This window comes from Frigoribacterium sp. CFBP 13605, assembly GCF_014839405.1.
GTDB lineage: Bacteria > Actinomycetota > Actinomycetes > Actinomycetales > Microbacteriaceae > Frigoribacterium.
This window is the reverse complement of record NZ_JACYNS010000005.1, coordinates 1-55,703: the sequence shown is the minus strand read 5'-3', so window position 1 is coordinate 55,703 and position 55,703 is coordinate 1. Positions and strand designations below refer to the sequence as shown.

61 protein-coding genes (1 of these 61 running past the window's edge) are annotated in these 55,703 nt (G+C 70.4%); 51 read left to right on the top strand and 10 right to left on the bottom strand.

Annotated elements, in window-relative coordinates:
- From tuf to map, 27 genes are all read left to right on the top strand, one after another.
- A protein-coding gene (tuf, locus tag IFT36_RS03170; RefSeq protein WP_043593375.1) for an elongation factor Tu crosses the window boundary here: on the top strand, positions 1 to 460 show its 3' end. 731 nt of this gene lie to the left of the window's left edge; 460 of the gene's 1,191 nt are visible here — the last part of the coding sequence; the start codon falls outside the window, past its left edge; it ends in the stop codon at positions 458 to 460.
- Positions 461 to 585: 125 nt separating this feature from the next.
- Entirely contained in the window at positions 586 to 798 is a 213-nt protein-coding gene (locus tag IFT36_RS03165) for an Rv0909 family putative TA system antitoxin (RefSeq protein ID WP_200412389.1), read from the top strand.
- A gap of 86 nt (positions 799 to 884) precedes the next feature.
- Positions 885 to 1,877 (top strand): DNA topoisomerase IB, encoded by a 993-nt coding sequence (locus IFT36_RS03160; RefSeq protein WP_200412388.1) that lies wholly within the window; start codon positions 885 to 887, stop codon positions 1,875 to 1,877.
- Between the two features lie 103 nt (positions 1,878 to 1,980).
- The gene (locus IFT36_RS03155) at positions 1,981 to 2,820 is read left to right on the top strand and encodes a DarT ssDNA thymidine ADP-ribosyltransferase family protein (protein ID WP_200412387.1); all 840 of its coding nucleotides are present in this window, start codon (positions 1,981 to 1,983) and stop codon (positions 2,818 to 2,820) included.
- Positions 2,821 to 3,217: 397 nt separating this feature from the next.
- Positions 3,218 to 3,526 carry a 30S ribosomal protein S10 gene (gene rpsJ / locus IFT36_RS03150; protein ID WP_043593369.1) on the top strand — a complete coding sequence of 103 codons (309 nt, stop codon included), beginning with the start codon at positions 3,218 to 3,220 and terminating at the stop codon, positions 3,524 to 3,526.
- 16 nt (positions 3,527 to 3,542) lie between these two features.
- Entirely contained in the window at positions 3,543 to 4,193 is a 651-nt protein-coding gene (gene rplC, locus IFT36_RS03145; protein WP_173154863.1) for a 50S ribosomal protein L3, read from the top strand.
- A gap of 3 nt (positions 4,194 to 4,196) precedes the next feature.
- The gene (gene rplD, locus IFT36_RS03140) at positions 4,197 to 4,859 is read left to right on the top strand and encodes a 50S ribosomal protein L4 (RefSeq protein ID WP_043593365.1); all 663 of its coding nucleotides are present in this window, start codon (positions 4,197 to 4,199) and stop codon (positions 4,857 to 4,859) included.
- Positions 4,856 to 5,155: a 50S ribosomal protein L23 gene (gene rplW, locus IFT36_RS03135; RefSeq protein WP_043593363.1), complete on the top strand. Its 300-nt coding sequence runs from the start codon at positions 4,856 to 4,858 to the stop codon at positions 5,153 to 5,155. Before rplD ends, rplW begins: the two co-directional genes overlap by 4 nt.
- A gap of 18 nt (positions 5,156 to 5,173) precedes the next feature.
- Positions 5,174 to 6,013, top strand: coding sequence for a 50S ribosomal protein L2 (gene rplB / locus IFT36_RS03130; RefSeq protein ID WP_056043560.1), 840 nt, complete (start codon positions 5,174 to 5,176; stop codon positions 6,011 to 6,013).
- A 12-nt stretch (positions 6,014 to 6,025) separates the two neighbouring features.
- The gene (gene rpsS / locus IFT36_RS03125) at positions 6,026 to 6,307 is read left to right on the top strand and encodes a 30S ribosomal protein S19 (protein WP_043593360.1); all 282 of its coding nucleotides are present in this window, start codon (positions 6,026 to 6,028) and stop codon (positions 6,305 to 6,307) included.
- Between the two features lie 25 nt (positions 6,308 to 6,332).
- Positions 6,333 to 6,725: a 50S ribosomal protein L22 gene (gene rplV, locus IFT36_RS03120; RefSeq protein WP_043593358.1), complete on the top strand. Its 393-nt coding sequence runs from the start codon at positions 6,333 to 6,335 to the stop codon at positions 6,723 to 6,725.
- A complete protein-coding gene (gene rpsC, locus IFT36_RS03115; RefSeq protein ID WP_043593357.1) occupies positions 6,725 to 7,504 on the top strand; it encodes a 30S ribosomal protein S3 in 780 nt (259 codons plus the stop codon). Before rplV ends, rpsC begins: the two co-directional genes overlap by 1 nt.
- A 2-nt stretch (positions 7,505 to 7,506) precedes the next feature.
- Positions 7,507 to 7,926 (top strand): 50S ribosomal protein L16, encoded by a 420-nt coding sequence (gene rplP / locus IFT36_RS03110; protein WP_043593355.1) that lies wholly within the window; start codon positions 7,507 to 7,509, stop codon positions 7,924 to 7,926.
- The gene (rpmC, locus tag IFT36_RS03105) at positions 7,926 to 8,249 is read left to right on the top strand and encodes a 50S ribosomal protein L29 (protein WP_054145424.1); all 324 of its coding nucleotides are present in this window, start codon (positions 7,926 to 7,928) and stop codon (positions 8,247 to 8,249) included. Before rplP ends, rpmC begins: the two co-directional genes overlap by 1 nt.
- Entirely contained in the window at positions 8,249 to 8,545 is a 297-nt protein-coding gene (rpsQ, locus tag IFT36_RS03100; protein ID WP_056043557.1) for a 30S ribosomal protein S17, read from the top strand. The genes rpmC and rpsQ overlap by 1 nt, the downstream gene beginning before the upstream one ends.
- Before the next feature lie 34 nt (positions 8,546 to 8,579).
- Positions 8,580 to 8,948: a 50S ribosomal protein L14 gene (rplN, locus tag IFT36_RS03095; RefSeq protein WP_043593350.1), complete on the top strand. Its 369-nt coding sequence runs from the start codon at positions 8,580 to 8,582 to the stop codon at positions 8,946 to 8,948.
- Positions 8,949 to 8,951: 3 nt separating this feature from the next.
- Positions 8,952 to 9,311: a 50S ribosomal protein L24 gene (rplX, locus tag IFT36_RS03090; protein WP_043593348.1), complete on the top strand. Its 360-nt coding sequence runs from the start codon at positions 8,952 to 8,954 to the stop codon at positions 9,309 to 9,311.
- Positions 9,311 to 9,898 carry a 50S ribosomal protein L5 gene (gene rplE, locus IFT36_RS03085; protein WP_043593346.1) on the top strand — a complete coding sequence of 196 codons (588 nt, stop codon included), beginning with the start codon at positions 9,311 to 9,313 and terminating at the stop codon, positions 9,896 to 9,898. The genes rplX and rplE overlap by 1 nt, the downstream gene beginning before the upstream one ends.
- A 141-nt stretch (positions 9,899 to 10,039) precedes the next feature.
- A complete protein-coding gene (rpsH, locus tag IFT36_RS03080; protein WP_043593344.1) occupies positions 10,040 to 10,438 on the top strand; it encodes a 30S ribosomal protein S8 in 399 nt (132 codons plus the stop codon).
- Between the two features lie 6 nt (positions 10,439 to 10,444).
- Positions 10,445 to 10,981 (top strand): 50S ribosomal protein L6, encoded by a 537-nt coding sequence (gene rplF, locus IFT36_RS03075; protein ID WP_043593343.1) that lies wholly within the window; start codon positions 10,445 to 10,447, stop codon positions 10,979 to 10,981.
- A gap of 2 nt (positions 10,982 to 10,983) precedes the next feature.
- Positions 10,984 to 11,355, top strand: coding sequence for a 50S ribosomal protein L18 (gene rplR, locus IFT36_RS03070; RefSeq protein WP_043593341.1), 372 nt, complete (start codon positions 10,984 to 10,986; stop codon positions 11,353 to 11,355).
- On the top strand, positions 11,352 to 12,092 hold the full coding sequence (gene rpsE, locus IFT36_RS03065; protein ID WP_043593339.1) for a 30S ribosomal protein S5: 741 nt from the start codon (positions 11,352 to 11,354) through the stop codon (positions 12,090 to 12,092). Before rplR ends, rpsE begins: the two co-directional genes overlap by 4 nt.
- Positions 12,092 to 12,277 carry a 50S ribosomal protein L30 gene (rpmD, locus tag IFT36_RS03060; RefSeq protein WP_043593338.1) on the top strand — a complete coding sequence of 62 codons (186 nt, stop codon included), beginning with the start codon at positions 12,092 to 12,094 and terminating at the stop codon, positions 12,275 to 12,277. Before rpsE ends, rpmD begins: the two co-directional genes overlap by 1 nt.
- A complete protein-coding gene (gene rplO, locus IFT36_RS03055; RefSeq protein WP_082460060.1) occupies positions 12,277 to 12,912 on the top strand; it encodes a 50S ribosomal protein L15 in 636 nt (211 codons plus the stop codon). Before rpmD ends, rplO begins: the two co-directional genes overlap by 1 nt.
- Before the next feature lie 72 nt (positions 12,913 to 12,984).
- Entirely contained in the window at positions 12,985 to 14,307 is a 1,323-nt protein-coding gene (secY, locus tag IFT36_RS03050; RefSeq protein WP_043593336.1) for a preprotein translocase subunit SecY, read from the top strand.
- Positions 14,304 to 14,924, top strand: a complete 621-nt coding sequence (locus IFT36_RS03045; protein ID WP_200412386.1) for an adenylate kinase — start codon at positions 14,304 to 14,306, stop codon at positions 14,922 to 14,924. The genes secY and IFT36_RS03045 overlap by 4 nt, the downstream gene beginning before the upstream one ends.
- 4 nt (positions 14,925 to 14,928) lie before the next feature.
- Positions 14,929 to 15,762 (top strand): type I methionyl aminopeptidase, encoded by an 834-nt coding sequence (gene map, locus IFT36_RS03040; protein ID WP_123571286.1) that lies wholly within the window; start codon positions 14,929 to 14,931, stop codon positions 15,760 to 15,762.
- 49 nt (positions 15,763 to 15,811) lie between these two features.
- On the opposite strand, the gene IFT36_RS03035 is transcribed toward map, so the two are convergent.
- Complete coding sequence (locus tag IFT36_RS03035) at positions 15,812 to 17,089, bottom strand: LCP family protein (protein WP_082460059.1); 1,278 nt, start codon at positions 17,087 to 17,089, stop codon at positions 15,812 to 15,814.
- A 218-nt stretch (positions 17,090 to 17,307) separates the two neighbouring features.
- Between IFT36_RS03035 and infA the strand changes: the two genes are divergently transcribed.
- The 11 genes from infA (at position 17,308) to glmM (ending at position 27,042) form a co-directional block, all read left to right on the top strand.
- Complete coding sequence (infA, locus tag IFT36_RS03030; protein ID WP_043593329.1) at positions 17,308 to 17,529, top strand: translation initiation factor IF-1; 222 nt, start codon at positions 17,308 to 17,310, stop codon at positions 17,527 to 17,529.
- A 68-nt stretch (positions 17,530 to 17,597) separates the two neighbouring features.
- Entirely contained in the window at positions 17,598 to 17,714 is a 117-nt protein-coding gene (rpmJ, locus tag IFT36_RS03025; protein WP_043593327.1) for a 50S ribosomal protein L36, read from the top strand.
- 190 nt (positions 17,715 to 17,904) lie between these two features.
- Complete coding sequence (gene rpsM, locus IFT36_RS03020; protein ID WP_043593325.1) at positions 17,905 to 18,279, top strand: 30S ribosomal protein S13; 375 nt, start codon at positions 17,905 to 17,907, stop codon at positions 18,277 to 18,279.
- Positions 18,280 to 18,324: 45 nt separating this feature from the next.
- Positions 18,325 to 18,723 (top strand): 30S ribosomal protein S11, encoded by a 399-nt coding sequence (gene rpsK, locus IFT36_RS03015; RefSeq protein WP_043593323.1) that lies wholly within the window; start codon positions 18,325 to 18,327, stop codon positions 18,721 to 18,723.
- 190 nt (positions 18,724 to 18,913) lie between these two features.
- A complete protein-coding gene (locus IFT36_RS03010) occupies positions 18,914 to 19,909 on the top strand; it encodes a DNA-directed RNA polymerase subunit alpha (RefSeq protein ID WP_200412385.1) in 996 nt (331 codons plus the stop codon).
- Positions 19,910 to 19,957: 48 nt separating this feature from the next.
- Positions 19,958 to 20,524, top strand: coding sequence for a 50S ribosomal protein L17 (rplQ, locus tag IFT36_RS03005; protein ID WP_200412384.1), 567 nt, complete (start codon positions 19,958 to 19,960; stop codon positions 20,522 to 20,524).
- Between the two features lie 197 nt (positions 20,525 to 20,721).
- Complete coding sequence (locus IFT36_RS03000; RefSeq protein WP_249408439.1) at positions 20,722 to 23,481, top strand: ExeM/NucH family extracellular endonuclease; 2,760 nt, start codon at positions 20,722 to 20,724, stop codon at positions 23,479 to 23,481.
- Between the two features lie 112 nt (positions 23,482 to 23,593).
- Positions 23,594 to 24,493, top strand: coding sequence for a tRNA pseudouridine synthase A (locus IFT36_RS02995; RefSeq protein ID WP_307785011.1), 900 nt, complete (start codon positions 23,594 to 23,596; stop codon positions 24,491 to 24,493).
- Between the two features lie 195 nt (positions 24,494 to 24,688).
- Positions 24,689 to 25,135: a 50S ribosomal protein L13 gene (gene rplM, locus IFT36_RS02990; RefSeq protein WP_043593314.1), complete on the top strand. Its 447-nt coding sequence runs from the start codon at positions 24,689 to 24,691 to the stop codon at positions 25,133 to 25,135.
- A 32-nt stretch (positions 25,136 to 25,167) separates the two neighbouring features.
- Positions 25,168 to 25,653 carry a 30S ribosomal protein S9 gene (gene rpsI, locus IFT36_RS02985; protein ID WP_082059799.1) on the top strand — a complete coding sequence of 162 codons (486 nt, stop codon included), beginning with the start codon at positions 25,168 to 25,170 and terminating at the stop codon, positions 25,651 to 25,653.
- Between the two features lie 27 nt (positions 25,654 to 25,680).
- Positions 25,681 to 27,042 (top strand): phosphoglucosamine mutase, encoded by a 1,362-nt coding sequence (gene glmM, locus IFT36_RS02980; protein WP_123571285.1) that lies wholly within the window; start codon positions 25,681 to 25,683, stop codon positions 27,040 to 27,042.
- A gap of 143 nt (positions 27,043 to 27,185) precedes the next feature.
- Here glmM and coaA read toward each other — a convergent pair whose 3' ends face one another.
- Entirely contained in the window at positions 27,186 to 28,142 is a 957-nt protein-coding gene (coaA, locus tag IFT36_RS02975; RefSeq protein WP_123571284.1) for a type I pantothenate kinase, read from the bottom strand.
- Between the two features lie 83 nt (positions 28,143 to 28,225).
- Here coaA and glmS point away from each other — a divergent pair, with 83 nt between their 5' ends.
- The 11 genes from glmS (at position 28,226) to IFT36_RS02920 (ending at position 40,862) form a co-directional block, all read left to right on the top strand.
- Entirely contained in the window at positions 28,226 to 30,079 is a 1,854-nt protein-coding gene (gene glmS, locus IFT36_RS02970; protein WP_200412383.1) for a glutamine--fructose-6-phosphate transaminase (isomerizing), read from the top strand.
- A gap of 41 nt (positions 30,080 to 30,120) precedes the next feature.
- A complete protein-coding gene (locus IFT36_RS02965; RefSeq protein ID WP_056043525.1) occupies positions 30,121 to 30,540 on the top strand; it encodes a holo-ACP synthase in 420 nt (139 codons plus the stop codon).
- Positions 30,537 to 31,628, top strand: a complete 1,092-nt coding sequence (gene alr / locus IFT36_RS02960; RefSeq protein ID WP_159827797.1) for an alanine racemase — start codon at positions 30,537 to 30,539, stop codon at positions 31,626 to 31,628. The genes IFT36_RS02965 and alr (IFT36_RS02960) overlap by 4 nt, the downstream gene beginning before the upstream one ends.
- Positions 31,625 to 32,761, top strand: a complete 1,137-nt coding sequence (gene alr, locus IFT36_RS02955; protein WP_200412382.1) for an alanine racemase — start codon at positions 31,625 to 31,627, stop codon at positions 32,759 to 32,761. The genes alr (IFT36_RS02960) and alr (IFT36_RS02955) overlap by 4 nt, the downstream gene beginning before the upstream one ends.
- Positions 32,758 to 33,321 (top strand): tRNA (adenosine(37)-N6)-threonylcarbamoyltransferase complex ATPase subunit type 1 TsaE, encoded by a 564-nt coding sequence (tsaE, locus tag IFT36_RS02950; protein ID WP_374058370.1) that lies wholly within the window; start codon positions 32,758 to 32,760, stop codon positions 33,319 to 33,321. Before alr (IFT36_RS02955) ends, tsaE begins: the two co-directional genes overlap by 4 nt.
- A gap of 96 nt (positions 33,322 to 33,417) precedes the next feature.
- Positions 33,418 to 34,923, top strand: a complete 1,506-nt coding sequence (locus IFT36_RS02945; RefSeq protein ID WP_200412381.1) for a tyrosine-protein kinase domain-containing protein — start codon at positions 33,418 to 33,420, stop codon at positions 34,921 to 34,923.
- Positions 34,920 to 36,044, top strand: coding sequence for a glycosyltransferase family 4 protein (locus IFT36_RS02940; protein WP_307785010.1), 1,125 nt, complete (start codon positions 34,920 to 34,922; stop codon positions 36,042 to 36,044). The genes IFT36_RS02945 and IFT36_RS02940 overlap by 4 nt, the downstream gene beginning before the upstream one ends.
- On the top strand, positions 36,041 to 37,567 hold the full coding sequence (locus IFT36_RS02935; RefSeq protein ID WP_199736336.1) for a lipopolysaccharide biosynthesis protein: 1,527 nt from the start codon (positions 36,041 to 36,043) through the stop codon (positions 37,565 to 37,567). Before IFT36_RS02940 ends, IFT36_RS02935 begins: the two co-directional genes overlap by 4 nt.
- Positions 37,564 to 38,577 carry a glycosyltransferase family 4 protein gene (locus tag IFT36_RS02930; protein WP_200412380.1) on the top strand — a complete coding sequence of 338 codons (1,014 nt, stop codon included), beginning with the start codon at positions 37,564 to 37,566 and terminating at the stop codon, positions 38,575 to 38,577. The genes IFT36_RS02935 and IFT36_RS02930 overlap by 4 nt, the downstream gene beginning before the upstream one ends.
- Positions 38,578 to 38,597: 20 nt before the next feature.
- Positions 38,598 to 39,146, top strand: coding sequence for a DUF4265 domain-containing protein (locus IFT36_RS02925; protein ID WP_056043511.1), 549 nt, complete (start codon positions 38,598 to 38,600; stop codon positions 39,144 to 39,146).
- Between the two features lie 291 nt (positions 39,147 to 39,437).
- A complete protein-coding gene (locus IFT36_RS02920) occupies positions 39,438 to 40,862 on the top strand; it encodes an MFS transporter (RefSeq protein WP_200412379.1) in 1,425 nt (474 codons plus the stop codon).
- A 33-nt stretch (positions 40,863 to 40,895) separates the two neighbouring features.
- On the opposite strand, the gene IFT36_RS02915 is transcribed toward IFT36_RS02920, so the two are convergent.
- The 4 genes from IFT36_RS02915 to IFT36_RS02900 form a co-directional block, all read right to left on the bottom strand.
- A complete protein-coding gene (locus IFT36_RS02915) occupies positions 40,896 to 41,600 on the bottom strand; it encodes a response regulator (protein ID WP_123571478.1) in 705 nt (234 codons plus the stop codon).
- Positions 41,597 to 42,874, bottom strand: coding sequence for a sensor histidine kinase (locus tag IFT36_RS02910; RefSeq protein WP_200412378.1), 1,278 nt, complete (start codon positions 42,872 to 42,874; stop codon positions 41,597 to 41,599). Before IFT36_RS02910 ends, IFT36_RS02915 begins: the two co-directional genes overlap by 4 nt.
- A gap of 97 nt (positions 42,875 to 42,971) precedes the next feature.
- Positions 42,972 to 44,204: an ATP-binding protein gene (locus IFT36_RS02905; RefSeq protein WP_200412377.1), complete on the bottom strand. Its 1,233-nt coding sequence runs from the start codon at positions 44,202 to 44,204 to the stop codon at positions 42,972 to 42,974.
- Positions 44,205 to 44,248: 44 nt separating this feature from the next.
- On the bottom strand, positions 44,249 to 45,190 hold the full coding sequence (locus IFT36_RS02900) for a glycosyltransferase family 2 protein (protein WP_200412376.1): 942 nt from the start codon (positions 45,188 to 45,190) through the stop codon (positions 44,249 to 44,251).
- Between the two features lie 76 nt (positions 45,191 to 45,266).
- On the opposite strand from IFT36_RS02900, the gene IFT36_RS02895 reads away from it, so the two are divergent.
- Positions 45,267 to 46,268 (top strand): glycosyltransferase family 2 protein, encoded by a 1,002-nt coding sequence (locus IFT36_RS02895; RefSeq protein ID WP_236556826.1) that lies wholly within the window; start codon positions 45,267 to 45,269, stop codon positions 46,266 to 46,268.
- A gap of 2 nt (positions 46,269 to 46,270) precedes the next feature.
- Here the strand turns inward: IFT36_RS02895 and IFT36_RS02890 are convergent, their stop codons facing one another.
- From IFT36_RS02890 to IFT36_RS02880, 3 genes are all read right to left on the bottom strand, one after another.
- Positions 46,271 to 47,335 (bottom strand): glycosyltransferase, encoded by a 1,065-nt coding sequence (locus IFT36_RS02890; RefSeq protein WP_307785009.1) that lies wholly within the window; start codon positions 47,333 to 47,335, stop codon positions 46,271 to 46,273.
- Positions 47,332 to 52,047 carry a PKD domain-containing protein gene (locus IFT36_RS02885; protein ID WP_200412375.1) on the bottom strand — a complete coding sequence of 1,572 codons (4,716 nt, stop codon included), beginning with the start codon at positions 52,045 to 52,047 and terminating at the stop codon, positions 47,332 to 47,334. Before IFT36_RS02885 ends, IFT36_RS02890 begins: the two co-directional genes overlap by 4 nt.
- Before the next feature lie 114 nt (positions 52,048 to 52,161).
- Positions 52,162 to 52,818 carry a hypothetical protein gene (locus tag IFT36_RS02880; protein WP_200412374.1) on the bottom strand — a complete coding sequence of 219 codons (657 nt, stop codon included), beginning with the start codon at positions 52,816 to 52,818 and terminating at the stop codon, positions 52,162 to 52,164.
- Between the two features lie 165 nt (positions 52,819 to 52,983).
- Between IFT36_RS02880 and IFT36_RS02875 the strand changes: the two genes are divergently transcribed.
- Complete coding sequence (locus IFT36_RS02875; protein ID WP_200412373.1) at positions 52,984 to 54,546, top strand: glycosyltransferase family 39 protein; 1,563 nt, start codon at positions 52,984 to 52,986, stop codon at positions 54,544 to 54,546.
- Here IFT36_RS02875 and IFT36_RS02870 read toward each other — a convergent pair.
- Positions 54,494 to 55,703: hypothetical protein (locus tag IFT36_RS02870; RefSeq protein ID WP_200412372.1), on the bottom strand; the 1,210-nt coding region annotated here is incomplete at its 5' end. The two genes, IFT36_RS02875 and IFT36_RS02870, sit on opposite strands and share 53 nt — an antisense overlap.

The following is a 55,703-nucleotide window of genomic DNA, read 5'->3' as shown; positions in this document are numbered from 1 at the left end:
GGTCGAGATCGTCGGCATCCGCCCGACCGTCAAGACCACCGTCACCGGCATCGAGATGTTCCGCAAGCTGCTCGACTCGGCTCAGGCCGGCGACAACACCGGTCTCCTCCTCCGCGGCACCAAGCGCGAGGACGTCGAGCGCGGCCAGGTCGTCGTCAAGCCCGGTTCGGTCACGCCGCACACCGAGTTCGAGGCGAACGTCTACATCCTGTCGAAGGACGAGGGTGGGCGTCACAACCCGTTCTACGCGAACTACCGTCCGCAGTTCTACTTCCGCACCACCGACGTCACGGGTGTCATCACGCTGCCCGAGGGCACCGAGATGGTCATGCCCGGCGACACGACCGAGATCAGCGTCCAGCTGATCCAGCCGATCGCCATGGAAGCCGGTCTGCGCTTCGCCATCCGTGAGGGTGGTCGCACGGTCGGTGCCGGTACGGTCACCAAGATCAACAAGTAAGTCCTGTTCACACAGAACTGCTGATCTGACGAGAGAGGTCAGGCCCTTCGGGGCCTGGCCTCTTTCGCGTCAGCAGGGCACGATGGGGGAGACGTCGGACGGACCGGCGCCGACGGGAGGACGACATGGCAGGTTTCGACGACATCACCAAGAAGGCCCAGGCCTTCCTCAAGGACGGAAAGGTCCAGGAGGCGCTCAAGAGCGAGAAGGCCGAGGGTGTCAGCGACAACATCCTCGACGCGGTCGCCTCCGCGGCCGACAAGGCCACCGGCGGCAAGCACGCCAATAAGATCCAGCAGGCCAAGGAGCAGGCCGACAAGAAGCTGGGCAACCAGTAGGGCGTGAGCGATGCCCCCGCCGTCGAGCGGGGGCTTCGCTGTACCCCGCCCAGGCCCCTCGACGACGCGCGGTGTTCACTCGACCGATGCCGCGCCTCCGGAGGACCGATTCGAGCCGACCCGGGCTGACGCGGGTCCGGGCAGGACGAGGGTTCTCGTACCGGACGGCCGACGGGACCGCCGTCGCCGACGCCGAGCTGCGCGCCCGCATCGAGCACCTCGCCATCCCACCGGCCTGGACCGACGTCTGGATCTCCCCTTACGAGAACGGCCACATCCAGGCCACGGGAGTGGACGCCGCGGGTCGGCGTCAGTACATCTACCACCCGACGTGGCGTGAGCAGAAGGATCGCATCAAGTTCGACCGGGCACTCGCCCTGGCCGAGTCGCTGCCGACCGCCCGCCGATTCGTGACGCACGACCTGCGCGTCCAGGGGGCCGGCCGTGAGCGGGTCCTGGCCGCTGCCTTCCGCATGCTCGACACGGGCTCCCTCCGGGTGGGCTCCGAGCGCTACGCGCAGGAGCACGGCAGCCACGGGTTGTCGACCCTGCTCTGCGCGCACGCGACCGTCTCCGGCGACACGGTGTCGCTGGCGTTCCCCGGCAAGAGCGGCCAGGACTGGGACTCCGAGATCCACGACGCCGACCTCGCGGCCGTCGTCCGCAGCCTCAAGCGGCGGGGCGGGCGGGCCCGGTTGCTCGCCTGGAAGGCCGACGGCGGGGGAGCGGGGGAGGCGCGCGCGGCCTGGCACCCGCTACGAGCGACCGAGATCAACGACTACGTCAAGGAGAGGGCCGGCGACGAGTTCACCGCCAAGGACTTCCGCACCCTGCACGGCACCGTCGCCGCCGCCGTCAGCCTGGCCCGCTCCGGGCCGCAGGCGTCGGCCTCCCGGCAGTCGAAGTCCCTCGCCCAGGCGATGCGGGTCGCCGCCGCCGTGCTCGGCAACACCCCGGCCATCGCGAAGTCGTCGTACGTCGATCCCCGGCTGGTGGATGCGTACCGGCACGGGGAGACCATCGATCCGGCCCGCCTGCACGCGGCCGAATCCGAGGTCCGGGCATTGCTGTTCCGCTGAGCCGTCGCACACCCGAGGTGGTCCACGGTCTGCGAACGGTGCGCGTCGTGACGTAACCTAGAGGGTCGCGTCCCGTTCGGGTCGCCCGAGAGGAACAACTGCAGTGACTGACGAGTGCATCCACGGATTCGAGCGAGAGTTGTGCGACATCTGCGCTCCCCGCAAGCGCGAGGGCGTCGCCGACGGCATGCCCTCGACCGCCGCACGGTCGGTCACCACCCGCCGCCGCCCCTCCAACCGCAAGCCCGAGTCGCTGCGCAGCACGCCCGCACTCGCCCGTGACTCGGCCGCCGTCGCCGTGGCCGCGCAGGCGGCCGCCACACCCGTCCCCGAGTTCTCGACCCAGCGTGCCTACCACTGGACGCACGTGTCCAACCTGCCCGGCATCCTCGAGGCCGGCGCGCTGCAGGCCGGCGCGACTCCCGTGCTCGACGTCAGCTCCGAGGCGACGCGGGCCCTCCGCGCCTCCGTCACGACCGCGTCGGGTCAGCCCGTCGCCGCGCACGTGCCGTTCTCCCTGTCGCCTCATGCGACCGCCTGGGACGCCGTCCGTACCGGAGCCGAGGGCTACGAGTGGTCTGATGCGGCACGTGAGGCCCGTGCCATCGATTTCGTCATGCTCGTCGTTCCCGTCGCCTCGCTCGGCGACGACTTCGTCGTGACCGAGGGTGACGCGGCCGTCGAGGGCATGCGTGCGGCCGCAGGGCTCGACGACGCATCGCCGATGGTGCGGCGGTTCAGCCTCAAGGACCCCGACCTGCTCGCTCCAGAAGTGCTCGTGCCCGGTTCCGTGCCCTTCTCCTCGGTGACGCTCGTCGGCGTCCCGAACGACAAGGTCCGCGACGCCGTGAAGGAGACGCTCGCCGGGCTGGGAGCCGAGGCGCCGCGCGTCGCCGTCTACCCGCCGTGGTTCCGGCCTGCACCGGTCGTCGAAGCCGTCTGACATCCGCGACACGCCCGGGTTGCAGCAAATGCAGGCGTGTGGCAAAATCGTCTAGTTCAACATTTCGAGCCTGGCCTCTGCGCCGGGTGTCGGATCACTGCCAGGCAGTGCACAGACGCAAGGCGTCTGGGCCGCGGGTAGCAGGACGCATCTCACAACGAAACCACCGCCGTGACCTCAGGTCGCGGTGTGCCGAGGCGAAGCCCCGGGTGCGGGTGGCGGTGGCGAAGATGGCCCTCCCCGGGTCCTTCCTCGCGGGCACCGGCCGGTTTTGGCAGATGGATTGACACAAGAACAGCGGTACGCGAGAGACACGTAGTGCCAACAGATGTTCGCCCAGCGAACAGCGTCAGGCGGCCCCCGAGGTGCGCGACGTCCGAACGAGAGAGAGTCACACATGGCGGGACAGAAGATCCGCATCCGACTTAAGTCGTACGACCACGAGGTCATCGACACTTCCGCGCGCAAGATCGTCGACACGGTCACCCGCGCGGGCGCTACGGTCGTCGGCCCCGTGCCGCTCCCGACCGAGAAGAACGTGGTCGTCGTGATCCGTTCGCCCCACAAGTACAAGGACTCGCGCGAGCACTTCGAGAAGCGCACGCACAAGCGCCTCATCGACATCGTCGACCCGACGCCGAAGGCCGTCGACTCGCTCATGCGTCTCGACCTGCCTGCCGACGTCAACATCGAGATCAAGCTGTAGGGGGGCGACCATGACCATCAGCACCACCAAGAACGTCAAGGGCCTGCTCGGCAAGAAGCTCGGCATGACCCAGGTCTGGGACGAGAACAACAAGCTCGTCCCCGTCACCGTCGTCGAGATCGCCCCGAACGTCGTGACCCAGGTCCGCTCGCTCGAGAAGGACGGCTACACCGCCGTCCAGATCGCGGCCGGCCAGATCGACCCCCGCAAGTCGAACAAGCCCTCCACGGGTCACTTCGACGCCGCGGGCGTCACCCCCCGTCGCCACCTCACCGAGGTCCGCACCGCCGACGCCGCCGAGTACGCACTCGGCCAGGAGCTCACGGTCGACACCTTCGAAGCCGGCCAGAAGGTCGACGTCGTCGGAACGTCCAAGGGCAAGGGCTTCGCCGGTGTCATGAAGCGTCACAACTTCAAGGGCGTCAGCGCCTCGCACGGTGCGCACCGCAACCACCGCAAGCCCGGTTCGATCGGTGCCTCCTCGACCCCCAGCCGTGTCTTCAAGGGCATGCGCATGGCCGGTCGCATGGGTGGCGAGCGCGTCACCATCCTCAACCTCACGGTGCACGCCGTCGACGCCGAGAAGGGTCTGCTGCTCGTCAAGGGCGCCGTCCCCGGTGCTCGTGGCCGCATCGTTTTCGTCCGCACCGCCGTGAAGGGGAAGTAGCTCATGGCCACCACTACCGCATCGGCCGCTTCGGTCGACGTCGTCGACGCCAAGGGCCAGAAGACCAGCACGGTCGAGCTCCCCGTCGAGCTCTTCGACGTCGTCACGAACGTCCCGCTCATCCACCAGGTCGTCGTCGCCCAGCAGGCCGCCGCACGTCAGGGCACGCACAAGACCAAGCGTCGCGGCGAGGTCTCCGGCGCCGGTCGCAAGCCGTTCAAGCAGAAGGGCACCGGCCGCGCCCGTCAGGGTTCGATCCGCGCTCCTCAGATGACCGGCGGTGGCATCGTCCACGGCCCGCAGCCCCGCGACTACGCCCAGCGCACCCCCAAGAAGATGATCGCCGCAGCCCTGCTCGGTGCTTTGTCCGACCGCGCTCGTGGCGCCCGCGTCCACGTCGTCGAGAGCTTCGTCGCCGACTCGATCTCGACCAAGGTCGCTCTCGAGCTGCTCGCGTCGATCGCCTCGAGCAAGCACGTCCTGATCGTCACCGACCGCGACGACACGCTGACCCTCAAGAGCGTCCGCAACGTGCCCACGGTCCACGTGATCACGTTCGACCAGCTGAACGCCTACGACGTCCTCGTCAGCGACGACATCGTCTTCACGAAGAGCGCCTTCGACGGCTTCGTCGCCTCGAAGACCAAGAAGGAGGCCACCGCATGAGCGGCTACGGAAAAGACCCCCGCGACGTCATCATCGCGCCCGTCGTCTCCGAGAAGAGCTACTCCCTGATCGACCAGGGCAAGTACACCTTCCTCGTGGACCCGCGTTCGAACAAGACCGAGATCAAGCTCGCCATCGAGAAGATCTTCGACGTCAAGGTCGACAGCATCAACACGCTCAACCGAACGGGCAAGACCCGTCGCACCCGCTTCGGCACCGGCAAGCGCAAGGACACCAAGCGCGCCATCGTCACGCTGAAGTCCGGTTCCATCGACATCTTCACGGCTGTCGGCTAGGGAGCAGAGGCATAAATCATGGCAATTCGTAACTACAAGCCCACGACCCCGGGTCGCCGCGGTTCGTCGGTCGCCGACTTCGCGGAGATCACGCGTTCGACGCCCGAGAAGTCGCTGCTGCGCCCGCTCTCGAAGTCCGGTGGCCGTAACAACGCCGGCCGCATCACGACCCGTCACATCGGTGGTGGCCACAAGCGCCAGTACCGCGTCATCGACTTCCGTCGCAACGACAAGGACGGCGTCAACGCCAAGGTCGCTCACATCGAGTACGACCCCAACCGCACGGCTCGCATCGCGCTCCTGCACTTCGTGGACGGCACCAAGCGGTACATCATCGCGCCGAACAAGCTGAAGCAGGGCGACGTCGTCGAGTCGGGTGCCGGCGCCGACATCAAGCCCGGAAACAACCTGCCGCTCAAGAACATCCCGGTCGGTACCGTCATCCACGCCATCGAGCTCAAGCCCGGTGGAGGCGCGAAGATGGCCCGCTCGGCCGGTGCCTCGGTGCGTCTCGTCGCCAAGGACGGCCCCTACGCGCAGCTCCGTCTGCCGTCGGGCGAGGTCCGCAACGTCGACGCCCGCTGCCGCGCCACGATCGGCGAGGTCGGCAACGCCGAGCAGTCGAACATCAACTGGGGCAAGGCCGGCCGCATGCGCTGGAAGGGCGTCCGCCCGACCGTGCGTGGTGTCGCCATGAACCCCGTCGACCACCCGCACGGTGGTGGTGAGGGCAAGACCTCCGGTGGACGCCACCCGGTCAGCCCGTGGGGCCAGAAAGAGGGCCGCACGCGTCACCCCAACAAAGAGAGCGACAAGCTCATCGTCCGTCGTCGTAACGCTGGCAAGAAGCGTAAGTAGGAGTTGTAGAAGATGCCACGCAGTCTTAAGAAGGGCCCCTTCGTTGACGACCACCTGCTTCGCAAGGTCGTCTCGCAGAACGAGGCCAGCACCAAGAACGTCATCAAGACCTGGTCGCGCCGTTCGATGATCGTCCCCAACATGCTTGGGCACACCATCGCTGTGCACGACGGACGCAAGCACATCCCCGTGTTCGTGACCGAGAGCATGATCGGCCACAAGCTCGGTGAGTTCGCGCCCACCCGCACCTTCCGTGGTCACGTGAAGGACGACAAGAAGGGTCGTCGCCGCTAACGCGGCGACGTGAAGGAGGAGAGAAATGGTGGAGTCGATCGCACGCGTGCGTCACATCCGCGTCACCCCCATGAAGGCCCGTCGTGTCGTCAACCTGATCCGCGGCAAGCAGGCCGCCGAGGCTCTGGCGATCCTGAAGTTCGCACCTCAGGGCGCCAGCGAGCCCGTCTACAAGCTCGTCGCGTCGGCCATGGCCAACGCCCGGGTGAAGGCGGACGCCTCGAACAGCTACCTCGACGAGCAGGACCTGTACATCAGTCGTGCATTCGTCGACCAGGGCGCCACCCTCAAGCGGTTCCAGCCGCGTGCACAGGGCCGCGCCTTCAAGATCCTGAAGCGCACCAGCCACATCACGATCGTCCTCTCGACGCCTGATGAGGTCGAGGCTGCCGACGCTACGAAGAAGGCGAGCAAGTAATGGGCCAGAAAGTCAACCCGTACGGCTTCCGTCTGGGCATCACCACCGACCACGTGTCGCGGTGGTTCACCGACAGCACGAAGCCGGGACAGCGTTACAGCGACTACGTCGCCGAGGACGTCAAGATCCGCACCCTGCTGAAGACCTCGCTCGACCGCGCCGGCGTGGCGAAGATCGAGATCGAGCGCACCCGTGACCGCGTCCGCGTCGACATCCACACGGCCCGTCCGGGCATCGTGATCGGTCGTCGTGGCGCCGAGGCCGAGCGCATCCGCGGCGACCTCGAGAAGCTCACGAGCAAGCAGATCCAGCTCAACATCCTCGAGGTCAAGAACCCCGAGGCCGAGGCCCAGCTCGTCGCCCAGGGCATCGCCGAGCAGCTCGCTGCTCGCGTGGCGTTCCGTCGTGCGATGCGCAAGGGGCTCCAGGGCGCCCAGCGTGCCGGTGCCAAGGGTGTCCGCATCCAGGTGTCGGGCCGTCTCGGCGGCGCCGAGATGAGCCGCTCGGAGTTCTACCGCGAGGGCCGCGTGCCCCTGCACACGCTCCGCGCCAACATCGACTACGGCTTCTACGAGGCCAAGACCACCTTCGGTCGCATCGGTGTCAAGGTCTGGATCTACAAGGGCGACATCACCAACAAGGAGCTCGCGCGCGAGCAGGCGAACCAGAAGTCGTCTCGCCCCGAGCGCCGCAACGACCGTGACGGCGCCCGCCGCGGCGGGGGCGACCGCGCTCCCCGCGAGCAGAAGGCACCCGCCACCACAGGAGCTGAGGCGTAACCATGCTTATCCCCCGTCGTGTCAAGCACCGCAAGCAGCACCACCCCGGCCGTAGCGGCCAGGCCACTGGTGGCACCAAGGTCAGCTTCGGTGAGTACGGCATCCAGGCCCTCACGCCCGCTTACGTGACCAACCGTCAGATCGAGTCCGCTCGTATCGCCATGACGCGTCACATCAAGCGTGGCGGAAAGGTGTGGATCAACATCTACCCCGACCGTCCCCTCACGAAGAAGCCCGCCGAGACCCGCATGGGTTCCGGTAAGGGCTCGCCCGAGTGGTGGGTCGCGAACGTCAAGCCGGGTCGCGTGCTCTTCGAGCTCAGCGGCGTGAGCGAGGAGATCGCCAAAGAGGCACTCACTCGCGCAATCCACAAGCTGCCCCTCAAGGCACGCATCATCAAGCGCGAGGAGGGCGACGCATAATGGCGATCGGTTCCAAGGAGCTCCGTCCTGTCGAGCTCGACACATTCGAAGACGAGCGTCTCGTCGATGAGCTGAAGAAGGCGAAGGAAGAACTCTTCAACCTCCGCTTCCAGTCGGCCACCGGCCAGCTCGAGAGCCACGGCCGCCTGCGTGCCGTGAAGCGCGACATCGCTCGCATCTACACGGTCCTGCGTGAGCGCGAGCTCGGCATCCGTGCCACCCCCGCCCCGGTCGAGGCGGCCCCCAAGGCCGCCAAGAAGTCGACCAAGAAGGCTGACAAGCCGGCCGAGACGGCTGACGAGACCGCCGAGGAGAGCAAGTAATGGCCACCGAGAACAAGACCGAGGTCGACTCGGCTGCCGTCGAGGTCCGCGGCTACCGCAAGACGCGTCGCGGCTACGTGACCAGCGACAAGATGGAGAAGACCATCGTCGTCGAGGTCGAGGACCGCGTGAAGCACCCCCTGTACGGCAAGGTCATCCGCCGCACGTCCAAGGTCAAGGTCCACGACGAGGCCAACTCGGCCGGCGTCGGCGACCTCGTCGTGATCAGCGAGACCCGTCCGCTCAGCGCCTCCAAGCGCTGGCGCCTGGTCGAGATCCTCGAGAAGGCGAAGTAGGCCTCGCGGCCTGCTTGCGTAGAAGGAGACACAAGTGATTCAGCAAGAATCCCGCCTCAAGATCGCCGACAACACCGGGGCAAAAGAGATCCTCACCATCCGCGTGCTCGGTGGCTCCGGCCGTCGTTACGCCGGCCTGGGTGACGTCATCGTCGCCACGGTGAAGGACGCCATCCCCGGTGGCAACGTGAAGAAGGGTGACGTCGTCAAGGCCGTCATCGTTCGCACCAAGAAAGAGGTCCGTCGTCCGGACGGCTCTTACATCAAGTTCGACGAGAACGCCGCAGTGATCCTGAAGGCCGACGGAGACCCCCGCGGAACCCGCATCTTCGGACCGGTCGGTCGCGAACTCCGCGACAAGAAGTTCATGAAGATCATCTCGCTGGCGCCGGAGGTTATCTAAGTCATGGCAAACATCAAGAAGGGTGACCTCGTGCAGGTCATCACCGGTGCCTCGCAGGCCCGCGGCGGAGACCGCGGCAAGCAGGGCAAGGTCCTCGAGGTGCTCGTCGAGCGCAACCGCGTGGTCGTCGAAGGCGTCAACTTCGTGACCAAGCACGTGCGCGTCGGCCAGACCCAGCGTGGTTCCAAGACCGGTGGCATCGAGACGCACGAGGCTCCGATCCACGTGTCGAACGTCGCCGTCGTCGACCCCAAGACCAAGAAGCCCACCCGCGTCGGCTTCCGCGAAGAGACGGTCACCAAGGACGGCGTGTCCAAGACCGTTCGCGTCCGTTACGCCAAGAAGTCTGGTGAGAACCTCTGATGACCGACACCACCACGCAGGCCGCCACGGCCCTCCCGCGGCTGAAGGCCAAGTACCGCGCCGAGATCATCGAGCAGTTGAAGTCCGACTTCGGCTTCACGAACGTGCACCAGGTGCCCGGGCTCGTGAAGATCGTCGTCAACACCGGTGTCGGTGAGGCCGCTCGCGACAGCAAGATCATCGACGGTGCCATCAAGGACCTGACGGCCATCACCGGCCAGAAGCCCCAGGTCACCAAGGCACGCAAGTCCATCGCGCAGTTCAAGCTGCGCGAGGGCCAGCCGATCGGTGCCCACGTCACGCTCCGCGGTGACCGCGCCTGGGAGTTCCTCGACCGACTGCTGTCGCTGGCGCTGCCCCGCATCCGCGACTTCCGCGGTCTGAGCGACCGCCAGTTCGACGGAAACGGCAACTACACCTTCGGTCTCAACGAGCAGAGCATGTTCCACGAGATCGACCAGGACCGCATCGACCGCGTCCGTGGCTTCGACATCACCGTCGTCACGACCGCCAAGAACGACGACGAGGGTCGCGCGCTGCTCAAGGCGCTCGGGTTCCCGTTCCGTTCGGCCGACTCGGCCAACTAAGATCGTCCGGTCGGCAACTCTCTCGTAGAGTTGCCGGCCGTTCCCCTGAGGTCGACGAGAACCGCTCGTCGACCAATCGATCGCCCAGGTCGGCACCCGGTGTACCGGATGTCGAAACCGGACGAGAAAGTGACAAACCGCATGACGATGACAGATCCGGTCGCAGACCTGCTGACCAGACTGCGCAACGCGAACTCGGCTTTCCACGAGACCGTGTCGCTCCCGAGCAGCAAGCTCAAGTCCCACATCGCCGAGATCCTCAAGCGCGAGGGTTTCATCGAGTCGTGGAAGGTCGAAGACGCCCGCGTCGGCCAGACCCTCACGATCGACCTCAAGTACGGCCCCGCCCGTGAGCGCTCCATCAAGGGCATCAAGCGCGTGTCGAAGCCCGGCCTCCGCGTCTACGCCAAGTCGACCGAGATCCCCCAGGTGCTCGGTGGCCTCGGTGTCGCCATCCTGTCGACTTCCTCCGGTCTGTTGACCGACCGTGAGGCCCAGAAGAAGGGCGTAGGCGGAGAAGTCCTCGCCTACGTGTGGTAACTCGTCATGTCTCGAATCGGAAGACTCCCCATCTCGATCCCTGCCGGGGTCGACGTGAAGATCGACGGCCAGGCCGTCAGCGTCAAGGGCCCCAAGGGTGAGCTGTCGCTCGTCGTCAAGAGCCCCATCGAAGCCAAGATCGAAGAAGGCACGGTCGTCGTGACCCGTCCGGACGACGAGCGCGAGTCGCGTTCGCTCCACGGCCTCACGCGCACCCTGATCGCCAACCAGATCATCGGCGTCACCGAGGGCTACACCAAGGGCCTCGAAGTCGTCGGAACCGGTTACCGCGTCCAGGCCAAGGGCTCGAACGTCGAGTTCGCCCTGGGCTACTCGCACCCCATCACCGTCGAGCCGCCCGCGGGCATCAGCTTCACGGTCGAGGGCAACAACAAGCTCACCGTCGTCGGGATCGACAAGCAGGCCGTCGGCGAGATGGCTGCCAACATCCGCAAGCTGCGCAAGCCCGAGCCCTACAAGGGCAAGGGTGTCCGCTACGCCGGCGAGGTCGTCCGCCGCAAGGCCGGAAAGTCAGGTAAGTAATCATGGGTCTCGGTACACGAGGAAAAAGCAAGTCGGCTGCCACCAAGCGCCGTCACACCCGCCTGCGCAAGAAGGTCGTGGGCACCGAAGAGCGCCCCCGTCTCGTCGTCACCCGTTCGGCCCGGCACGTGTTCGTGCAGGTCGTCGACGACAGCAAGGGCTTCACCGTCGCCAGCGCATCGACCCTCGAGGCCGACCTGCGTACGTTCGACGGTGACAAGACCGCGAAGTCCCGCAAGGTCGGCGAGCTCGTCGCCGAGCGTGCGAAGGCTGCGGGCATCGAGGCCGTCGTGTTCGATCGCGGCGGCAACAAGTACGCCGGACGCGTCGCGGCCATCGCCGAAGGCGCCCGAGAGGCTGGTTTGAACCTGTGAGCGACGCTACGAACACCACTCCCCCCGCAGAGACCGAAGCGACCAAGGCACCGGCTGAGGCCGTCGTCGAGCGTCCCGTCGAGACCGCTGCCGGCTCGGAGTCGAACAACCGCGAGGGTGGTCGCACCGACCGCCGTGGCGGCCAGGGTCGCGGTGACCGCAACCAGGGTGGCCGCGGACGCGGCGACCGTGACGACAAGAGCCAGTTCCTGGAGCGCGTCGTCACGATCAACCGCGTGTCGAAGGTCGTCAAGGGCGGTCGTCGCTTCAGCTTCACCGCACTCGTCGTCGTCGGTGACGGCAACGGACTGGTCGGTGTCGGCTACGGCAAGGCCCGAGAGGTCCCCACGGCCATCAGCAAGGGCGTCGAAGAGGCAAAGAAGAACTTCTTCCGCGTCCCGCGCATCGGCAACACGATCCCGCACCCCGTGCAGGGTGAAGCCGCTGCAGGCGTCGTCATGCTGCGTCCGGCCTCGGCCGGTACCGGTGTCATCGCCGGTGGTCCCGTCCGCGCCGTGCTCGAGTGCGCCGGCGTGCACGACGTCCTGAGCAAGTCGCTCGGTTCGTCGAACACGATCAACATCGTCCACGCCACGGTCGAGGCGTTGCAGCAGCTCGAAGAGCCGCGTGCCGTCGCCGCCCGTCGTGGACTCGACATCGACGCTGTCATGCCGGCCTTCATGGTCCGTGCCGAGCAGGCAGCTCGTACCGCCGCGACCGAGAAGGCAGGTGCCTGATGGCCGCCAACCTCAAGGTGACCCAGATCAAGTCCGTAATCAGCGAGAAGCAGAACCAGCGTGACACGCTGCGGAGCCTGGGCCTCAAGCGCATCGGCCAGTCGGTCGTTCGCGAGGACACCAAGCAGAACCGCGGCTACGTCAACACGGTCGCCCACCTCGTGAAGGTCGAGGAGATTGACTAATGGCTGACGAGAAGAACGAGGCCGCCGCGAAGGCCGCCCCGAAGAAGGCCGCCGCCCCCAAGGCGACGACCACCAAGGCAGCAGCTCCCAAGGCTGCCGCCAAGAAGCCCGCAGCCGACAAGGCCGCTGCTTCGACGGGTTCGACCACCAAGGCCGCTCCCGCCTCGACGACGTCCTCCGACGACGTCGCGCGTCCCCAGGTGCTCAAGGTGCACCACCTTCGTCCGGCTCCCGGTGCCAAGAAGGCGAAGACGCGCGTCGGCCGTGGTGAGGGCTCGAAGGGTAAGACGGCCGGTCGTGGCACCAAGGGTCAGAAGGCCCGGTACCAGGTCAAGGTCGGATTCGAGGGTGGCCAGATGCCGCTCCACATGCGTACTCCGAAGCTGCGCGGGTTCAAGAACCCGTTCCGCGTCGAGTACCAGGTGGTCAACCTCGAGAAGCTGAACGAGCTCTACCCGCAGGGTGGTGACGTCACCGTCGGTGACCTCGTCGCCAAGGGTGCCGTTCGGAAGAACGAGAAGGTCAAGGTCCTCGGACAGGGCGACCTGAGCGTCAAGCTCACCGTCGCGGTCGACAAGGTCTCCGGCTCCGCCGAGGACAAGATCGTCGCCGCCGGCGGGTCCGTCAGCAAGTAAAAATCACCTGAGGGGGTGGTCCGACAGGGCCACCCCCATCAGTCGTCTATCCTTCATACCGGGAGGCCCCACGTGTTCAGAGCTGTCGCGCGCATCATGCGCACCCCCGACCTGCGTCGCAAGATCGGGTTCACGCTCGGCATCATCGCGCTCTTCCGGTTGGGGAGCTTCATCCCCGCGCCGTTCGTCGACTACCAGAACGTGCAGGCCTGTCTCGCGGGCAACCAGGGCACCTCGGGTCTCTACGAGCTCGTCAACCTGTTCAGCGGCGGCGCTCTGCTGCAGCTGTCCGTGTTCGCGTTGGGCATCATGCCCTACATCACCTCGTCGATCATCGTGCAGTTGCTGCGCGTGGTCATCCCTCACTTCGACACCCTCTACAAAGAGGGCCAGTCCGGGCAGGCGAAGCTCACGCAGTACACGCGGTACCTCACCATCGCTCTCGGTGTCCTCCAGTCGACGACGCTCATCACCGTGGCCCGCTCGGGTGCCCTGTTCGGTTCGTCCGGCATCGCGGAGTGCAGCCAGCTGATCACGAACGACGCCTGGTACGCCGTCATGCTCATGGTCGTCACGATGACCGCCGGTACCGGCCTCATCATGTGGATGGGCGAACTCATCACCGAGCGCGGCATCGGCAACGGCATGTCGCTGCTGATCTTCACCTCGATCGCCGCCCGCTTCCCGACGGCCCTCTGGAGCATCGCGCAGTCGCGCAGCTTCGAGATCTTCCTCCTCGTCATCGCGGTCGGACTGATCATCATGGCGCTCGTGGTCTTCGTCGAGCAGTCCCAACGGCGGATCCCCGTCCAGTACGCCAAACGCATGGTCGGGCGGCGCACGTATGGTGGCAACAACACGTACATCCCGATCAAGGTCAACATGGCCGGCGTCGTGCCGGTCATCTTCGCCTCGTCGCTGCTCTACCTCCCGGCCCTCGTCGCCCAGTTCAACCAACCCTCCGACGGAACGGCTCCGCCCGCCTGGGTCAGCTGGGTGCAGGCCAACCTCACCTCGGGCGACAACCCGCTCTACATGGTGTTGTACTTCGCCCTCATCGTCGGGTTCACCTACTTCTACGTCGCGATCACCTTCAACCCCGAAGAGGTCGCCGACAACATGAAGAAGTACGGTGGGTTCATCCCGGGCATCCGGGCCGGTCGCCCCACGGCCGAGTACCTCGATTACGTCCTGACGCGTGTGACGCTGCCCGGTGCCCTGTACCTCGGCATCATCGCGCTCATCCCGCTGATCGCGTTGGCCACGGTCGGTGCGAACCAGAACTTCCCCTTCGGAGGCGCCAGCATCTTGATCATCGTGGGCGTCGGCCTCGAGACGGTCAAGCAGATCGACTCGCAGCTGCAGCAGCGTCACTACGAGGGCCTGCTCCGATGAGCGCCGCTGAGACCCGACTCAGCCCGCGCCTCCTCATCGTCGGTCCCCCCGGGGCCGGCAAGGGCACCCAGGCGGTCGCGATCGCCGAGTCGTTGGGCATCCCCGCGATCTCGACCGGCGACATCTTCCGCGCCAACGTCAAGAACGAGACCGAGCTCGGTCTCAAGGTCAAGGCGATCCTCGACGCGGGCGACTACGTACCGGACAGCCTCACCAACGAGCTCATCTCCGACCGGCTGTCGCAGGCCGATGCGAGCGAGGGCTTCCTCCTCGACGGCTACCCACGCACGCTGCAGCAGGTCCAATTCCTCGACGAGCACCTCGCTGCGCAGGGGCAGTCCTTGACGACCGTCGTCCAGCTGGTCGCCGAGCGGGACGAGATCGTCGAGCGACTGCGCCGGCGTGCCGTCGACCAGGGTCGTTCCGACGACACCGAGGACGCCATCCGCCACCGCCAGGACGTCTACCTCCGCGAGACCGCACCCCTGATCGACTCGTACCGAGATCGAGGCATCCTCGTCGAGGTCGACGGTCTGGGCAGCATCGACGAGGTCGCCGGGCGCATCGAGTCGGCCTTGGCCGCTCGCGGCTTCACGTCCGTCGCCTCGGCCTCCTGACCTCGTGGCGTTCCGCCGCTCCGGCATCTACAAGACGGCCGACGAACTCAGACGTCTGGTCGCGCCGGGGCTGTTGACGGCCGCGTCGCTCGACGCCGTCCAGTCCGCCGTTCGTCCCGGCGTGTCCACGCTCGAACTCGACGCCGTCGCCGAAGCCGTCATCCGAGACGGTGGGGGAGAACCCAACTTCATGTTGGTGCCCGGCTACCGTCACACGGTGTGTGCGTCGGTCGGTGACGAGGTCGTGCACGGCATCCCCGGTTCGCGCGTGCTGGCGGCGGGGGACCTCGTCTCCGTCGACAGCGGAGCGCAACTCGACGGCTGGAACGGCGACAGCGCACGGAGTTTCGTCCTGGACGATGCCGACCGCCCTGACGTGGTGGCCGAGCGTCGTCGGTTGAACGAGGTCACCGAGCAGTCCCTCTGGCACGGCATCGCCGCGCTGGCGTCAGCCTCGCACCTCAACGAGGTGGGGGGCGCCATCGAGGACTACATCGACGGGCAGGGCGACTTCGGCATCATCGAGGACTACACCGGCCACGGCATCGGTCGTTCGATGCACGAGGACCCGCCGGTGTTCAACTACCGCGTCCGCGGACGTGGCCCCGCCGTCCGGCCCGGCCTCGTGATCGCCATCGAGCCCATGGTCACGTCGGGCGGAATCGACACCGTGACCCACGACGACGGGTGGACCGTCAGCACGCGCGACGGCTCGATGGCCGCGCACTGGGAGCACTCGATCGCGGTGCACGACGGCGGCATCTGGGTGCTCACGGCACAGGACGGCGGCGCTGCGGGTCTGTCTCCGCTGGGAGTGACACCCGTCCCGATCGCCTGACCCGCGCCTCCTCGGCTCACGCCGACGACGCGAGGAGGCGCGGTGCGGCTCAGCGGGACGAGCCGACGCTGCAGGTGGCCTCGGCCGCCGACTGGCCCGTGATGGTCGAGGGCAGCGTGGTCGTCGGCGCCTCCGTCGCAGCCGGGGCGGCCGGCACGGAGGACTCCGACGTCGTGTCGGACGGCGTCGACGTCTCGCTCGGTGCGGCGGGGGGCGTGGTCGCGACCGGGGCCGTTCCGTCCGAGACGGAGCCACGTCCGGCGCTGTCGTCGCCGAGGGTGAACTTCTGGTCGGCGTTCAGGGCGGCGTTCAGGGCGGCGGCGTCGGTCGTGGACTGCACCACCCTGTTCGGGTCCCGCGGATCGTCGACGACCGGGTACTGGACGAAGACGATCCCCGCGGGCTGGATGTCCTTCAGCGCGAGGGCCAGGCGCACGAGCGTGTCGGGGGAGTCGAGGGTGGACGACAACGTCATGTTGCTCAGGGCGGCCGACGCGAGTTTGTAGAGAGTCGTCACGTCACCGAGGGTGCCGCCCGAGATGATCTTGCGCATCATCGACGACAGGAAGACCTGCTGCGAGCTGATGCGCGCGATATCGCTCCCGTCGCCGACGCCGTGTCGGGTCCGCAAGAAGGCGAGGGCCTCGGCGCCCTGCAGGGTGTGGGTGCCCGCGGTCAGGTCGATGCCCGAGTCGGTGTCCCGGATCGTCCGCGTGACGCACACGTCGACGCCACCGATGGCGTTGGACATCTCGATGACGCCGTCGAAGGTGATCTTGCCGGCGTAGGGGATCGCCAGTCCGGTCATGCCCTCGACCGTCTTGACGGTGCACGAGAGGCCACCGCGTCCGAGGGTCGTGTTGAACTGCACGTAGTCCTCGGCCGGGTACACCTGGCCGTCGTCGCCGACGCATTCGGGTACGTCGATCATCAGGTCGCGGGGGAAGCTCACGGCCGTCAGCTGGGTGTGGTCCGCCGAGAGGTGGGCCAGGATCGTCACGTCGTTGCGGATGCCGTCGACCTCGCCGGCGTCGACCTGGCTGCCGTCGTCGCGTTCGTCGCTGCCCACCAGCAGGATGTTGGCGCCGCCCTGGATGGCCGAGATGTCGACCCCGGCGACCTCGTCCTCGTTGCCGAGAGAGACCGTCTGCACGCCCGAGGTCGCGGAGCGGACCGCGATGGCCGCGACGGACACGCCGCTCACGAGCACGACGGCCATCGTCCCGGCGACGAGCCCCAGGAGCATGCGGACGGGGCCGCGGCGGCGGAGTCGGCCGTGACGAGCGACCCCTCGAGGGGAGGAGGGGGTGGTCGAGCGGTCAGGCATGGTGCTCCCGGCAGTCGTGACGCGTACCCGACGAGACGACGGCCGAGGTGGGCGGCAGAGGTCGGCGGGTGCTCCGGCGTGTCGGGTTGACCAGCCGGGTTGCTGAACTATACCGGCATCACCTAGGATCGACCTTTGGTGTTCCGTGTGCGTTTCTGCGCGCCTGGGCATCGCATCCCCGCACGACCAACACCCCTATTCTTAGCGACAGTGAGGCTATGGCCAAAAAAGACGGTGTCATCGAAATCGAAGGCGCAGTGATCGAAGCTCTGCCCAACGCGATGTTCCGCGTTGAGTTGACCAACGGACACAGGGTCCTCGCGCACATCTCCGGCAAGATGCGGCAGCACTACATCCGCATCCTGCCCGAAGACCGTGTGATCGTGGAGCTCAGCCCCTACGACCTGACCCGCGGCCGGATCGTCTACCGCTACAAGTAGGGCGTGCTGGAAAGGAACGGCCCCACGCACCCGTGGGGCACGAAGCCAGCGAGATCAAGGAATCAGCAATGAAGGTCAACCCCAGCGTCAAGCCCATCTGCGAGCACTGCAAGGTCATCCGCCGCAAGGGCAACGTCATGGTCATCTGCAAGAGCAACCCGCGCCACAAGCAGCGTCAGGGCTGACTCGTCCGTCGCTCCGGCGACGTGCCGATGCCGACCCGGCCGAGCCGGGTCACACAGCAACACCCTCCCAGCAGCACCAGAACTCGTCACGGAAGCCCGACAGGGTGGTCGGAGGCGGGGGACACCCCGGGTCGGAGGCCCGGGCACCGGTGCTGTGACAGACCTCCACCATCTCTGAAAAGAGGCCATCATGGCACGTCTAGCAGGCGTTGACATCCCGCGCGACAAGCGCGTCGAAGTCGCACTGACCTACATCTACGGAGTCGGCCGCACCAGCGCGCTCAAGACTCTCGCCGAGACCGAGATCGACGGCAACATCCGCGTCAAGGACCTCACGGACGACCAGCTCGTCCTGCTCCGCGACTACATCGAGGGCAACTACAAGGTCGAGGGTGACCTCCGCCGCGAGGTGGCCGCCGACATCCGCCGCAAGGTCGAGATCGGTAGCTACGAGGGCATCCGCCACCGCCGCGGCCTCCCCGTCCGCGGCCAGCGCACCAAGACGAACGCTCGTACCCGCAAGGGCCCGAAGCGCACCGTCGCCGGCAAGAAGAAGGCTCGATAGGCCTCGGCTCCCGCCGTACGCCCCTCAAGGTTGTAGGAGAAAAAATTGGCAGCACCGAAGACGGCCGCGCGTAAGCCCCGCCGCAAAGAGAAGAAGAACGTCGCCGTGGGCCAGGCCCACATCAAGAGCACGTTCAACAACACGATCGTCTCGATCACCGACCCCTCGGGCGCCGTCCTGAGCTGGGCCTCGTCCGGCGCCGTCGGCTTCAAGGGCTCGCGCAAGTCGACCCCGTTCGCCGCGCAGCTCGCCGCCGAGTCCGCCGCCCGCCAGGCGCAGGAGCACGGTGTCAAGAAGGTCGACGTCTTCGTCAAGGGCCCGGGTTCGGGTCGCGAGACGGCGATCCGCTCGCTCCAGGCCGCAGGCCTCGAGGTCGGTTCGATCAACGACGTCACCCCCCAGGCGCACAACGGCTGCCGCCCGCCGAAGCGTCGTCGCGTCTAACTGAGTTACCGCCCGCCGTGCCCGACGGGCCCCGTCACCGGGGTCCGTCGGGTACGGCGGGCTCCCCCGCGTCAGCACCGCCTCCCGCGTGTTCGCCCGAGGCGCCCACAACTCAACAGACCCGACGGGCCAGCCACCTGTCGTACCGCCAAGAGTCATATAGCGGACTCTTCGCCGAAAGGATTAAACAGTGCTCATTGCACAGCGCCCCACCCTCACCGAGGAGAACATCTCGGAGTTCCGCTCCCGCTTCGTGATCGAGCCCCTCGAGCCAGGCTTCGGTTACACCCTCGGCAACTCGCTGCGCCGCACGCTTCTCTCGTCGATCCCCGGCGCTGCTGTCACCAGCATCCGCATCGACGGTGTGCTGCACGAGTTCACGACCGTCCCCGGAGTGAAAGAGGACGTCACCGAGGTCATCCTCAACATCAAGCAGCTGGTCGTCGCCAGCGAGCACGACGAGCCCATCACGGCCTACCTGCGCAAGCAGGGTGCGGGTCAGGTCACGGCCGCCGACATCTCGGCTCCGGCCGGCGTCGAGATCCACAACCCCGAGCTCGTCATCGCCACACTGAACGACAAGGCGAAGTTCGAGCTCGAGCTCACGATCGAGCGTGGCCGTGGTTACGTGTCGGCCGTGCAGAACCGCAGCGAGTTCAGCGAAGCCGGTCAGATCCCGATCGACTCGATCTACTCGCCCGTGCTCAAGGTCACCTACCGCGTCGAGGCGACGCGTGCCGGTGAGCGCACCGACTTCGACCGCCTGGTCGTCGACGTCGAGTCGAGGCCGTCGATCTCGCCCCGTGACGCCATCGCCTCGGCCGGTCGCACGCTGACCGAGCTGTTCGGCCTCGCCCGCGAGCTGAACACCGCCGCCGAGGGCATCGAGATCGGCCCCGCGCCGGTCGACGCCGTCCTGTCGAGCGAGCTGCAGACCCCGATCGAGGACCTCGACCTGTCGGTCCGCAGCTACAACTGCCTGAAGCGCGAGGGCATCAACACGGTGTCCGAGCTGGTCGCCCTGTCCGAGACCCAGTTGATGAACATCCGCAACTTCGGTCAGAAGTCGGTCGACGAGGTGAAGGACAAGCTCGTCGAGCTCGGCCTCTCGCTCAAGGACACGGTCCCCGGGTTCGACGGAGCCCACTTCTACAGCGGTTACGACGAAGAAGAGACCACCAACTAGGTCTCTCCGCCCGACGCCCTCCACTCTCGACTCACTTAGGAACAGACAATGCCCAAGCCCACCAAGGGACCCCGCCTCGGAGGCGGCCCGGCGCACGAGCGCCTCATGCTGGCCAACCTGGCCGCCTCGCTCTTCGAGCACAAGACGATCAAGACGACCGAGACCAAGGCCAAGCGCCTCCGTCCCGTCGCCGAGCGTCTCGTGACCTTCGCGAAGCGTGGCGACCTGCACTCGCGTCGTCGCGCCATGCAGACCCTGCGCAACAACAAAGAGGCCGCCCACATCCTCTTCACCGAGATCGCCCCGCTGGTCGAGAACCGTGACGGCGGCTACACCCGCATCACGAAGCTCGGCTTCCGCAAGGGTGACAACGCGTCGATGGTGTCGATCGAGCTCGTCCTCGAGCCCGTGAGCCCCAAGGTCAAGAACTCGACGACCACCGCCGCGGCGGCTCCGGTCGCCGAGCCCGTCGCCGAGGAGCCCACCGAGGCTCCCGTCGACGAGACCGAGACCGTCGAGGAGTCGGCTCCCGTCGAGACCGAGACCGAGACGGCTGCCGCCGACGAGGTCGAGGCCGACGCTGCTGCGAAGTCGGACGACGAAGCAGCCAAGTAGTCCCACCAGCACCACTCGGAGGGCCCGTCACCGCGAGGTGACGGGCCCTTCGTCGTGCAGGGAGCAGGAGGGGTCCGCACAAGTGAGGACTGGCCCCCCGGGCGGGGGTCGTTTACCTTGGCGATTGTTCTGCGACACCTGTGGTGCACCTGTGCCGCCTACGGTGACCGGAGCCCGACCCGATCACGAAGGACGTCATGTCGCCACGCCCCCGCCCACTCAAGGCCCTCGCCCTCACGACGGGCATGGCCCTCGCGCTCGGGCTCGCCCCTCTCGCGACCGCCGCGCCCGCCCTCGCCGCGCCCGACGGCTCGTCGGTGGTCATCAACGAGGCCTACCTCAAGGGAGGCAGCGCCAACGCTCCCTTCAACCGCAAGTTCGTCGAGCTGTACAACCCCACGACGGCGTCGGTGTCGCTGGCCGGCTGGTCCCTGCAGTACCGCTCGGCGACGGGCGCCGGGCAGTTCTCCGCCGCCGAACTCGCCGGCACCATCGCGGCCGGTGGCTACTTCCTCGTGGCGATCCCGGGCAACGGCACCACGGGCGCCGACCTGCCCGCCCCCGACGCGAGTGCCTCGCTCAACCCGAGCGGCACCACGGGAACGGTCCTGTTGTCGAACGGCGCCGAGCCGTTGACGCTCGCACCCGGTTCGATCCCCGCCGGGACGCCGGGCGTGGTCGACCTGCTCGGCTACGGCGCCTCGAACACCTTCGAGACGACCGTCGCTCCCGTGACCGGAACGAACCCGACGCCCAACTCGTTGGCCCGCACCGCTGGTGTGGACACCGACGTCAACGCGGCCGACTTCTCGACGCAGACCACCGTCACCCCGCAGAACTCCGGCGGCACGGGCACCGAGCCCGGTCCGGAGCCCGAGCCGCAGCCCGAGCCGACCCCCGAGGCCGACGTGACGGTCGCCCAGATCCAGGGTGCGACCGGCACGAGCCCTCTCGTCGGTCGCACGGTGACCACGCGGGGCGTCGTCACGGCCACCTACCCCACGGGCGGCCTCGACGGCTACGTCATCCAGACCCCGGGCACCGGTGGCGCACTCGACCTGGCGACGCACGTCGCGTCGGACGCGCTGTTCGTGTACTCCGCGAGCACCGCCTCCTCGGTCGCCGTCGGCGACTACGTCGAGGTCGACGGGACCGTCACCGAGTTCTTCGGCCTGACGCAGATCACCGTCACCGGTGCGGCGTCGCTCCGGGCGCTCGACGCCTCGAGCGTGGTGGCGCCGCGGGCGGCGACCGTCGGCCTGCCCGCCACCGACGCCCAGCGCGAGACGCTCGAGAGCATGCTCGTGCTGCCTCAGGGCGAGTTCACCGTCGCGGACACCTACACGACGAACCAGTACGGCGAGGTCAAGCTCGCCTCGGGTGACCGGCCGCTGATCCAGCCCACCGAGGTCGCCCGACCGGGTTCGCCCGGCTACGCGGCGGTGGTCGCCGACAACGCGGCCCGTGCAGTGACCCTCGACGACGGTGCCACGACGAACTTCTTCACCGCGGCCAACCAGTCGATCCCGCTGCCCTACCTCTCGAACGAGAACCCCGTCACGGTGGGCGCCTCGGTCGCCTTCACGAAGCCGGTCGTGTTCGACTTCCGCAACTCGGCCTGGAAGTACCAGCCGACCGCCCGCCTCACGGGCGACACGGCCTACGGCGACCTGCCCGTCACGTTCGAGGACATCCGGACCGACGCCCCGCGCGAGGTGGGAGGCGACCTGAAGCTCGCCAGCTTCAACGTGCTCAACTACTTCACGACGACGGGCGACCAGCTGCGCGGCTGCACGTTCTACACGGACCGCGCGGGTGCGCCGGTGACGGTGAACAGCGGCTGCGACGCTCGTGGTGCCGCGAACGCCGAGAACCTCGCCCGCCAGCAGGTGAAGATCGTCACGGCGATCACCGCCCTGGGCGCCGACGTCGTGTCGCTCGAGGAGATCGAGAACTCGGCCCGCTTCGGCGAGGACCGCGACTCCGCACTCGCGACCCTGGTCGGGGCGCTCAACGCCGCGGCCGGCAGCGAGGTCTGGGACTACGCGCGCTCACCGGAGGCGCTGCCCGCCAACGAGGACGTCATCCGTCTGGCCTTCATCTACAAGAAGGCCGTCGCCGAGCCCGTCGGAGGGTCGACGATCCTGACCGGATCGGCCGCGTTCAGCAACGCCCGGCAGCCGCTCGCGCAGGCCTTCCGGCCCGTCGGCGGTGACGCCGGGTCGACCTTCGTCGCGATCGCGAACCACTTCAAGTCGAAGGGCAGTGGTTCGGGCCCGGACGCCGACCAGGGGGACGGTCAGGGCGGTTCGAACGGCTCGCGCGTCAACCAGGCGAACGCCCTGGTCGCCTTCGCCGCCGAGCGTGAGGCCGCTGCGGGGACCGACAAGGTGTTCCTGCTCGGCGACTTCAACGCCTACAGCCAGGAGGACCCGATCGAGGTGCTCCGCCAGGCCGGCTACGTCGACCTCGGCTCGACCGGGACCGACGAGTACAGCTACGTCTTCAGCGGTCTCAGCGGGTCCCTCGACCACGTGCTCGCCTCGCCCGCCGCGGCCGAGGCCGTCACGGGCGTGGACATCTGGAACATCAACTCGGGTGAGGGCATCGGCCTCGAGTACAGCCGCTTCAACTACAACGCCGAGCAGCTGTACCAGCCCGACCAGTTCCGCTCGAGCGACCACGACCCGGTCGTCGTCGGGGTGTCGCTGCTCGCCGCTCCCGTCGACCCCGCGCCTCCGGTGACCGACCCGGGCGCGACGCCCGGAGCCGGTCCGACCGTGCCGGGTGCCGGTCCCGGGGCGGTCACCCCGGGCACGACCGCACCGACCGCGGACGGCTCGCTCGCCTTCACGGGCTCCGCGCCCCTGGCCGGGTGGCTGGCGCTCGCCCTGGTGCTGATGGCGATGGGTGGCACGGTCCTCGTGGTCCGGCACCGCGCCTCCCGCATGGGCTAGGCGGAGGCGCCCGACGGCGGTCGTGACCCGGGTGACCTGGTCGCGGCCGCCGTCGTCGTCCGCCCACCCGACAGGCCGAGGAGGCGCGGTGTCGGCCCCGTAGGATCGTCGGGTGACGATCGACGCCCCGGCCCTGACGCGCCTCCGCCTCGGGGTGGCGTACGACGGCACCGGCTTCTCGGGCTGGAGCGAACAACCCGGCCGCCGCACGGTGCAGGGCGAGATCGAGGCCGCTCTGCAGACGCTCTTCCGTCGGCTGGGAGACGTGCCGACCGTGACCGTGGCGGGTCGCACCGACGCCGGCGTGCACGCGCGCGGGCAGGTGGTGCACCTCGACCTCACCGACGCCCAGATCGCCCAGCTGCAGAAGCCGCACCGCGGCATGCGCGACCAGTCCGCGCTCGACGCCCCGACCGTGCTGGCACGGCGGCTGAACGGGCTCGCGGGCGCGTCCGACGAGATCGTGATCTCGGGTGCGCGAGTCGCGCCTCCGGGTTTCCACGCCCGCTTCGGCGCCCTCTGGCGCCGGTACGAGTACCGCATCGCCGACCGGGGGGCCGAACGCGACCCGACGAGGCGCAGCCACACCCTCTGGTACGACCAACGCCTCGACCTCGAGCTCATGAACGCGACGGCGTCCGGCCTGCTCGGCCTGCACGACTGGGCCGCGTACTGCCGTCACCGCGACTACGCGACCACCATCCGCGAGCTGCAGGAGTTCTCGTGGAGGCGCGAGGCCGACGGCGTGCTCGTCGCCTCGGTGCAGGCCGACGCGTTCTGCCACAACCTCGTGCGCAACCTCGTGGGCGCCTGCGTGGCCGTCGGCGAGGGAGCGATGGAGGCGCATCGTGCGGTGGGCGTGCGGCGCGAGGCCCAGCGCAACGGCGAGTTCCGGGTCGTGCCCGCGCACGGTCTCACGATGGTCGAGGTCGGCTACCCGCCCGACGCCGAGATGGCCGCCCGGGTGGCCCTGACGCAGGTGAAGCGTTCGCACGACCAGCTGGGGGAGTGACTCCCCGGGGCGAGGCGGGCGATGGTTGACCGTCCGGCCCGTGTCGGGTAACGTGAACCCTTGGTGTCTGCGCAACTGCGCGCTTTCGCCCGAAGTTGAGCCCTCCACCTGACTCGTTCTCATCGCCTCTGCGGTGACAACGGCAACGGAGCGGGATTCACGAACCTCTCACCTCGACCAGAAAGCAGCACTACTGTGACGCGCACTTTCTCCCCCAAGCCGGCTGACGTTCAGCCGAACTGGCTGATCATCGACGCCAACGACGTCGTGCTCGGCCGCCTCGCGAGCCACGTGGCAGCCCTGCTGCGCGGCAAGCACAAGCCGACCTTCGCCCCCCACATGGACATGGGCGACTTCGTCATCGTCATCAACGCCGACAAGGTGGCCCTCACCGGCTCCAAGCTGGCCGAGAAGCTCTACTACCGTCACTCGGGTTACCCGGGCGGCATCACGGCCACCACGTACTCCGAGATGGTCGAGAAGCACCCCACCCGCGCGGTCGAGAAGGCCATCCGTGGCATGCTGCCGAAGAACTCGCTGGGCCGTGCCCAGATCAAGAAGCTGAAGGTGTACGCGGGTGCCGAGCACCCCCACGCTGCTCAGCAGCCCACGGTTTACACCCTCGACCAGGTCGCCCAGTAGCGTCCGCCTTCAGACTTAAGGACCCCCACACAGTGGCTCAGATCGCAGATTCCATCGACCAGGCTCCCGAGAGCTTCACCACCGAGAGCTCGGCCCCCGAGGCCGCCGCGACGCCCCGCCCCGTGCTGAGCGTCGGCGGTTCCGCCGTCGGTCGCCGCAAGGAGGCCATCGCTCGTGCGCGCCTCACGCCCGGCTCCGGCACGATCGTCGTGAACGGTCGCACCCTCGAGGACTACTTCCCCAACAAGCTGCACCAGCAGCTGATCAACGACCCGTTCAAGGTCCTCGACCTGCTCGGCTCGTACGACGTGGCCGTCAAGGTCACCGGTGGTGGCCCCTCGGGCCAGGCCGGTGCCCTCCGTCTCGCCATCGCCCGTGCGCTGAACGAGATCGACCGCGAGAACAACCGCGCCACGCTCAAGAAGGCCGGCTTCCTCACCCGTGACGCCCGCGTCATCGAGCGCAAGAAGGCCGGTCTCAAGAAGGCCCGCAAGGCCTCGCAGTTCTCGAAGCGCTAACCAGCACCACACAAGGCAGGTCTCGCGATGTCGCGTTTGTTCGGTACCGACGGTGTCAGAGGCCTCGCCAACCGTGAGCTGACCGCCGCGCTCGCCCTGGGGCTCTCCCAGGCGAGCGCGGTGGTGCTCACGAAGGGGCATCACGCCGATGCCCGTCGCGCCGAGGGGCGACGACCCGTCGCCGTCGTCGCGCGCGACCCCCGCATCTCCGGTGAGTTCCTCACCGCGGCCGTCTGTGCCGGGCTCGCCAGCTCGGGCGTCGACGTGCTCGACGCCGGAGTCATCCCGACCCCCGCCGCGGCCTTCCTGGTCGACGACATCGGCGCCGACTTCGGCGTGATGATCAGCGCCTCGCACAACGCCGCGCCCGACAACGGCATCAAGTTCTTCGCCTTCGGCGGCACCAAGCTCCCCGACGAGGTCGAAGACCGCATCGAGGCCGCCATGGCCGATCCGCAGTTGATGCCGATCGGTGGCGACGTGGGCCGCATCCGTCGGTTCGCCGACGCCGAGGACCGCTACGTGCTGCACCTGCTCGGCGCCCTGCCCAACCGACTCGACGGCATCCACGTCGTCCTCGACTGTGCCCACGGGGCCGCCTCGGCCGTCTCGCCCGAGGTGTTCACCGACGCCGGCGCGACGGTCACCCTGATCGGCGCCGATCCCGACGGCGTGAACATCAACGACGGCGTGGGGTCGACCCACCTCGACAACCTCGCGAGGGCCGTCCTCGAGCACGGGGCCGACGTCGGCATCGCGCACGACGGCGACGCCGACCGCTGCCTGGCCGTCGACGCCACCGGCGCCGTGGTCGACGGCGACCAGATCATGGCCATCATCGCCCTGGCGCAGAAAGAACGTGGCGCCCTCGTCGACGACACGCTCGTCGCGACGGTGATGAGCAACCTCGGCCTCATCCGTGCCATGGCCGAGCACGGCATCACGGTCCGCCAGACCAAGGTCGGCGACCGCTACGTGCTCGAGGACATGAACGAGCACGGCTTCACCCTCGGCGGCGAGCAGTCCGGCCACATCGTCTTCGCCGACTACGCCACCACCGGTGACGGCATCCTCACCGGTCTCTCGCTCGTGGCCCGCATGGCCGCGACCGGCAAGAGCCTGGCCGAGCTCGCCTCGGTCATGACGGTCTTCCCGCAGATCATGATCAACGTGCGCGACGTCGACCGCTCGCGAGCCGCGTCCGACGAGGGCGTGGCCGAGGCCGTCCGCCGGTTCGAGGCCGAGCTCGGCGACACCGGCCGCGTGCTGCTCCGCCCCTCGGGCACCGAGCCCGTGGTGCGCGTGATGGTCGAGGCCGCCGACCAACCGACCGCCGACCGCGTCGCCCACTCGCTGGCCGACGTCGTGCGCGAGCGACTCGCCCTCTGACCCGGGCGGCGGACGGGGCGCGACGTCCCGGTGACGTCACCCGCGCCTCCTGACCGGACGCGGCGCCCGACCGGACGCGGCGCCTGAGCCGACCCGGCGCCTGACCGGACGCGGCGCCTGAGCCGACCCGGCGTCGCCGCGGATCAGATCTTGCGCAGCAGGACCGAACTGACCTTGTGGTCGGCCGCCTTCCGCAGGACGAGCGTCGCCCGCGACCGGGTCGGCAACACGTTCTCGATCAGGTTGGGCTCGTTGACCGACTTCCAGATGCCCGAGGCGAACGACCGCGCCTCGGGTTCGCTCATGTCGGCGAAACGGTGGAAGAACGAGCGCTCCTGGGTGAACGCGCCCTTCTGCAGCGCGAGGAACCGTTCGACGAACCAGTTCTCGATGTCGCCGGTGCGGGCGTCGACGTAGACCGTGAAGTCGAACAGGTCGCTCAGGGCGAGCCGGCCGGCGACGGCGGGCTGCAGCACGTTCAAGCCCTCGACGATCAGGATGTCGGGCCGCCGCACGACGACCTCGGCGCTCGGCATGATGTCGTAGCTGGTGTGCGAGTAGAACGGCGCCCGCACTTCTTCGGCGCCGCTCTTGACCTGCGAGACGAACCGCAGCAGGTGGCGGCGGTCGTACGACTCGGGGAACCCCTTGCGGCTCATGATGCCGCGGCGTTCGAGTTCGGCGTTCGGGTAGAGGAACCCGTCGGTGGTCACCAACTCGACGCGGGGGGTGTCGTCCCAGCGGCTGAGCAGCTCCCGCAGGAGGCGCGCGACGGTCGACTTGCCGACGGCCACCGACCCGGCGACGCCGATCACGAAGGGCGTGCGCTGGGCCCGTTCGCCGAGGAAGTCGCTCGTGGCCCGGTGCAGGTTGCGGGCGCCGGCGGCGTAGAGGTTGAGGAGGCGGCTGAGCGGGACGTAGACGTCCTGCACCTCGCGCATGTCGAGGCGGTCGCCGAGGCCGCGCAGCTGGACGATCTCGGTCTCGGTCAGCGGCAGGCGCGTCGTCGGGGCCAGGTCGGCCCAGGCGTCGCGCCCGATCTCGACGAAGGGGCTCGCGTGCACGGCGGAGGGCGCGGTCGTCGGGTTGGCTTCGGCCATGCGCACGAGGCTACCGGTCCGGGGTCGACGCGAGTCGGCACGGCCCGCCGGGCTCTCGGACGGGAACCTCTAGGATCGACCCCATGTGTGGAATCGTGGGATACGTCGGAACGGGTGACAAGAGCATCGAGGTGCTGCTGGGCGGCCTCAAGCGACTCGAGTACCGCGGGTACGACTCGGCGGGAGTCGCCGTGATCGACGCCGCGGGCGACCTCGGCACCCGCAAGAAGGCCGGCAAGCTGCAGGTGCTCGTCGACGACCTCGAGGCGACGCCGCTCACCGACGGCACGACCGGCATCGGCCACACCCGGTGGGCGACCCACGGTGGCCCGACCGACGCGAACGCGCACCCCCACCTCGCGGACGACGGCAAGCTCGCCCTCATCCACAACGGCATCATCGAGAACTTCTCCGAGCTCAAGGCCGAGCTGCTCGCCGAGGGCGTCGAGTTCCTCAGCGAGACCGACTCCGAGGTCGCCGCGCACCTGGTGGCCCGGGCCTACCGTTCCTCCGGCGACCTGACCGAGGCCCTGCGCACGGTCGTCAACACCCTCGACGGCGCGTTCACGCTGCTCGTCGTGCACGCCGACCAGCCGGGCGTCGTCGTCGGCGCCCGCCGCAACTCGCCCCTCGTCATCGGCCTGGGCGACGGCGAGAACTTCCTCGGCAGCGACGTCGCGGCCTTCGTCGCCCACACCCGTCGGGCCATGTCGATCGGGCAGGACCAGCTCGTGACGATCCGTCCCGACTCGGTCGAGGTCGTCGACTTCTCCGGGGCGCCCGTCGAGACGACCGAGTTCGAGGTCGACTGGGACGCCTCGGCCGCCGAGAAGGGCGGCTGGTCCAGCTTCATGGCGAAAGAGATCAGCGAGGAGCCCGAGGCCGTGGCCAAGACGCTGCTCGGCCGCATCACCGCCGAGGGCGCCGTGACCCTGACCGAGCTCGACGGCGTGCGCGAGCGCCTCCTGACCGTCGACCGCGTCATCGTCATCGCCTGTGGCACCGCCGCCTACGCCGGCATCCTCGGCAAGTACGCCATCGAGCAGTGGGCCCGCATCCCCGTCGAGGTCGAGCTGGCGCACGAGTTCCGCTACCGCGACCCGGTCCTCGACGAGAAGACCCTCGTGGTGTCGATCAGCCAGTCGGGCGAGACGATGGACACCCTGATGGCCGTCAAGTACGCCCGAGAGCAGGGTGCCCAGGTGCTGTCGATCTGCAACACGCAGGGCTCGACGATCCCGCGCGAGTCCGACGCCGTGCTCTACACGCACGCGGGCCCCGAGGTCGCCGTCGCGTCGACCAAGGCGTTCGTCGCCCAGGGCACCGCGCTCTTCCTGCTGGGCCTGCACCTGGCGACCCTGCGCGGCACGCTCAGCGCCGAGGCCATCGCCGAGCAGGTCACCGACCTGCACGAGATCCCCGGCAAGATCGAGCAGGTGCTCGAGTCGTCCGAGCGCATCAAGACCCTCGCCGGCTGGATGGCCGACACCCGGTCGGTGCTGTTCCTCGGGCGTCACGTGGGCTACCCCATCGCCCTCGAGGGTGCGCTCAAGCTGAAAGAACTCGCCTACATCCACGCCGAGGGCTTCGCCGCCGGCGAGCTCAAGCACGGCCCGATCGCCCTGATCGAGCCCGGTCAGATCGTCTTCGTCGTCGTCCCCAGCCCGCGCGACCCGCGGTCGTTGCACCCCAAGGTCGTCTCGAACATCCAAGAGATCCGCGCGCGCGGCGCCCGCGTCATCGCGATCGCCGAAGAGGGCGACGCCGCGGTGCTGCCCTTCGCCGACGAGGTGCTGCACATCCCGCTGGCGGCCCCGCTCTTCGAGCCCCTGCTGTCGGTCGTGCCGCTGCACATCTTCGGCATGGAGCTCGCCGCCGCCAAGGGCCTCGACGTCGACCAGCCGCGCAACCTGGCCAAGTCGGTCACCGTCGAGTAGCGGGTCGTGCAGCCGGGGCAGGGCGTCAGGCGGGTGAGGACGTGATCGTGGGCATCGGCGTCGACGTCGTCGACCTCGGACGCTTCGACCGCTCGATCGAGCGCACGCCGGCGCTCGCCACGCGTCTGTTCCGAGCCGACGAGCTCGTCCTCCGGGACGGCAGCCCCCGCGGGCGCCCGTCGCTCGCGGCCCGCTTCGCCGCCAAGGAGGCGCTGATCAAGTCCCTGGGCGGCTCCACCGGGGTGCGCTGGCACGACGTCGTGGTCGTCTCCGACGACCAGGGAGCCCCGTCGCTCGTGCTCAGCGGGGGAGCGCGGTCGCTCGCCGACTCGCGAGGCGTCTCGCGCCTCCATCTGTCGCTCAGCCACGACGGCGGGGTGGCGGTCGCGTACGTCGTCGCCGAGGGCGACGGCCGGGCCCCCGTCGACCACGACGCACACCACGAAGGGGCGGACCGATGACCCACGACGTCACCATCACCGTCGACACGGCCGCGTTGCGCCACAACGTCGAGGTCCTCCGGGCCGCCGTCGCGCCGTCGGCCGTCATGGCCGTGGTCAAGGCGAACGCCTACGGCCACGGTGCCGTCGAGTGCGCCCGGGCCTTCGTCGAGGCCGGCGTCGACTGGCTCGGGGTGGCCGACCTGACCGAGGCCGTGGCCCTGCGTCGAGCCGGTGTCGAGGCGCCGGTGCTCGCGTGGCTGCACGCTCCCGACGAGGACTTCGTCGAGGCCGCGGCGCTCGGCATCACCCCCGCGGTGTCGAGCGTCGACCAGCTCGAGGCGGCCGTGGCGGCCGGCGTCCGCGCGGTCCACCTGGCGATCGACACGGGTCTGAGCCGCAACGGGGCCGTCGAGTCCGAGTGGCCCGAGCTGTTCGACCGCGCGGCCGACCACGACGCCGTCGTGCCGGTCGAGGGCCTCATGACCCACGTGTCGAACGCGTCGTCCGAGGACGACGGCCTGCAGACGGCCCGCTTCGCCCGGGCGTCCGCGATGCTCGACGAGCGGGGGGTGCGGCCGCCCCTGCTGCACGTGGCCGCCTCGGCGGCGGCGCTCGACTACGTGGGGACACGAGCCACGATGGTGCGCTTCGGCCTCGCGAGCTACGGGCTGAGCCCGTACGCCGACCGCACGTCCGCCGAGCTCGGCCTGCGCCCGGCCATGACCGTCACGGCGCCGGTGACCACCGTCAAGCGCATCCCGGCGGGCGAGGGCGTGTCGTACGGCTACCTCTTCCGTCCCGAGCGCGACACGTCGATCGCCATCGTGCCGGTCGGGTACGCGGACGGCATCGACCGGGCCGCGAGCGAGCGCGCCTCCGTCACGATCGGTCGGCGCACCTACCGCGTCCGGGGGCGCATCGCCATGAACGCCCTCGTGATCGACGTGGGCGACGACCCCGTCGAGATCGGCGACGAGGTCGTGCTCTTCGGCGACCCGGCGCTGGGTCGGCAGTCCGCCGCCGACTGGGCCGAGGCGATGGGCGGCATCACCTACGAGGTCGTCGCCTGCCTGGCCGCCGGCCTCACCCGGAGGTACACCGCATGAGCGCCGCGACGTCCCTGCGACGGGCCACGGTCGACCTGGCCGCGTACCGGGCGAACCTCGAGTCGTTGATCGCCCGTCTCGACCCGGTCGACATCCTGGCGATCGTCAAGGCCGACGCCTACTCCCACGGCGCCCCCGTGCTCGTGCCCGAGGCCGTGGCGGCGGGCATCCGCTGGTTCGGCACGGTCGAACTCGCGCCGGCCCTCGAGATGCGACGGCTGGGCATCGGCGGCGACGCCTCGTTCTTCGCCTGGCAGCTCAGCCCGTCCGACGACCTCGAGGCGGCCGTCGACCTGCGGGTCGACCTGGGGGTGTCGACCTTCGACCAGCTCGACGCCGTCGCGGCGGTCGCACGGGCCCGCGGCGGTGTCGCCCTCGTCCACCTGACGATCGACACGGGCCTGCACCGCGAGGGGTGCCTGCCCTCGGACTGGCCGGCCTTCGTCGCCCGTGCCGTCGAGTTGCGCGACGAGGGGGTGGTCCGCCTGCGCGGCATCTTCTCGCACGTCAGCGAGACGAGCGAGGCCGACGACCAGGCCGCGGCCCGCGTGTTCGAGCAGGCCGTGGCCGAGGCCGAGGCGCTCGGGGCCACCGTCGAGAAGCGGCACATGTCGTCGAGCTCGGCCGCACTCGAACACCCCGAACGACGCTTCGACATGGTGCGCATGGGGTCGAACGGCCTGGGCATCCCCGTGACCGAGGGCGTCACCGCCGCCGACCGGGGACTGCGGCAGGTGCTCACGCTGAGCGCGTCCGTGGTCAAGGTCAAGCGCGTCGCCGCGGGCACCGGCGTCTCGTACGACTACACGTTCCGTGCTCCGTCCGACACGACGCTCGCGCTCGTGCCCCTGGGGTACGCCGACGGCGTCAGCCGGCGGGCGCAGGGCACCGTGCACGTCGTCGTGAACGGCGCGCCCCGCCCGATCGTGGGCCGGGTCGCGATGGACCAGTTCCTGGTCGACATGGGCGACGACCCCGTCGCGGTCGGTGACGAGGTCGTGTTGTTCGGGCCGGGCGACCAGGGCGAGATGACCATCGGCGAGTGGGCCGACGCCACCGACACGATCCCCGAAGAGGTCGCCTGCCGCGTCGGAGCCCGGGTGCCCCGCGTCTACGTCGGCGGACGGCCGTGACCGTCCAGGGCGACCCCGTCGAGTTGACCGTCGCCGACGCCGACGCCATGGAGGCGCTGGGGCGTCGGATGGCCGGGTCGCTGCGGGCGGGTGACCTGCTGGTGTTGACCGGACCGCTCGGCGCCGGCAAGACGACCTTCACGCGCGGCCTCGGCGAGGGGCTCCAGGTGCGCGGCCAGGTGGCGAGCCCGACGTTCGTCCTGGCGCGCACGCACCCGACCGCGTCGGGCACGCCCCTGGTGCACGTGGACGCGTACCGGCTGTCGGGCGAGGCCGAGCTCGACGACCTGGACCTCGACTTCGAGGGCTCGATCGTCGTGGTCGAGTGGGGAGCCGGGCTGCTGGACGGCGTCGCCGAGTCGTGGCTCGACATCGTCATCGAGCGTCCGACCGGGGCGGCCGAGGCGCCGGCCGTCGACGTATCGGACGACGGGTCGGCGGGGCACGGGCCGGACGACGAGCAGGAGGCGCCCGCTCCCGAGGTGCTGGACGAGCCGAGACGCGTGACGATCACGCCGCACGGCACCCGCTGGGCCGACACGGCCCTGCTCGCCGACTGACCGTCGCGGGCACGGGCACCCCCTCCGGGGGTCGTGAGGACCTCTCTGCTCCGGGTATGCTCGCCAGGTTCCACCACCTCAACCCGGGAGTGTCCGTTGGATCCTCAGCACTACTGGCGCGCTCTCCTGAAGAGTTGGCCCCTCGTCGTCGTCCTCGCCCTCGTCGGCGGAGGCGCGGGTTACGCGTACGCCCAGACGCAGCCCGACTCGTTCCGGGCCACGAGCAGCGTGTTCGTCTCGGCGACCGAGGGCTCCGACCCCAACGAGCTGTTGCAGGGGTCGTCGTACACGCAGAACCTCGTGCAGAGCTACACGCGTCTCGCCACGTCGTCGGTCGTGCTCGAACCCGTCATCCAGCAGATGGGCCTCGACGTGACCCCGACGCAGCTGGCACGTCAGATCACCGCCGAGAACCCTCTGAACACCGTCATCATCGACGTCGCCGTGGTGGACGGCGACGCGCAACGGGCGGCCGACGTCGCGAACGCGGTCACCATCTCGTTGAGCCGGCAGGCCCGGGCGCTGTCGCCCGAGAACACCGCCGGCAACTCGACGCTGAGCGTCGCGCCGATCGCCGAGGCCACGCCCCCGACGTCGCCCATCAGCCCGAACCGCCGACTGATCGCCCTGAGCGGTCTCGCCGTCGGAACCGTCCTCGGCATCGCCCTGGCGCTGCTGCGATCGGTGGTCGACACCAGGCTCCGCACCGCCCGCGACGTCGAGGACCTGCACCTCGTGCCGTTGCTCGGCAGCGTCACGCGCCGCAACCGTGGTGTGCTGGCTCTCTCCGACGAACCCCAGGGCGCGGCGGCGGACGACTTCCGTCGCATCCGTGCCCAGTTGCAGTTCGCGGACGTCGACCGCGCCACCCGCACCATCGCCGTCTCGTCGGTGGCGGCCGACGAGCGCGAGGGGCGGGCCGCGGTCGCCCTCGACCTCGCGCTGGCCTTCGCCGAGCGGGGCCTAGAGGTGCTCGTGGTCGACGCCGACCTGCGCGGCAGCGGACTCGCCGAGCTCGCCGCCGTCTCGGACGAGGTCGGCCTGACCGACGTCGTCGTCGGCCGACTCGAGTTCGCCGCCGCCGTGACGTCGTGGCGCGACGGCGTCGACATCCTCACGGCCGGCGACGTGCCGCCGAACCCGAGCCCGCTGCTGAGCTCGCGATCGATGGCCCTGCTGCTCGAGACCGCCGGGGAGCGCTACGACGTCGTCGTGGTCGACGCCCCCGCGGTGCTCACGTCGTCCGACACGCTCGAGATCGGTCGCCTGACCGACGGCGTCGTCATCGTCGCCACGGCGGGCCGGTCGACCCGGCCGCGGCTCGTGTCGGCCGTCCGCGCGCTGACGAACGTCAAGGTGCGCGTCATCGGCGTCGTGTTCGACGGGGTGGCCCCGGGCCGTCAGCGGGCGTCCCACGACCTGCCGCCGTCGGTGCTCGTGCCCGTCTCGACGTCGTCCGACGAGCAGACCTATCCCTTCGGCTCCGCCACGACGGCCGACGCGACCGCCACGACGACCGCCACGACGGCCGCCACGACCGACGCGGCTGCCCCGGGCAGGTCCCGCCGCACCGCGGGCCGCCAGGGCGACGCCACGTCGTGAGCCCCACCCGCCCGGCCCGCTCGTCTCGGGGGCGCACGCCGCGCCTCCCGGCGGTCCGCCTCTACGAGTCCGTGCGCACGGCCCACCTCGAGCGGGCGCACGAGCTGGCGCCCGCCAGCATCGTCTACCGCGTCACCCGCTACGACTTCGACGACTCGCTCGCCGCGGGGCTCGACCTCGTGCAGGCCGGTCCGCTCGCCTCGGCCTGGCTGATCGCGCGGTCACGGGTCGAGACGCTCGAGGTGAACGAGCCGCTCATGACGTCGAGCCTGCCGACCACGGCGCTGGTGCTGGCCGCCCTCGCCGTGCGACGCCGACTTACAGGCCGCCGCACGGTCGTCGTCAGCTACCTGATCGGCAACGCCGACCCCTTCGACGCGGCCACTGCTCCGCGCCTGCGGACGCGACTGCGCCGACGAGGGGAACGCGTGCTGGCACGCGCGGTCTGGCGCCGTCTCGACCGGGTGGTCTTCGGGACGGACGCCGCGCGCGAGACGTACGCGCGCCTCCTGGGGGCCGCCTCGCCCCGTGTCACCACGACCACCGTGCCGGCCCTGCCGACCCGGCACGCGGACGCCCACGGTGGCGGCGTCCGCCCGCCCGCGGTGGCCTTCGTCGGCTCGTTCGTCGAGCGCAAGGGGCTGCGCGTCCTGGCGGCGGCCTGGCCGCTCGTCGTCGCCGCCCGCCCCGAGGCGACGCTGACCCTGCTCGGCAAGGGCGCGCTCGAGCAGGAGGCGCGGGCCCTGTCGGTCGCGCAGCCCTCGGTCGCCGTCGAGGTCGACCCACCCCGTCCCCGCATCCACTCCGTGCTCGAGGAGGCGCGCGTGCTCGTGCTCTGGTCGCAGCCCAGCCCGACCTGGCGCGAACAGGTGGGGCTGCCGATCGTCGAGGGGCTGTCGCACGGCTGCACCGTCGTCACGACCACCGAGACGGGGCTCGCCGACTGGCTCGACGCCCACGGTCACGTGGTCGCGTCCGACCCCCGCGCACCACAGGTGTTGGCCGACGCGATCGTCGAGGCGCTCGACGCCGGACGCGCCGCCGACGACGTGCTGGCCGACCTGCCCGACCGGGACGGGCGCCTCTCCGCGGACGACCGACTGTTCAGGAGTGCCTCGTGAGCCGGTCGACGACGGGCTCGGCCGGTCGTCCCCGCCGGGGCGGCGCGATGGCCGCCGTGGGCTCGACCGCGGCGACGAAGGTCATCGTGATGGGCCTGTCGGGCGTGCTCGGCATCATCACGAGCCGCATGATCATCCAGAACTTCGGCACCGACGCCTACGCGCAGTACGGGCTGCTCTCGACCTTCCCGACCCTGTTGCCGTTCGCCGACCTCGGCATCGCGGCCATCGTCATCAACGCGGTGGCCGGATCGTCGTCGGTCCGCACCGACGACTTCGTCAAGCGCTCGATCGTCACCGCCTTCCGCGTGCTGCTGGTGTCGGGCGGCATCATGGTCGCGGTCGCCCTGCTCATCACCCTCGCGGGCTGGTGGCCCGTGCTGCTCGGCGAGGGGTTGCTGCCCGACGGTGGCTCGCTCGCGGCCGGACTCTGCCTCGCGGTGTTCGGCCTCGTGATCCCGCTCACGGTCGGGCAGCGCATCCTCGTGGGGCTGAAGAAGACCAGCACGCAGGTCGCCAGCCAGGCCGTCGTGGCACCGTTCATGCTGCTCGCCATCGGTTCGGCCGTCATGTTCAGCGTGCCGGTCGGCAGCTACCTCGCGGTCATCTCGTACGTGGCCAACAGCCTCGTCTCGGTGATCTGCCTGATCGTGGCGGCGCGCGCGCTGTCGCCGCAGATCGGGTCGGCCGTCAAGCTCGTGCCCCGCATCCGCAGCTACCGCGGCGTGCCCGCGCTGGGTCTGGCCTGGCCGATGCTCGTGCAGATGATCGCCCTGCCGGTCGCGATGCAGACCGGCCGCCTGCTCCTCAGCCACCTGGCCGGGCCGGACGAACTCGCGCAGTACAACCTCGCCTCGCAGCTCTTTGGCATCGTGCTGCAGACCGTCGCGGCCGCGGGCATCGCCCTCTGGCCGGTCTACGCCGCGGCCCGCTCGGCCGGGCGGGTGGAGTCGCCGACCGTGCCGACCCTGTGGTTCCTGCTGGGGGGACTCGTGCTGGGCACGGCGCTCGCCGTGCTGAGCCCGTTCCTGGCGCGCTTCGTCTCGGGCGGGGCGATCACGCTCGACGGCTGGATGCTCGTCGGCTTCGTCGTGTTCGTCGGCCTGCAGGCGGCGAAGTACCCGGTCGGCATGTACATGACCGACAAGACCGGGCTGGTCTTCCAGGTGCTGCCGATCGTGCTGATGGTGCCGCTCAACCTGGGGCTGTCGTGGTGGTTCATCGGGCAGGTCGGGGCTGCCGGACCCGTGCTGGGGTCGGCGATCTCGGTGGCGCTCTGCCAGCTCGTGCCGAACCTCTGGTACGTGTCGCGCGACCTCGGTCGCCGTCGGGCGGAGGCGGCTGCGGGCGGAGCGGCCGGCGACGATGCCGACGACGACGGCACCGTCGGCCTCGACGTCGACGAGCAGCGTGGCGACGAGACGGCGACCGACCAGGCCATCGTCGAGCGGGCGGCGGCCGAACAGGCCTCCGACGCACGGTCCGGCGACGGGCGTGGCGACGGACCCGAGGAGGCGCGGTGATCGAGGTCCTGTTCGCGAGCGAACGCGACGTCCCCGGTTGGGAGGCCGACCACGCGGCGGGCCTCCGCCCCGGCCTCTGGCCGTACGGCCTCGAGGCGCTGCGCGACGCGGACCCGGAGGCGCGCATCGCGTCCGTCCCGGAACCCGGCCGCCTGCAGGTGCTGCGCGACCGGGTGGTGCCGCGCCGCGCCTCCTCGTCCGGGGTGCCGTCCGACGACGTCGGGGTGACCTGGGACGAGAACGTCGCGCGTCGGATGCTGCTGGCACGGCCGCACGAGCGCATGTACACGGGCGTGATCTGGGTGACGGACCGGGTCGAACGCGGGCAGGACGTCGGGCGCATGCGTGACGTGCTGCGACGCATGAGCGGGCTCTGGGTGATCAGCCGCGGGCAGGTCGAGCCGTTGCGACGGTTCGTCGGCGAGGACGGCCCGCCGGTCGGGTTCTTCACCTTCGGGGTCGACGAGGGCTTCTTCGCGGCGCGCCCGTGGCCCGCCCGGCCGATGGTGCTGAGCATCGGAGGCGACCGCGACCGCGATCCGGCGACCCTGTTCGCGACGCTCGAGCAGGTCCACGCCGAGCGACCGGACGTCGAGCTGGTCGTGCAGACGACGAGCGACGCGGCCCCGCCCGAGGGCGTCACCGTGGTGCCGCACGTCTCGCACCGCGAGCTGGCCGAGCTGTACGCCCGTGCCTCGCTCGTCGCCGTGGCGACGCGCGACAACCTGCACGCGTCCGGCATGACGGTCAGCCTCGAGGCGATGGCCACGGGTCGTCCCGTCGTGATGACGGACACGCCGGGCATCGAGGACTACGTGGTGCACGAACGCACCGGGCTGCTCGCGCCGGTGGGGGACTCGGCGGCCCTCGCCGGGCACGTGCTGCGGCTGCTCGGCGACGAGGCCCAGGCACGTGCGTTCGGCGCGGCGGGACGGGCCCTCGTCGAGGAACGGCTGACGACGCGGCACCTCGCGGCGTCGCTGGCGGAGTTCGTCGGCGCCTCGGCATGAGCTCGGGGGCGCCGAGGGGCATGGCCCGGTTGTGGCCGTTCAAGCGCAGGGACGCGAAGGTGCCGGGTGTCGGTGGCGGAACCGTCCGGACCGAGGCGAGCGAGGCCGTCGAGGGTGCCACGCACGTGAAGGTCCGCGTCCTGCTCGACCAAGAGGACGGGTGGCCGGACACGGAGTCCGAGGGGCTGTGGGCGCTGCCGCTGATCTCCGGTGACTACCGCCTCGAGAACACGCCGTTCTTCGCCTTCGGGATGTCGAACGGCGACGAGGTCGCGGTCTCGTCGGATGCTGACGGCGTGCTCTGGGTGAGCGGAGTCGTCTGGCGCAGGGGACGCATGACGGTCCGCATCATCACGAGTGATCGAGACGACTCGCTCGAGGGCATCCTCGCGGAGTTCGCGCCCCTCGGCGTGATGGGTGAGGGCTTTCAGCAGTTCCGGTTGCTGTCGTTCGACCTCGGCCCGGAGTCGGACGTCCCCGCCGCGAAGAGGCTGCTGGCGCACGGTGCGGCGTCCGGGCGCTGGGAGTACGAGGAAGCCGACGTGTCGGACGCGTGGCTGGCCCTCTGAGGTAGTCAGCGAGCGGCCGGCGGCTGCACATGTGGACCCCCAGGACTTCGTTCGCATCGCTGGTGGGCGACCGCGGTGACGACTTCGCGACGACGAGCTCCATGGTGGGCCCGTGTTCGCCTCGACCTCGATCTCAGCCGGCGGGCCGGCTCTCGACGCGGCCGAGCAGCACGAGGCGGTGGGCTCATCTGTCAACCCCCCGACGGTGAACGGCGGCTGTCATTTGCATGAACTGCAACCTTGTGATCGGCTATGAGTTCGCCCACACCGCCGTGGCTCAGGAAGGCCGAGATGACGACCGAACACCGCACCCCCACCGAGACATCGTCCCGACGAGGGCTGACCGCCTTCCTCGCGGCTCCACCACCCGCACCCCGGCTCGACGACGCGAGCGTCGCCCGTCGCTACCCGCGCCTCCGTCTGCAGGTCTTCATCGGGATCTTCATCGGGTACGCCGCCTACTACCTGATCCGCAACAACGTGCCCTTGGTGTCGACCATCCTCAAGGACGAGAACGGCTTCAGCACGCTCGGCCTCGGCGTCATCACGAACGGCGTCCTGCTGGCGTACGGGTTCAGCAAGTTCCTGAGCGCCATCGTGAGCGACAGGAGCAGCGCACGGTTCTTCCTGCCCATCGGCCTGGCGTTGTCGGCCCTCGCCAACCTCGTCATCGCCTTCGTGCCGGCGGTGGGCGCCTCGGTGGCCCTCTTCGCCGTCGTGATGATCGTCAACGGGTTCTTCCAGGGCATGGGCTGGCCGCCCAGCGGCCGCACCCTGGTGCACTGGTTCTCGACGTCCGAACGTGGTGGGAAGACCGCGATCTGGAACGTCGCCCACAACGTGGGAGGCGCGGGTGCCGGTGGCCTCGCGGGTGTCGCCCTCGCCTCGTTCGGCACCTGGCAGAGCGTGTTCTGGTTCCCCGCGATCGTCTGCCTCGTGATCGCCGTCGTGGCGCTCGTGCTCCTGCGCGACACCCCGGAGTCCGAAGGGCTCCCGCCCATCGAGGAGTACCGGAACGACCCGGCCCCCGTCGAGGCCGACGCCGCGGACGAGGGTGCCTCCACCTGGACCACCATCCGTCGATACGTGCTGACGAACCGCACCATGGTGAACCTGGCGCTGGCCAACGTCTTCGTCTACACGCTCCGCTACGGCGTGCTCGTCTGGGCGCCCGTGTACCTGTCCGAGGTCCGCGGCGCGAGCCTCGGCGAGGGCATCGCCGGGTTCTCGCTGTTCGAGCTGGCGGGCATCCCCGGCACGCTGCTCTGCGGCTACATCAGCGACAAGGTGTTCCGGGGCCGCCGGTCGCCGACGGGCATCCTCTTCATGAGCGCCGTCGGAGTCGCCGTCGCGGTCTACTGGCTTTCGCCGGTCGAGGGCCCCCTGTGGATCTCGCTCGCCATGCTCGTCGCCATCGGTGGCCTGATCTACGGCCCGGTCATGCTGATCGGCCTGCAGGCCCTCGACCTCAGCCCGCGATCGGTCGCCGGCACCGCGGCAGGGTTCACCGGCCTCTTCGGTTACGTGCTCGGCGCCACGCTCGCCTCCACCGGCATCGGCCTGGCCGTGCACGCGTTCGGCTGGGACGTCACCTTCGTGCTCATCCTCGTCTGCGTCGTGCTCGCGATCGTCCTGCTCGCGATCGTCGGACGCGACGAGCGGGCCCTGAACGCGAGGAAGCGCGCCCGCGAGGCGCAGTCACCGACGGCACGGTGATCCCGTCGCTCCGGGCGGCCGGCCCGGCCGTCGTCACGCGGTCGTGGTGGACACGGGCTGCGTGGCGTCGGGTCGGGCCGCCCGGACGACGAGCGCCAGCTGCACGCGGTTGCCGACGTCGAGCTTGTCGTACGCGTGGCCGACGTGGGTCTTCACGGTCGCGACGCTGACGAAGAGGTCGGCGGCGATCTCGGCGTTCGACGCCCCCTCGGCCACCGCGACGGCCACCTCCCTCTCGCGGTCGGTCAGCAGGGCCAGCCGGGCGCGGGCGTCGGCGGCCGAGCCCGCCTCGTCCGCCGCGGTGGTCCGGGTGGCGGCGGCGATGACGCGGTCGAGCACGCTCGGCGAGAGGATCGATCGCCCCCGCGCGACGGCGAGGACGGCCTCGACGAGTTCGTGCGGAGGGGTGTCCTTCACGAGGAACCCGCGGGCGCCGCGCTGGAGGGCCCCCAGCACGAGGTCGTCTGCCTCGAAGGTCGTCAGCACGATCACCCGCAGGTCGGGCCGTCGGACCAGTTCACGCTCGGTCGCCTCGAGCCCGTCGCAGCGCGGCATGCGGATGTCCATCAACACGACGTCCGGTTCCGTGCGGTCGATGACGTCCTCGGCGTCGAGCCCGTCCACGGCCTCGCCCACGACGTCGACGTCCGTGTGCCCGCCCAGGATGAGGCGCAGCCCCGACCGCACCAGGGCGTCGTCGTCGACCACGACGACCCGCACCGGACGCACGACGGTCATCGCGTCCACGGCAGGTCGGCCTCGACGACGAAGTCGTCCCCGTCGGGGCCGGCCCGGAACCGACCGCCCACCAGGCGGGCGCGTTCGGCCAGCCCGGCGAGGCCGTGGCCGTCCCTCGCGGCGTCGGACGGCCCGTGGGGCGCCGGGTTCGTCACGCGGATGCGGACGACGTCCGTCGGAGCCGCCTCGACCGACACCGTCACCCGGACCGGCTGCCCGGGAGCGTGACGTCGGGCGTTCGTGAGGGCTTCCTGGACGATGCGGTAGGCGTGCCGTCCGACGGCGGTCGGCACCTCGGCCGAGCGGGCCGCGTCGTCGATCACCGACGTGACCGGTGAACCGGCCTCCCGCGCCTCCTCGACCAGGGCGTCGAGCTCGCGCAGCGTGGGTTGAGGAGGCGCGGTGACCGTGACCTCGGAGGCCCCGCCCGCCTCCGGGTCGCGCAGCACCCCCAGCACGTCCCGCAGGTCGGAGAGGGCCGAGTGGGCCTCGGCCCGGACGACGGCCGCGGCGGCGACGGTCTCGTCGGGGTCGAGGTCGCGGCCCCGGTACTCGAGCGCCCCGGCGTGGAGGGCGACGAGGGATAGCCGGTGGCCGAGGACGTCGTGCATCTCGCGGGCCAGGTGTGCCCGCTCTCCGTCGCGGGCCCGCTCCTCGCGGAGCACCTGGTCGCGTTCGACGAGGAGGGCCCGTTCGCGCAGCGAGGCGATCAGGGCGCGTCGGGAGCCGACGACCACCCCGACGAGAGCGAGGAGAGCGTAGGCGAGGGCGACGACGGCCAGGGCGACCGCCGCCCACCCGGCGGACCACCCGTCCTCCCACGAGCGGAACACGAGGAGTTCCGCGACCACCGTGGCCGCGACGAACACGACACCGGCGGCCACGATCTCGCCGGGCCGTCGGCGCGTGGCCAGCGACACGACGACCAGGACGGCGGCCCCGACCGCGAGCGTCGAGAACGATCCCAGGGCGAGGACCACGAGGCCGACGACGAGCGGTGCCCGGTGGCGGAAGGGGACGAGGGCGAGGGCGGTCAGCCCGGCGAGCACGTCTCCGACCAGGGAGGCCCCGAACCGGGCGTCGCTCCAGCCGCTCACGTCCGTCGACGGCCAGACCACGGCGAAGGAGACCAGCCCGACGAGGACGGCGACGGCGAGGCGCCACGAGCTCGCCCAGAGCCGGCGGGCCCGCGACGGCCCGGCACCACCCGCCGACCCCTCGCCGTCGGCGCTCGCCGGTGTCGCGGTCTCGGGTCGTGCGGTGGCTGTGCTCATGGGTCGAGCTTAGGAAGCGCCCAGCCACCGGGGATCGACCGATGGTCGGAGATCGTGGTGGCACCGGTCCCCACCGAGGCGCGACTCCTGGTCGGGCTCAGGCGGTCCGGGGCCAGTCCGTCGTCAGGTAGGCCTCGACGGCACGGTTGCGGAACGCGTACGGCTTGCCCCGGCTCACCACCCCGCGCACCGTGTCGAGCCGTTGGGAGGTGGGCCCGAGCTGGGCGCCCGAGGCCAGGCCCATCGCCTCGGCGATGGCGTTCAGGGTGCGCCCTGCCGGGGGCAGCGACGCCATCGCCCGGAGGAACTCGTGCTCTCGTGGGGGGAGGCGGTTCAGGATGCGCTCGACGTGGGCCGACGCTTCGCCCTCGGCTCCGCGCCAGCCCGCCACGACGTCGTCCTCGGACACGACGGGTGCCGTCCCGACGTTCCACGCCCGCTGCCCGGCGAGCTGGAACAGGAAGGGCTCTCCGCAGCTGAGGGCCGCGATGGCCCTGGCCGCCGCGGGGTCCATGCGGACGGTCTCGACGACGCCGTGTTCGCCCGGGGTCTCCCAGCCGGCGATCACGAACGGCTGGAGTGCCTCGAGGATGTCGCCCTCGTCGAGGGGGCCCAGCGTGGTGGTCCGGAACCGCCGGGCGAAGGTCGCCCCCTTGCGGGCACCCGCCATGTCCTCGAAGTCGGGGAGGCCCGTCAGGTAGACGGCGACGGGCAGGTGCCGGGACACGGTGCCTCCACCGGGGACGGCGACCTCGACCTCGTGCGAGAGGGTGTCGCCGAGCGCGATGAGGAGCTGCGAGAGGGCGGCCTCGTCGCCGATGTTCTGCACCTCGTCGACGTGGATCACGACGACGGCGTCCTGCTCGATCGCCGCCTGCCCGAGTTCGACGAGGAGTTCGAAGAGCGCCGTGAACGGCTCGGGGCCGTCGGCGCCGCGCGTCGTCACCGAGAAGCCGGTCACGGCCACCTGCTCGACCCTGGCGAGCAGGTCGAGCACGCCCCGACGGGTCGAGGCACGAAGCCCGGCGCCGTCGGCCAGACGCAGGACGGCGGAGGCGATGATCTTGAGCGGATCGGCCCCGGTGGGCATGCGCAGCTGAGGCGTGACCCAGTCGCCGGCCTCGGCGGCGTCGCGGGCGATGCGTCGGACGAGGCTCGACTTGCCGGTGCCCGGTTCGCCGAGGATCGTCCGTCCGGTCTCGTACAGACCCGCACGTCGTCGGGGTCGCAGGACCTGGTGCCAGTCGCTCAGCTGCTCGGTTCGGCCGGCCCAGACGTCGGGGACGACGTCGGAGCCCGCCTGGAACGGGTTGGTGAGGGGAGATCGCACGGTGATAAATTTATCAGAGCCCGGGTCGACCGTTGATAAATTTATCAGACCCTCTCTCGGGCTCGTCGTCGACGCAGCTCGGTCGCCACGATCCGTCGCCCCTCGAGGACGGCCCGCAGTCCGACGAGCAGCGTGCCCGGTGACCGGACGAACTGGCGCCCCCCGCCCTGCAGCAGCACCTCCCACGCGATGCGGGGGGTCAGTCGGCGCCACCGGCGGAGGTCGTCGTCGCCGAGGTGCTTCGCGGCGAACAGCAGCCGGTTGCGGATGTTGTACCGGTAGTACCCCGCCGATTTCGCCTGCCCCGACCGGTCGGCCCCGCCGTCGGTCTGCGTGCCGCCCTCGGCGTGGACGACGGTGACGTCGTCGAGCAGCCGCAGCGCGCCTCCCGAACCGACGACGCGACGCGACAGGTCGACGTCCTCCCAGTACAGGAAGTAGTCGTCGTCGAAGCCGCCGCAGCGCTGCCAGAGGTCGTCGCTCAGCACGAGGCAGGCGCCGCTCAGCCACTCCTCGACGCGGGCGCCGGGCAGCCGTCGTCGCCGCGAGCGGATGCGGCCGTCGTCGAGGTACAGGTCGCTGCCCGCCGACCAGACGCTGCCGTCGGGGCGCAGCACGGTCGGCGCGCTCATCGTCAGCGGGTCGGACGAGGAGGCGCGGTGCAGGGCGGCAAGGGCTCCCGCGTCCGCGACGGCGTCCGGGTTGAGCAGCACGTGGTGACGCGCCCCGGCCTCACGGGCCCGGGCGACGCCGAGGTTGACGCCGGTGCCGAAGCCCTCGTTGCCGTCGGGCGCGACGAGGTGCCAGCCCTCGGCCGCGGCGAGCTCGCTCACGCGGGCGCGCTCGGCCGCTCCCGACCAGTTGTCGACGACGACCACGACGAGGCCCTCCGTCGCCCGTGAGACGGGCGCGAGGTTCTGGCGCAGCAGGTCGGTCGAACCGTAGTTGACGACGACCACCGAGAGGCCGGCGAGCGACTCACCCACGGTTCGTCCCCCGTCCACCCGCAGGAGGCGCGGTGCAGGGCCCGTCGCCCCTCACCGACCTGACATGCTGGGGGCCGTGACGACCGACCCGACCACGCCGCGCCTCCTGACCATCGCCGTGCTGACCTTCCGCCGGCCGCGCGATCTCGACGCGGTGCTGCCGCTGCTCGTCGAGCAGGCCCGCAGCGTCCGCGGACTCGGCGTCGAGGCGCGCGTGCTCGTCGTCGACAACGACGCGAGCGGGTCGGGCCGTGGACGCGTCGAGGAGGTGGCGCTCGCGGCGGCCGACCCGGGCGACGGTGCCGGACCCGTGACGGTCGACTACGTCGTCGAGGCCACGCCGGGCATCGCCTCGGCCCGCAACCGTGCGCTCGCCGAGAGCGGCGACGGCGACGTGCTGGTCTTCATCGACGACGACGAGCGGCCGTCCGACGGGTGGCTGGGCGCCCTGGTCTCCCTGCAGGCCGAGACGGGTGCCGCGGCCGTCGTCGGTCCCGTGCGCAGCGAGTACGAGGTCGAGCCCGAGCCCTTCATCGTCGAGGGACGCTTCTTCGTGCGACGCCGACTCGCGACCGGCACGCCCGTCGACGTCGCCGCCACCAACAACCTGCTGCTCGACCTCGTCGAGGTGCGTCGCCAGGGCCTGGCCTTCGACGTGGCCCTCGGCCAGCTCGGTGGCGAGGACACCCTCTTCACCCGCAGCCTGGTCGCCGGTGGCGGCACGATCCTGTGGTGCGCCGAGGCGGTCGTCACGGACGTCGTCCCCGCCCACCGCGTCACGCGGCGATGGGTCGTGCAGCGTGCCTACAGCAGCGGCAACGGTTGGAGCCTCACCTCGGTGATGCTGTCCGCGCGAGGGGCCTCGCGACTGTCCACGCGCCTCCGGCTGTCGGCCAAGGGCGGCGTGCGCGTCGTCGGCGGGCTGGGCCGGTACGCGGTCGGCACGGTGACCCGCCCCCTCGGTCGACGGTCGCTGGGGCAACGCGCTCGCGGCATCCGGACGATGGCCCGGGGCGCCGGCATGGTGGCGGGCGCGTGGGGCGCGGGGTACCGCGAGTACGGCCGCGTCGACGGCTGAGCTCACGGGCGCGCCCGGCGTCCGCCGACGGCACGTCGACCACGGGTCGCGGCGATCGCCCGACGGTAGGCCGCGACGTGTGCCTCGCCGGCGCGGTCCCAGTCGCGGGCCGACAGGTCGGGGCGCGCGTCGTCGTCGAGCCGCGAGGCCGCGTCGAGCGCGTGCTCGACGTCGTCGGGACCGAGTTCGTCGGCGTACTGCCGGACCCAGTCGGCTCCGACCTCGTCGGCCAGGCGGGCGTTGACCTCGTTGGCGGGCACGAGCACGGGCCGGCCGAGCGACAGCGCCGTCAGCACCCCGCCCGAGTTGTGCATCTCGCGGTAGGGCAGCACGACCAGCTCGGCCCGGCGCACCACGTCGATGAGGTCCTCGTCGTCGAGGAAACGCAGGTCGAGGCTGACCCGGGGATCGTCGGCCGCGAGCTGCTCGAGCCCGTGGGCGAGCTCGGGCGTCGAGGGCTTGCCTGCGGCGTGCAGCCTCCGGTCGTCGCCCCGGACGTCGCGGAAGGCCCGGACGAGTCCGTCGACCCCCTTGTAGCGGCGGATGAAGCCGAAGTACGACACCCGGCCTGCCTCACGCGACGGCCAGGGCCAGCGGGCGAACCAGTCGACGTAGTGGCCGTGGGGGATGAGCGCGCCGAGGGCGTCGGCGTGCTCGGGCGTCTCGTCGTTCAGCCGCACCCAGAGCGCGGTGCGTCGCTCGATCCAGCGCAACAGGACGCGCTCGCGCCGGGAGATGCCGCTCGGCAGCTCGAGGTTGTGCTCGGTGCGGACGATCGGGGTGCGCGTCAGCCGCAGCTTCGTCACCAGGGCGACGGTCAACGCCTGACGCACGAGCGCCTTGAGCGGGCTCTGCCCCGAGACGAGGATCTCGGGCCAGTGCACGTGGAAGACGTCGTAGCGGCCCAGGAGGGCGCCCTTCCAGTCGAAGGTGCGCACCTCCACCCCGGGCACCGCGCCGACGGCGTCCCGGAGCATCACGAGGTAGGGGTTCGTCGTCGGTCGCGGTCGCGGGAACGACTGCTGGACGACGAGCCTGCTCGCGTGCTCCGGGGCGGCGTCGGTCACGGCTTGAAGACGCTCAGGTCGTCGAACGAGACCGTCTGGGGGGCGTTGGTGGTGCTTCCCGAGGTGTAGGCGCCGAGGGCGACCCAGCCGGGTGCCTGCAGGCCGGCGAAGGTGTCGGTGGTCGACACCGTCCAGGCCGTGGGCTCCGCGGTGCCGTCCGCCCAGACCTTGGCGCGGATCGTCGTCGTGCCCGAGCCGCTCACCTCGAGTCGGACGTTGAGCTTCGCGCCGGGGACGATCGTGCCGGGCACGAGCGTCTCGCCCACCAGGTTCACGCCGGAGGCCGATCCCTTGAAGGCGGTCAGGGCGACGACGGCGCGTCCGTCGGAGCGGTAGCGCAGGGTCGCACGATACTCCGAGTTCGTCGCCACCTTGCGGCCGGTCACGTAGACGAAGGTGCCGCCACCTGTGGCCGCCTTGTCGAGGCTCACGCTGGTGCGCAGGTCGGCGTCGGTCGTGCTGACGCCGGTGAGTGCCATCGAGGTGTTGTAGCCCGCTGCCCCGAGGAACTGCGTGCCGACCCCACCGGTCACCGCGTACTGCGAGGCGCTGCCGGTGCGGGCCCAGGTGCCGCCGACCTCCGCCGTGCCCCAGCCGCCCGTCACCGAGCGTCCGAAGCCGTCCTTGACCGCGGCCGTGACCACGGGAGGCGCGGTGACCGTCACCGTGGAGGTGCGGGTCGCGGTGGCTCCCTTGTCGTCGGTCACCGTGAGGGTCACGGTGTAGGTGCCGCCGACGGCGTAGTCGTGGGCCGCCGTGCTGCCGGTCGCCGTGCCTCCGTCGCCGAAGTCCCAGGCGTACGCCGTGACGGTGCCGTCGGAGTCGGTCGAGGCGCGTCCGTCGGTCGAGACCGAGAGGGCCTTGGCCGACGTCGTGAACGAGGCCGTCGGAGCAGCGTTCGGGATCGGCGCGACGGTCACGCTGCCGGTCGAGGTGCCCGTGGCGCCCTTGTCGTCGGTCACGGTGAGGGTCACCGTGTAGGTGCCGGCCGCCGCGTAGGTGTGCGCGGCCGTCCTGCCCGTGGCCGTGCCTCCGTCACCGAACGTCCAGGCGTAGGCCGCGACGGTGCCGTCGGGGTCGGTCGACGCGGTGGCGTCGGTCGAGACGGCCAATCCCGTGGCGGCGCTCGTGAACGAGGCCGTCGGGGCCACGTTCACCGGGGGAGCCGGGGCGACCGTGACCGTCCCCGTCGAGGTGCCGGTGGCACCCTCGGAGTCCGTCACGACGAGCGTCACCGTGTAGGTGCCGGCAGCGGCGTACGTGTGGTTCGCGGTCGGGCCCGTCGCGGCCACGGTGCCGTCACCGAAGTCCCAGCGGTACGACGCGACGGTCCCGTCGGAGTCGGTCGAGGTGCTCGCGTCCACGGCGACGGCAAGGTGGTCGACCACCGAGGTGAACGAGGCGGTCGGTGCCGCGTTCACCCGGGGCGCCGTCACGGTGACGGTGGCGGTCGACGTGCCGACGGCTCCCTGGTCGTCCGTCACGGTGAGGGTGACGGTGTAGGTGCCCCCCGCGGCGTAGGTGTGCGAGGGGGTGGCGCCGCTGGCCGGGGCGCTCCCGTCGCCGAAGTCCCAGCCGTACGAGGCGATCGTCCCGTCGCGGTCGACCGAGGTGCGGCCGTCGAAGGCGACGCCGAGACCGGTGGGCGTCGAGGTGAAGGCCGCCGTGGGCGCGGCGTTCGGCTTGTTCGCACCGAGCGCGTAGTGCTGCGCGACCGTGGTGGCGTCGAGGGGTCGGGCGTAGACCGCGGCCTCGTCGAGGCTCCCGGCCCAGTAGCCCGAACCCGAGTTCCACGAGCTGTCGCCGCCGAGGCGCCAGAACCCGCGGTAGCCGTCCGAGGCCGTGGTCGGGTTCGACCCGACCTGGGCGCCGTCGACGTAGAGCTTCATGCCGTCCGAGCCCTGCGTGGCGACCACGTGGTGCCAACGGCCGTCGTTGTAGCTCGCCGTGCTGCTCGCGAGGTTCATCCGACCGGTCCAGTTGCCGAACTGCAGGCGACCGTCCTGCTCCATGTACACGTGGCGGTCGTAGTTGCCGCTGTAGCCGGTCTGCTGGTTGCCGAAGCCGATCAGCTTGCCGCCCGAGGTCGTCGTCGTGTTGAACCAGGTCTCGAGCGTGTAGTTGTTCGGGGTGTCGTACGAGGTGGTGGTCGCGACGCCGGCGTCCTGGCCGTTGAACGTCGCCGACTGGCCGGAACCGCCGACGGCGGACGTGCCGCCGGTGGCCACGCCACCGCTGACGACGCCGTTGGTGCCGACGGGCGACGAGTCGGCCGAGACGGTGGAGGCGTCCCCGTCGAGGCGGAAGTACGCCTCGGGGTCGTCCTGGAACACCCGGGCGCCGTAGGCGTCGGCCGGGGCCTTGGGCAGCTTGCTCGTGCGGCCCGAGGCGACCCACTGGCCGTCGACCTGCTTGGCGCTCAGGGCGGCCGGGTACACGGAGACGTCGTCGATGTCGCCCTGGAAGTACGGGGCGCCGTCCCAGTTGTTGTCACCGCCGATGCGCCAGTAGCCCGTGTAGTCCTGGCCACCCGTCGTGCCGGCGTCGGTCGCGACCTTCTTGCCGTCCACGAAGAACGACTGGCCGGCCGAGCTCAGAGTGCCCACGACCTGGTGCCACTCACCGTCGTTGAGGGCGGTCGGGCTGGTGATGATGCGGGACGAACCCGGGTAGACGCCGAAGGACACACGGCCCCGGGGGTCCATGTAGAGGTGCCGGTCGTACGAGTTCGAGGCGCCGGTGCGGTTGCTGCCGAAGCCGACGATCTTGCCACCGGTGGTCGACGTGGTGCGGAACCAGGCCTCGACCGAGAAGGTCTGCGGGCCGGCGATGGCCGAGGTCGTGGACGAGAGGCCCGTGTCGGTGCCGGAGAAGGTGCTGGCGCCGTCGGAGTCGGACGCGGTCTGACCGGTGGTGCCACGCGTCACGCCGGCCTGGGCCTGCTGGTCGTCGTAGCCGACCCAGTCGTAGACGGTCGAGCCGCTCTTCTCGCCGAGGCGCCAGAGCGAGGTGGCTCCGTCGGCGGCGACCTGCTTGACGTAGGGCGAGGCCTTGTCGGCGGTCACGGTGACGTCCACGCCGTCGCCCAGCACGGTGTTGCCGAGCGGGTCGGTGGCCCGGATGCGGTAGCTGTGCGTGCTGCCGGGCGCGAGGTCCTTGTCGACGAAGCCGAGGGCGGGACGCTTCCAGAAGGTCGAGGCCGAGGTCGTCGTGTACACGGGGTTGGTGAGGTCACCGTCGCGGTAGACGGCGTAGCTCAGGTTCGCGTTGTCCTTGTCCCAGTTGGACTGCCAGCTGACCCGGACCGTGCCGGACGACAGCGAGACCAGGCTCGGGGTGAAGAGGGCGCCGGAGGCCTCGGGGCCCGTCTTGTTCGGGGCGATGCTCGACACCGCGAAGCGCACGAGGCCGTTCTGCGCCTTGCCGTTGACGGACGGGAACTCCCCGCCGTAGACCACGTACTTGTCGTTGGCGGCGACGCTCCACGGGCCCTGGCTCAGGCCGGTGTAGGTGCCGGTGGCGAAGTCGGGGAACCAGTTCAGGATGCTGGGGGCGGGAGTGCCGGCGAAGTTGTAGTAACCCATCGGATCGTTGGTGATGGTCTGCGTGGCCGAGTCGCTGAACGCCATGGCGCGCTGGAAGGTCCAGGGGTTGGTCTGCGGCTGTCCGCCGATGTTGCCGCAGTAGTGCGGGTGGCCGGCGACGTAGACGGCGGTGCTGTTGGCCGCGACCGAGTAGGTGTCACCGTGGCAGTCCTCGACCCACTGGAGGTCGCCGTTCCAGGTCGCCTTGAAGGCGCCTTCGAGTCGACCGCCGCCGCCGAACGTGTAGCCCGACCCGTAGAAGCCGTTGGCCGTGGCGCTCAAGCTGTAGATGGCCGCCTGGCCACCACCGTTGCGGACGACGTCGTTCGCCTGGACGGGCAGGTTGGCCGCCGAGGTCGCGTCGACCATGGCGAGCCCGTACCCGGGCTGCGACGAGCCGTTCACCGAGCTGAACGAACCGCCGAGGACGATCTTCGAGCCGTCGGGGCTGGCGACGAGGCCGAGCACGTCACCGCCGGCGATCTGCGGAGCCCACGGGAGGTTCGTGCCGTTCGAGGCGGTGACCGCGGCCGCCTTGGCACGCGTGTCCTTGCCGATGCTCGAGAAGACGCCGGCGATGTAGACGTTGGGGCCCACGGCGGCGATCGCGTTCACCGTGGCGTTCGTGCCGGGGTTCCAGCTGGTGACGAGGGCGCCGGTGGTCGGGTCGAGGGCCGCGAGGCGGTACTTGTTGACGCCGTTGACCTTCGTGAAGGCGCCGCCGATGTAGAGACGTTTGCCGTCGGGGGACGCGGCGAGGGCCTTGACCTGCCCGTCGATCACCGGCGCGAACGTCGTCGAGAGCGCTCCCGTGGTGATGTCGTACGCCAGCAGGTAGCTGCGGGGGACCTCGTCGACGCCCGCTGCCGAGCCCGCCGGGCGGGCCTTCGTGAACTTGCCCGCGGCGTAGACGGTGTTGCCCACGATCACCTGCGTGAAGACGGACCCGTCGATCTGGGGTGCGGGGAGCGCGTCGGCCGTGACGGTCGCCGGCGTCGACGGCGACGTCGGGTCGAGGGGGGCGGAGTCGGCCGCAGCGGGCTGGACTCCGACCAGGACGGACAACAGCACGGCGGACGCAGCGACGATCGCGGGGAGACGAAGGCGCGACGAGACGGTTCTTCCCATGGGGGAGCCTCATTCGGGTCGGGTAGGCGTCATCGGCATTCGGGTACCGATGGCTTGACGACTATAAGGTCCCCCCAAGGGGGGACAATGGCCCCCGTTGTGGGTACAGGGGTATTACGAGGTCGATCCCTCGAAGACGACGACCGGCACGTCGACGGCGTAGTCGAAGGTCAGGCGGAGGTCGGAATGCCCGTCGACGGGCACGGCGAAGACGTAGACGCCGTCGGCCGTGGCGCCCGCGGCCACGCTCGCCGGGAACGAAGAAGTCCCGGTCGAGAACGTGTTCGCGGGTGTGCGGTCGGCACCGTAGGCCAGGTTGACCACGACGGTCGAGAGGTCCACGGGAGCAGCCGACGAGTTGTACACCTCGAGTTCGGCACGGACGGCCGGGCCGGTCACCTCACCGGGCAGCGCGGCCTCGCCGTCGACCGCGTCGAGGCTTTTCACCCGGACCGTCACCCCGTCCACGACGGCGGGCGACTCGTCGAGGCCCACGGGTGGTGCCTCGGGTGTGTCCGGCCCCGCGGCGGGAGGCACGGTGTCGGTTGGGGCCGTCGTCCCGTCGTCCGACGACTCGCCGGTCGTCGGCGAGCTCGAGCCCGACCCCGGTCCGGCGGCGCCGGGCTCGTCGGCGTCGCCGCCCGAGACGGCGGGCACGACCACGAAGGCGACGACGAGGGCGAGCGCCACGGCGACGGCGGCCAGCGCGATCACCAGGCGCCGACGGGACCTCGTCGGTGTGGGGTCGGGCGTCTGGTCGTCTGACGACATGGTGGCTCCTCGGTCGGGTGGCCCGTCCCGCCGGACGCCGGTGGGGTCCAGGGCCGCTGCTAGCATGCCAGCACTCCGGGCCACCCGCACCCGACCCGTCGGTCCGGTCGCCCTCTCCCTCGTCCACGAGGCGGGGGCTCGCGGTCGGCACGCACGAGGACGGCCATGACGACCACCACCCCGACGACGACCCGCCCGGCCGGGTCCACGGCGTCCTCGAGACGACCTCGCGCCTCCTCGATCGGCGTCCCGCTGGCGCTGGGTCTCGCCGGCACCGCCGTGGCGCTGGTCGGTTCGTCGACGGTGTCGCTGTGGACCGACGAGGCCGCGACGGTCTCGGCGGCCACCCGCAGCCTCCCCGAGCTCTGGGCCCTCGTCCAACGCATCGACGCCGTGCACGCCGCCTACTACCTGCTGATGCACGTCTGGACGACCGTCGCCGGGACCTCCCCGGTGGCTCTCCGCCTCCCGAGCGCGGTCGCGGCCGGAGTCGCCGTCGTCGGCGTGCACCGGCTGCTGGTCGTGCTCGGACGCCGGGACGCCGCCATCGCGGGTGCGGTGGTCGCCGTCGTGCTGCCGCGCATCACCTGGATGGGGATCGAGGCGCGCTCCTTCGGGCCCAGCGCGGCCGTGGCCGTGTGGGCGACCGTCCTGCTCGTCGTCGCGCTGAACCGAGGAGGTGCGGCGCGGTGGATCGGGTACGCCGCCCTCGTCGGGGTGGGCACCGCCCTCAACATCTACGTCGCCCTGTTGGCCGTCGCCCACGCCGTGACCGTGGCCGCCTGGCGTCGGGTCCCGGTGAGGCGCCGCCTGGCCTGGCTCGCCTCCGCCGCGGCGGGCGGTCTCGTGGCGTCGCCGGTGGTGCTGCTGGCCGCCGGTCAGCAGGGGCAACTGGGCGACAACGACCTGGGTCTCGTGCAGATCGCCCGGGGGATCGTGGTCAACCAGTGGTTCCTCGGGGGGACCCCCACGCGCGTGGACTCGACGGCGTCGCCTACCGAGCCCTGGGCGCTCGCCTCCCTGGCCCTGGCCCTCGTGGGGTGGATCGCGATGGCGGCTGCGATCGTCGCCGGGGTGCGCGGCCGTCGTGCCGGGCCGCTGTGGGTCCTCGTCCCCGTGCTCGTCGTGCCCACCGCCGTCGTGGTCGGATACAGCCTGCTGGTGAGCCCGCTCTACAACCCCCGCTACTTCACCTTCGCGGCGCCGGCGTGCGCGGCGCTGGTCGGAGTCGGCGTGACCGCACTCCGCCACCGCGGCGCCCGGGTGGTCGCCCTCGCCGTGATCGTCGCCCTGTGCGTCCCGGTCTGGCTGTCGCAACGTCAGGTCACGGGGAAGAGCGGCACCGACTGGTCCGAGGCGGCAGCGGTGGTCGAGCGGGGTGCGCGGCCCGGCGACGGGGTCTACTTCGCGCCTCTCGACGCCGATCCGCCTCGGGTCGTCGAGCGGTCGACGTCCAACGTTGCCGTCGTCTACCCGGATGCCTTCGACGGTCTCGTCGACGTCACGGTCCGCAGCCGGCCCGTCGACCAGGACAGCCTGCGGGGGACGGCCTGGCCCCTCGGCTCGCCGGAGGCGAGGCTCGACGCGGTCGACCGCCTCTGGGTCGTCGAGCCCGCCGACGAGCCCACTGCCCGCGCCGACGACGTCGTCCTCGAGACCGCCGGCTTCGAGGTCGTCAGCCGGTGGGCTGGCGGGATGACGGCAGTCGAGGAGTGGCGCCGACCCTGAACCGGTCGATCCCGTCGCGCGCCACCGGCACGAATGCCAGGGCCAAGGCGACGACCAGGGTCGGGAACGCGCTGTAGAACGGCGCGAAGAAGAGGTTCCAGCTGCTCTGCGCCGCGGTGTAGAGCAAGATGCCGCTGGCGGTGCCCTCGGCGATGCGACGGACGACGCCGACCCCGAGGATGCCGAGGACGACGGCGGACAGCACGAGCCCCACCACGCCCGACTGCGCCCAGAGGTCGCCGACGACCGAGTGCAGCTCGAAGTGCCCGCCGAACATGAACCGCTCGACGTAGCCGTTGTCGGGTTGGTACCCGATGCTGCTCATGCCTTCTTTGGCGATCTGGATGTCGCCCGCCGTCGGGACGACGCCGGCCCCGAAGCCCCAGGGGTGGTGCTCCATCAGGGCGGCGGTGGCCGCGAGCTCGGGGCGCCCGCCCAGGATGAGGGAGCCCGAGACCCTGAGCTGCTCCACGCTGCGCGACTGGGTCGCGAGGCCGAGGTAGCCGTCGAGGATGAGGGCCTGACCCAGCTGGAAGACGACGACCCCGAGGACGCCGAGCCCGATCAGGACGGCGGCGGCCGACGGACGCCGGTGCGGGCGGACGATCGCCAACTGGGCGAAGACCAGCAACGCCGCGAGGAGCAACAGGCCGAACGCCGAGCGGAAGTCGCTGAGCGCGGCGACGATCGTCAGGGCGAGCAGGACGGCCAGTTCCCACCGGCGTCCGTACCGGGCGGCGAGGGCGAGGGCGATGACCGTCACCGGCAGGGCGAACCCGAACTTCCAGGGGTTGCTCGCGAAGAGCGGTGTGCCCGTGCTGAAGCCCAACGCCAAGCCGATGCCGAACCACAGGACGGCCCGCTCGGGCGTCAGGACCTCCGTTCCCCACAAGAAGAGGCCGACGCCGAGGAGGGTGCCGAGGAGGATGACCGTCATCGGCACCGTGGAGGGCGACGACGAGACGTGGTCCCCCGAGTTGGCGACGCCCAGCCAGAGCCCGAGCGCGACGGCCAGGAGGCCCGCCACCATGAACGCGACCCCCCAGTGGTGGCGCCGCAGCGAGCCCCACCACACGGGCAGCAGCAGGGCTCGGGTTGGTCCGTGCTCGCGTACGACGTGCTCGGCCAGCGCCTCAGCGTCTTCCAGCTCTTCGACC

What these genes read in the sequence shown, in the direction of transcription:
- rpsS (WP_043593360.1), top strand. Translation starts at nt 6,026, where the DNA reads ATGCCACGCAGTCTTAAGAAGGGCCCCTTCGTTGACGACCACCTGCTT.
- rplB (WP_056043560.1), top strand. Translation starts at nt 5,174, where the DNA reads ATGGCAATTCGTAACTACAAGCCCACGACCCCGGGTCGCCGCGGTTCG.
- rpsJ (WP_043593369.1), top strand. Translation starts at nt 3,218, where the DNA reads ATGGCGGGACAGAAGATCCGCATCCGACTTAAGTCGTACGACCACGAG.
- IFT36_RS03160 (WP_200412388.1), top strand. Translation starts at nt 885, where the DNA reads ATGCCGCGCCTCCGGAGGACCGATTCGAGCCGACCCGGGCTGACGCGG.
- glmM (WP_123571285.1), top strand. Translation starts at nt 25,681, where the DNA reads ATGTCGCGTTTGTTCGGTACCGACGGTGTCAGAGGCCTCGCCAACCGT.
- rpsQ (WP_056043557.1), top strand. Translation starts at nt 8,249, where the DNA reads ATGGCCACCGAGAACAAGACCGAGGTCGACTCGGCTGCCGTCGAGGTC.
- IFT36_RS02925 (WP_056043511.1), top strand. Translation starts at nt 38,598, where the DNA reads ATGGCCCGGTTGTGGCCGTTCAAGCGCAGGGACGCGAAGGTGCCGGGT.
- rplE (WP_043593346.1), top strand. Translation starts at nt 9,311, where the DNA reads ATGACCGACACCACCACGCAGGCCGCCACGGCCCTCCCGCGGCTGAAG.
- IFT36_RS03165 (WP_200412389.1), top strand. Translation starts at nt 586, where the DNA reads ATGGCAGGTTTCGACGACATCACCAAGAAGGCCCAGGCCTTCCTCAAG.
- glmS (WP_200412383.1), top strand. Translation starts at nt 28,226, where the DNA reads ATGTGTGGAATCGTGGGATACGTCGGAACGGGTGACAAGAGCATCGAG.
- rplR (WP_043593341.1), top strand. Translation starts at nt 10,984, where the DNA reads ATGGGTCTCGGTACACGAGGAAAAAGCAAGTCGGCTGCCACCAAGCGC.
- rplP (WP_043593355.1), top strand. Translation starts at nt 7,507, where the DNA reads ATGCTTATCCCCCGTCGTGTCAAGCACCGCAAGCAGCACCACCCCGGC.
- IFT36_RS02910 (WP_200412378.1), bottom strand. Translation starts at nt 42,874, where the DNA reads ATGAGCACAGCCACCGCACGACCCGAGACCGCGACACCGGCGAGCGCC.
- rpmJ (WP_043593327.1), top strand. Translation starts at nt 17,598, where the DNA reads ATGAAGGTCAACCCCAGCGTCAAGCCCATCTGCGAGCACTGCAAGGTC.
- IFT36_RS02915 (WP_123571478.1), bottom strand. Translation starts at nt 41,600, where the DNA reads ATGACCGTCGTGCGTCCGGTGCGGGTCGTCGTGGTCGACGACGACGCC.
- IFT36_RS02875 (WP_200412373.1), top strand. Translation starts at nt 52,984, where the DNA reads ATGACGACCACCACCCCGACGACGACCCGCCCGGCCGGGTCCACGGCG.
- IFT36_RS02920 (WP_200412379.1), top strand. Translation starts at nt 39,438, where the DNA reads ATGACGACCGAACACCGCACCCCCACCGAGACATCGTCCCGACGAGGG.
- rplW (WP_043593363.1), top strand. Translation starts at nt 4,856, where the DNA reads ATGAGCGGCTACGGAAAAGACCCCCGCGACGTCATCATCGCGCCCGTC.
- infA (WP_043593329.1), top strand. Translation starts at nt 17,308, where the DNA reads ATGGCCAAAAAAGACGGTGTCATCGAAATCGAAGGCGCAGTGATCGAA.
- rplO (WP_082460060.1), top strand. Translation starts at nt 12,277, where the DNA reads ATGGCTGACGAGAAGAACGAGGCCGCCGCGAAGGCCGCCCCGAAGAAG.
- coaA (WP_123571284.1), bottom strand. Translation starts at nt 28,142, where the DNA reads ATGGCCGAAGCCAACCCGACGACCGCGCCCTCCGCCGTGCACGCGAGC.
- rpsM (WP_043593325.1), top strand. Translation starts at nt 17,905, where the DNA reads ATGGCACGTCTAGCAGGCGTTGACATCCCGCGCGACAAGCGCGTCGAA.
- rplF (WP_043593343.1), top strand. Translation starts at nt 10,445, where the DNA reads ATGTCTCGAATCGGAAGACTCCCCATCTCGATCCCTGCCGGGGTCGAC.
- IFT36_RS03035 (WP_082460059.1), bottom strand. Translation starts at nt 17,089, where the DNA reads ATGCCTGACCGCTCGACCACCCCCTCCTCCCCTCGAGGGGTCGCTCGT.
- rpmD (WP_043593338.1), top strand. Translation starts at nt 12,092, where the DNA reads ATGGCCGCCAACCTCAAGGTGACCCAGATCAAGTCCGTAATCAGCGAG.
- alr (WP_200412382.1), top strand. Translation starts at nt 31,625, where the DNA reads ATGAGCGCCGCGACGTCCCTGCGACGGGCCACGGTCGACCTGGCCGCG.
- rplX (WP_043593348.1), top strand. Translation starts at nt 8,952, where the DNA reads ATGGCAAACATCAAGAAGGGTGACCTCGTGCAGGTCATCACCGGTGCC.
- rpsC (WP_043593357.1), top strand. Translation starts at nt 6,725, where the DNA reads ATGGGCCAGAAAGTCAACCCGTACGGCTTCCGTCTGGGCATCACCACC.
- IFT36_RS02885 (WP_200412375.1), bottom strand. Translation starts at nt 52,047, where the DNA reads ATGGGAAGAACCGTCTCGTCGCGCCTTCGTCTCCCCGCGATCGTCGCT.
- IFT36_RS03045 (WP_200412386.1), top strand. Translation starts at nt 14,304, where the DNA reads ATGAGCGCCGCTGAGACCCGACTCAGCCCGCGCCTCCTCATCGTCGGT.
- rpmC (WP_054145424.1), top strand. Translation starts at nt 7,926, where the DNA reads ATGGCGATCGGTTCCAAGGAGCTCCGTCCTGTCGAGCTCGACACATTC.
- rpsH (WP_043593344.1), top strand. Translation starts at nt 10,040, where the DNA reads ATGACGATGACAGATCCGGTCGCAGACCTGCTGACCAGACTGCGCAAC.
- rplD (WP_043593365.1), top strand. Translation starts at nt 4,197, where the DNA reads ATGGCCACCACTACCGCATCGGCCGCTTCGGTCGACGTCGTCGACGCC.
- alr (WP_159827797.1), top strand. Translation starts at nt 30,537, where the DNA reads ATGACCCACGACGTCACCATCACCGTCGACACGGCCGCGTTGCGCCAC.
- rplV (WP_043593358.1), top strand. Translation starts at nt 6,333, where the DNA reads ATGGTGGAGTCGATCGCACGCGTGCGTCACATCCGCGTCACCCCCATG.
- IFT36_RS02880 (WP_200412374.1), bottom strand. Translation starts at nt 52,818, where the DNA reads ATGTCGTCAGACGACCAGACGCCCGACCCCACACCGACGAGGTCCCGT.
- IFT36_RS03000 (WP_249408439.1), top strand. Translation starts at nt 20,722, where the DNA reads ATGTCGCCACGCCCCCGCCCACTCAAGGCCCTCGCCCTCACGACGGGC.
- rplQ (WP_200412384.1), top strand. Translation starts at nt 19,958, where the DNA reads ATGCCCAAGCCCACCAAGGGACCCCGCCTCGGAGGCGGCCCGGCGCAC.